This window comes from Bacillus sp. P4_E1 (genome assembly GCF_056401715.1).
Genome location: NZ_JBFUIV010000006.1, coordinates 1 through 57,671, shown reverse-complemented (window position 1 = coordinate 57,671; position 57,671 = coordinate 1). Strand labels below are relative to the sequence as shown.

Genomic DNA, 57,671 nt, shown 5'->3' with positions numbered 1-57,671 from the left:
TTTCTCTTCATCAAGATTGATAAGATCAGCTAACGGTAAGAATAACTCTGCACCTGATACGATTGCAGTCATCGCTTTTTCTGGCGCTTGTAAATCAATCTTAATTGTTAGTTCACTTGGGTTACAGAAACGCTCAATGTAAGAGCTGTTTTTCGTAAGCTGAGCTAGTACTACCTCGTCTTTTGCTTTAATTTGCATTTGAACTTTTTTGCTCATTGGCGTATTTACTTCCGCACGGATGTTACGAACAGAGCGAATGATATCAACTAGAAGGTGCATTTCTGCTGCCGCTTCTTTATCTTGTAAATCTTCGCGAACTGTTGGCCATGCTGCTACTGTAATAGACTCGCCTTCATGCGGTAAATGTTGCCAAATTTTCTCTGTTACGAACGGCATGAATGGATGTAATAGACGCATCGTTTGGTCTAATACGTAAGCTAAAATCGAACGAGTTGTTTTCTTAGCTGCTTCATCTTCACCGTATAGTGGAAGTTTCGCCATCTCAATGTACCAGTCACAGAAATCATCCCAAATGAAGTTGTATAATGAACGACCAGCTTCACCGAACTCATATTTATCCATGTTACGTGTTACACTTTCGATTGTTTCGTTTAAGCGAGTTAAAATCCACTTATCTGCAACTGATTTTTCACCAGTTAAATCGATTTCTTCATACTTCATGTCATCCATGTTCATTAATACGAAACGTGATGCGTTCCAAATTTTATTAATGAAGTTCCAAGTAGATTCTACTTTTTCCATGCTGAAACGTAAATCTTGACCTGGTGCACTTCCTGTTGATAAGAAGTAACGCATCGCATCTGCACCGTACTTCTCGATAACATCCATCGGATCAATACCGTTACCAAGAGATTTACTCATTTTACGTCCTTGCTCATCACGAACTAAACCGTGAATTAATACATCTTTAAATGGACGCTCTCCTGTAAACTCTAAACCTTGGAAAATCATACGAGATACCCAGAAGAAGATGATGTCATAACCAGTTACTAAAGCATCTGTTGAATAGAACTTTTTAAAGTCTGCTGCATCTTCATTCGGCCAGCCAAGTGTTGAGAATGGCCATAATGCTGAACTGAACCATGTATCAAGCACGTCATTATCTTGATTCCAGTTTTCAAGATCTGCTGGTGCTTCTGTACCTACGTATACTTCACCAGTTTCTTTATGATACCAAGCTGGAATGCGGTGTCCCCACCATAATTGACGAGAAATACACCAGTCATGAATGTTTTCCATCCAGCGTAAGTATGTGTTTTCAAAACGCTCTGGTACGAACGTTACTTTTTCTTCTTCTTTTTGTTGAAGTTCTACCGCTTTTTCTGCAAGTGGAGCCATTTTTACGAACCATTGTGTTGATAAATAAGGCTCAACAACTGCACCGCTACGCTCACTATGACCTACTGAGTGCATATGAGGCTCGATTTCTACTAATACGCCAGCTTCTTGTAAGTCTTTCACTAACTCTTTACGGCATTCGAAACGATCCATACCGTTATACTTACCAGCTTTTTCGTTCATCGTTCCATCTTCGTTCATTACTAAAATACGTGGTAAGTCATGACGGTTACCTACTTCAAAGTCATTCGGGTCATGAGCTGGTGTAATTTTCACAACGCCTGTTCCGAAGTCTTTTTCTACGTATTCATCAGCAATAATCGGAATCTCTCGGCCTACGATTGGAAGTGTAACTGTTTTTCCGATTAAATGTTTGTAGCGATCATCTTCTGGATGAACTGCTACCGCTGTATCACCAAGCATTGTTTCTGGACGAGTAGTTGCAAGGCGAATGTGACCAGAACCGTCTGTTAACGGATAGTTCATATGGTAGAATGCACCTTGAACTTCTTTATGAATTACTTCAATATCAGAAAGAGCTGTGCGTGTTGCTGGATCCCAGTTGATGATATACTCACCGCGGTAAATTAAGTCTTTTTCATATAATTGTACGAATACTTTATTAACAGCGTTAGATAAACCTTCGTCTAATGTGAAGCGTTCACGAGAATAGTCTAGTCCTAAACCAACTTTCCCCCATTGTTGACGAATGTGAGAAGCGTATTCTTCTTTCCATTCCCAAGCTTTTTCAAGGAATTTCTCACGACCAAGATCGTAACGTGAAATACCTTCTTCACGAAGTTTTCCTTCTACTTTCGCTTGCGTTGCGATACCAGCATGGTCCATTCCTGGAAGCCATAATACATCGTAACCTTGCATACGCTTTGTACGAGTTAGAATATCTTGAAGCGTCGTATCCCAAGCGTGACCTAAGTGTAACTTACCAGTTACGTTCGGAGGTGGAATTACAATTGTATATGGTTGTTTCTTCTCATCTCCTGTTGCTTCGAAATATTTGCCTTCAAGCCACCACTTGTAAAGGCCTTCTTCAACGGACATATGATCATATTTAGTTGGTAAATTATTTTCCGTGTTTGACATTATTTTCCCTCCTTAAAATAAAAAATGCCCCTCATCCAAAAAAGGACGAGGGACATCGCGGTACCACCTTTATTTACAAACAAATTCAGAATTTGCTTATACTCTTAATTTGATAACGGACAAATCCGTCTTTTCCTAATAAGAATCATTCCGTTCAGAAAAGATGCTCCAGGGCTACCTTCTAACATAACTATCTAGAGAACCTCCCAGCCAATGGTTCCCCTCTCTGAAGACGTTTCATGTTATACTCTTCCCCTTCAATGCATTTATGTGATTGTTAATTATTATATACAATAGTGTAAAAAACGAAACCTTATTCGTCAAGATAAATTTGAAACTACGGCTTTTATCTCTTTATGGAACTAATAAAAAAAGATAAGCAGGGTTCTCCCTACTTATCTTCTTTATCCGTTCCCTTGCTGGGCAGCTTGTAATTGCGAAAGGAAATATTCTGTATTACTAATGAGCCAATGCGATTGCTGCAGAATTTTTACCCCGCGAAGCTCATTTTCTTCATTACGACTCTTTCTTCTTTTCGTATACGACTGAATTTGCCGAATAAAATGCGACGGGTACGTCATATACGCAAACATAAGAAGCTGCTCCTCTTTCGTAAATGGAAAATTTTTTTGATACATTTGATACCATTCAAAGCGGTCGCTCCGCGCAATTGGATATGTGTTCAAAGACCTTGAATAAAAGCTGACGATATCCTGTACCGGTGTAGCAAACTGAGACTTTTCTAAACTAATAAAATAACCGTTTCGTTCATAATCAAATAAAAAGTGATTAAGCGATACATTTCCATGAACGAAAGTAGTACGTGTTTTTTCCTTTTCTTTCATTGCATCATGCCATTCACTTAATTGTTTCGTTGCGAACTCACGTGCTCTCATAACGTGGTGATAATACGTACAATATTGTAATTCAAATGGAGACATATACCACTTCGCTTCAGATTCTATGAGAAACTCTTCTAATATCTCGCCATCATTTTCCCAACGGCCGGATATATTTGTATAATGTTTTTCTAAATCTTCTTCTGTATAAGTCTCCTCTTTCACCGTTTTTTGATGCAACGTCCCGAGCGTTTGAAACATCTTATGGTATTGATCATTATCTTCGCCATTTCCCTCCGCACGTTCTAACCAAGGCATTAAATAATAGCTATACGCCCCATCACTTAAAACATAATTCCCGTCCGTCGTGTGATAAATAGGTACATAATTCGAAAAACCTTTCTCCTTCAAATACTGAATATGGTGTAAAAAATTATTCCGCTCTAATTTTCTATCTTGTATTTTCTTTAACGCATACGGACCTTGATTCGTATAAATTTTCATTACACTTCCGTGCTCTTCCATATGCTGAGTGTCCAATCTATATTGCCTCACAATGGGTTCATAGCGATTTCGTAATTCAATATCCATACGAATAACCCTTTCTTATTCAAAACATAGCTTCTAGGAAAAGAAAAGAGGTGAGTGAAAAAACTCACTCACTTATTTCACTGTTGCTTTTGAAACAGGAATATATATAATTTGCCCTGTAGTTAAATATATATCTTCTGATTGATTTACACGATATAAGCTTTGTACAGTCGTTTCATAACGTTCTGCAACCGATTCAATTGTATCTCCTTCTTGTACGAAGTACATTCTTACCTTCGTAAATTCTTCTTCTGGTTCTTTCGTAAATAATTTCGTTAAATAAAGTGCATTTTCATCTCGCTGTGAATATGCTTCTTCCTCTGGCTCTTCCTGCTTTTTCGCTTTTTCTTTCTTGAAATTTTTCCGCCCGAACAATTCAAATTGTGGCGTCTTTTCTTGCTCCTCTTCACGCTCCACAAGTTCATGTTCTTCTAATTCCTCTTCTTCTATTTCTTGCTCTTTTCTTTCTTCTAACTGAAACGGCTCAAATGCATAATCTTCCCATCCATCTGATTCTTTATAGGCTGGTACCTCTTCGTGCGGTGCAGGTCTACTTTCATCTTCTTCAGCTGAATCAGCTTCCAACTCGGCATACACCGTCTCTTCCTCTTCATCCTCGGTTCTTTCTTCGTCACATAAACCTGTAATAGATATATCCGCTAATAGTTGTAAGCAACCATTTTCCTTTAATTCATAATCAAATTCCTCGATTGATACATATAATTCTTCAATTACTTTCACTCGATTTCTTGGAATTGATATTTCGAGCGGAAAGGAATGGACAAGCTCATTAACCCCGTCTGCCCTTGTTTCTACATAATCAATTGCCTTTGCTGGTGATAGCTCTCTTAACGAATAAGCTGAATCATCTTGCCTTGCAACGTACTCTCCCGTTAAATCTAATTGCCCCCTCACGATAACTTCATGATCGAGCTCCTCTATCTCAACGTCTGGATCTAACGAAATTGACAAAAGTTCTTCGACTTCCTGTCCCTTCTGGAACCAAACAGATTCTTTTAATGAAAATCGTAATGAATGATCTGTTGCCACTTCTTTTCCCCCTCCCAAACTATATGTCATTACAGATTTATGTTCTCTAAGGCTACTTTATGAATAAAAAAAATCGCTCCCCTAATGGAAAGCGATTTTCTCTAAGAAATTATGCTTTTAATTTTGACATTGCAATTTCGGCCGCCGCAATTGTCGCCTCAATATCTGCATCACTATGTGCTGTCGATAAGAATAAACCTTCAAATTGAGAAGGTGGTAAAAATACACCTTGTTCTACCATTTCACGATAGTAAGCTGCAAAGAATTCTAAGTTTGAAGATTTTGCTGCATCATAATTAATAACTTGCTCATCTGTAAAGAAAATACCAATCATAGAACCTGCACGATTAATGTGATGCGGGATATTATGCTTTTCAGCTGCCTTACGTAGTCCAGCCTCTAACATTTCTGCTTTACGCTCAAATTCCACATATGATTCTGGCGTTAACTGCACTAACGTTTCATAACCTGCTGTCATTGCAAGTGGATTACCCGATAATGTTCCAGCTTGGTAAATCGGTCCGCTTGGTGCAACTTGACGCATAATCTCTGCCTTCCCACCGTATGCTCCTACCGGCAAGCCACCACCGATTACTTTACCTAAACAAGTTAAGTCAGGAGTTACACCGTAGTAACCTTGTCCACAATTATAAGCAACACGGAATCCTGTCATTACTTCATCAAAAATAAGTAGTGCACCGTTTTGCTCTGTCACTTCACGAAGTCCTTCTAAAAACCCTGGTTGAGGAGGAACAACACCCATATTCCCTGCCACTGGTTCTACAATTATACAAGCGATGTCATCACCGAATTGTTCGAAAGCATATTTTACACTTTCTAAATCGTTATACGCTACTGTAATCGTATTTTTCGCTACACCTTCTGGTACACCAGGGCTATCTGGTAAACCTAGCGTTGCTACACCCGAACCTGCTTTAATCAATAAAGAATCACCATGACCGTGATAACAACCAATGAATTTTAAAATTTTGTTACGTCCAGTGTAACCACGAGCTAAACGTAGTGCACTCATTGTCGCCTCTGTTCCAGAGTTAACCATACGCACAATCTCAATTGATGGTACACGCTCGATAACAAGCTGCGCTAATTTATTTTCAATTTCTGTTGGTGCACCAAAGCTTGTTCCTTTTTCAGCAACAGCTTTTAAAGCCTCAACAACACGATCATTCGCATGACCATGAATTAAAGGTCCCCACGATAATACGTAATCGATGTATTCATTCCCATCGATATCATATACTTTAGAGCCTTTTCCGCGCTCCATAAACAGCGGATTCATACCAACAGACTTAAAAGCACGAACAGGGCTGTTTACGCCTCCAGGCATTAAATTTTGAGCCTCTTCAAACGCCGCAATCGACTTATCAAATTTTTTCATTATTTAGCGCCTCCTTCTTGTAACCATCTTGCTGCATCTTTTGCATGATACGTAATAATCAAGTCTGCTCCTGCGCGTTTCATGCTAATTAATTTCTCAAGTACAACTTCTTTTTCATTAATCCAACCATTTTGTGCTGCTGCTTTAATCATCGAATATTCACCACTTACGTTATAAGCAACGACTGGTAAGTTAAAGTTGTTTTTCACATCACGAACGATATCTAGATAAGAAAGAGCTGGCTTTACAATTAAGAAGTCGGCCCCTTCCATTACATCTGATTCTGCTTCACGGAATGCTTCCATACGGTTCGCTGGGTCCATTTGATATGTTTTACGGTCACCAAACTGCGGTGCACCATGTGCTGCATCACGGAACGGTCCGTAAAATGCTGATGAATATTTCACAGCGTACGACATAACTGGTACGTGCGCGAAACCATTTTCATCTAATGCATGGCGAATTGCTGTTACGAATCCGTCCATCATGTTAGATGGTGCAATAATGTCTGCCCCTGCTTTCGCTTGACTTACAGCTGTTTTTGCAAGAGCTGCAAGAGACTCATCATTTAAAATAACGCCATCTTCAATAACACCGCAATGACCATGGCTTGTAAATTGACATAAACATGTATCTGCAACTACTACTAGCTCTGGGAACTCATCTTTAATTTGCTTAATTGCACGCTGTACAATTCCCTGCTCACAATATGCCGATGATCCAACTTCGTCCTTTTCAGCAGGTAAACCAAATACAATAACAGAACGAATACCTAAATCAACGACCTCTTGCATTTCAGCTTGCAATAAATCTAAAGACATTTGATATACGCCTGGCATAGAAGGAACTTCATTACGAGTATTTTCTCCTTCTAATACAAAAATAGGGTAAATAAAATCTTCTGTATGTAAAAATGTTTCACGTACAAGCGCACGCATGCCCCCGCTTTGTCTTAAACGACGATGACGATTAAATTGTAAAGAATTCATAGATTTCTATCCCCATTCTTTTATTTTATCCCGCTATTTGCGGGCAGTAAGACCCCCACCTCAAAATTCGGCTGGAGCAAAGAAGTTAGGTGGGAGATCAACTGCCCGTAAACGCCCGATTGGTTCAACTAATAATCAGTGGGGGATGAACAAAACCCCCACTGATTAAAGTTTCACTTTATAGATTCACAAATGCATTGTAGTAATGCTTCTACAGTGTACTCTTTTGGCACAATAACATGTGGAAAATAGAGGTTCGCCTCTTTTTCCGTAATAGGCCCTATACAAGCAATTGTACATTTTTTCGTCCATTCTCTCCAGTTTGTACCCTCAAGTAAACGAACAAAACTATCAACAGTTGAAGGGCTCGTAAATGTAATAATATTTACTTCCCCTAATTTCAATGCTGTTATAAGTTCTTGTTTTTTCTCTACATTCACCTTCGTACCATATACAATTAACTCATCTAGAAAAACACCAAACTCCCTAAGTTTAACCGGGATTACATCTCTTGCTAAATTCCCTTTCGGAAATAAAATACGCTCGTTTCCACTTAGTTTTTTTACAAACTCTTCTGCAAATACTTCTGCAACAAATGCAGTGGGAACAAAATCTACTTGATAGCCTCGCTTTTCTAACTCTAACTTTGTTTTCACGCCTACTGCAGCAATTTTAATCGGTCCGGGGAGCTTCTTTCTCAAACTATCTAGAAAAAAAGCTACACCATTTTTACTCGTGAAAATAACCCAGTCATACGAATGTAGCTGCCCTGCTATATGTTGAATTTGCCTATGAGACGTACCTTCCATACGCAAAAGCGGAATTTCCAATGGAATTCCGCTCCTTTCTTTCACTGCTACACTCATTTGTTTCGCTTGGTGCTGGGCACGTGTAATCAATACTGTTTTGCCAGCGAGAGCGTTCATATTTATTGTTGCTCCTTATTTGCAGCAAGGATGAGCTCTTTTGCTCCTTGTTTAATTAAACGGTCCGCAGCCTCTAATCCAACTTGCTTCGGATCATTACCTATTACTATCTCTTTCAATAAAACAGAACCGTCCATAGAACCGACAAGCGCTGTTAATTCGATTGCATCATTTTCTTTAAGAGTTGCATATCCAGCGATTGGAACTTGGCATCCACCTTCAAGTTTATGAAGAAATACTCGTTCAGCAGCCACTGTTCTTTCTGTTACTGCATCATTAATATGTGCTAACAACTGAAGTAAATCCGTATCATCCTCACGACATTCAATCGCTAATGCACCTTGTCCTACGGCTGGTACACATAACGTTTCATCTAAATGTTCTGTAATAACTTCTCCGTCCCAGCCCATTCTCTGTAATCCAGCTGTCGCTAAAATAATTGCATCGTAATCTTCATCTTTTAACTTACGTAAGCGTGTATCGATATTCCCGCGAATCCATTTTACTTGTAAATCTGGTCTCGCAGCTAGTAGTTGTGCACTACGTCTCAAACTACTCGTTCCTAAGATCGCGCCTTCTGCTAAGTCTTTAAACGATTCTCCGTTTTTAGAAATAAAAGCATCACGAGGGTCAACGCGCTTTGGCGTACAACCAATCGTTAATCCATCTGGAAGTACAGCGGGCATATCTTTCATACTATGTACAGCCATATCAATTTCTTTCGTAAGTAACGCATGTTCAATTTCCTTTACAAATAAACCTTTTCCGCCTACTTTTGAAAGAGTAACATCTAAAATAACATCACCTTTTGTGACGATTTCTTTCACTTCAAATTCATATGGTAAACCAAGCGCTTTTAATTGATCAATAAACCAATTAGTTTGTGTTAATGCTAGTTTACTCTTTCGTGAACCTACAATAATTTTGCGCATAATTCTCTCTCTCCTCATTATAAATACCAAAAGTGGAAATTAGATAAACTGCTTAATAGAAAAATGTTAACTAGCATTACGAGAAATGCCCCGATATTCCACTGCACAATTTTCTTACCTTGCAACACATCTGCTGCTCGTAAATATAAGCCCACGCAATATACAAATAGAACGACAAAAGACCCAATTACTTTCGTATCATACCAATGGAAATTATCCAATTTTGTATATCCCCATATGCATCCTAATATAATTGCTAATAAGAAAAACGGAACAGAAAATAAATTTAATCCGTAAGACATAGATTCAAGCTTCGGCAAATTTCCTAATCTTCTTAATCTCGCATTCCACTTTTTCTTTTTTAATAGTCGGTATTGCAATAAATACATAATAGAAAAAATAAACGATACAGTAAACGTTGCATAAGAAATAATCGCCATACCGACATGCACGTATACAAGTTCTGAAACTAATTGCTCTGCAAGTACTGGCGACATCTTTCCGAGCGGTGTAAAAATAGAAAAAGCGCTTACGCCAAATGCTACAACATTTGTAAAAAAGACTAAAAAGTCAATACGCATAAATCGATTAATGACTAATGACATCGTAATCAATAACCAAACATAAAAATAAATCCCTGATAATAAAGTTAAAATAGGATTCGTTTCTGAATCTGTAGCCCTAAGCAACATAAAGATAGACTGCAGAACCCATACAATCGAAAGTAACCAAAAAGCAAAGCGGTTCGCCTTTCGGTTACTTTGGAAATAATCTATAAAATATAAACTAATGCTACAAGCATATAAAATAATTGCAATATGATAAATAATACTGTTATTTAAAAAACTCATCCGATCATCCTTCCAAGTTATAAAGATGGAACGGATGGTGTCCACGCTCTTTTATGTTCTACTTCTTCCGTATTTCCCGCTTCTTCCACTTCTAAATCAAAAATCTTCGCAAATAAAGCTAATTTTTCGCCAGCTCCCTCTTCAACAGCTAATTCTTTAGCTACTAAAATTGGGTCTTTTAACAATTGGTTAATAATACTTTTCGTATGTTTACTAATTACTTTTTTCTCACGATCACTAAGGTTTGGTATTTTTCGCTCAAGACTTTCCATCGTATCACTTTGAATTGCTAGCGCTTTATCACGAAGAGCTGATATTAACGGTACAACACCTAGCGTACTTAACCACGTTTTAAATAAAACCATTTCTTCTTCAATCATAAATTGAATTTTCTCTGCTTCTTTTAAACGTTCAGCACGGTTTGCTTCAACTACACCTTGCAGATCGTCGATATCATATAAGAAAGAGCCTTCTAATTCATCAATCGCCGGATCAATATCACGTGGTACTGCAATATCAACCATAAATAACGGACGACCAGAGCGCATTCTCTCTACTTTTGTCATCATTTCTTTCGTAATGACATATTCTGATGCACCCGTTGAACTAATTAAAATATCCGCTTCTAATAATGCACATTGCAATTCACTTAAAGGCTTTGCATGTCCCATATATTTCTCAGCCATCACTTCCGCTTTCGTAAGCGTCCTATTCATAACCGTTACTTTACGAGCTCCACTTCCGTATAAGTTTTGCAGTGCAAGTTCACCCATCTTACCCGCACCAAGAATAAGTACATGACAATCTGTTAAATCGCCAAATATTTTCTTTCCGAGCTCAACAGCAGCATAACTAACAGACATCGCACTTTCACCAATCGTTGTTTCTGAGTGCGCACGTTTTGCTAACGTAACCACTTGCTTAAACAACTCATTAAAAATTGTACCTGTCGCTTTTACTTGTTGTGCTTCTAAAAAGCTATCTTTTATTTGACCTAAAATTTGCGTCTCTCCAACAACCATAGAATCCAAACCGCACGTTACGCGGAATAAATGATCTATTGCGCCATCTTGTTCAAAAATAGACAAGTATGGTGCGACTTCTTCTATTTCAAGCTGAAACCAATCAGCTAAAAACTTCTTAATGTAATACCGTCCCGTGTGTAATTGATCGACAACAGCGTAAATCTCAGTGCGATTACAAGTTGATACAATGACATTTTCTAGCACGCTCTTTTGGTTTTGTAATGTATTCATTGCTTGCTCTAGCTCTGCTGCCTGAAATGTGAGTTTCTCACGAAATTCTACAGGGGCTGTTCGATAATTTACACTAACAACAAGAATATGCACGCAGCATGTCCCCCTTCACCCGTTTTATCACTTTATCTACTATCATAATACAACTTTCCTCTTATGAATCTGACAATCGTGTGAACAACTGATTATTTTTTATTTATTCTCCATATGTAATAAAGGAGCTTCAGTAAGATTAATAAAGAACTTTCTACTTTATAATAATTATAAAATAATAACTCTATTTGTACGTTACCAAAAAAAGTCCTCATAATCAAGTGATGGAAACTATTCCATATTAATTATAACATCATCTTTTCTATCTTCTTTCATCATGAAGGAAAATATGTATGATTGTTCCAAAATATAGTACTCACTTTCTCGATGCAATGCATTTGACATTGTATTTCTTTTTCGTTATATTGGTTTTACAAAATTAAATTGTGCACAATTTAAAAATACAAGGAGTTGCCTATGAAAGAAAATCCTTTGCATCTAGATAACCAACTTTGTTTTTCTATTTACGCTTGTTCTAGAGAGGTTACCCGTTTTTACCGCCCCTATTTAGAAGAAATGGGCATTACGTATCCCCAGTACATTACTTTACTCGTACTCTGGGAACAAGACGGACTAACAGTGAAAGAAATTGGAGAACGTCTATTTTTAGATTCTGGTACTTTAACACCTATGTTAAAACGGATGGAATCATTAAAACTTGTACAACGTGTTCGTTCAAAAGAAGACGAGCGAAAAGTTTGTATTGAATTAACAGAACAAGGTAAAGATTTAAAAGAAATAGCTTGTTCATTACCAACAACGATGGCTACAAATTTAGGAATTACAGAGCAAGAATATCATTCTTTATTAATCCAATTAAACACATTAATTGAAACAATGAAAAAAATTAATGACAGAAAAGGGGAATAAACATGGATAAATTATATACTGCTTCAGTAACAGCAACAGGTGGAAGAAACGGTAAGGTAGTTTCAGATGATGGCATATTAAATCTTGATGTAAAAATGCCAAAAGCACTAGGTGGCGCAGGCGGAGAAGCAACAAATCCAGAACAATTATTTGCAGCTGGTTATGCGGCTTGCTTTGATAGTGCATTACAACTTGTAATTCGTACAAAACGTATGAAGGTGGAAAGTACAGAAGTGACTGCACACGTTTCTATCGGTAAAGATACAGATGGTGGTTTCGGACTATCTGCTGTACTTGACGTACATGTTGCTGGTGTTTCTCATGCCGAAGCACAAGAACTTGTAGAAGCCGCTCACGGTGTATGTCCTTACTCTAAAGCAACAAGAGGAAATATTGAAGTTACATTAAACGTACGCTAAAAGTTTAGTAAATAAAAAAAAACGCGCGACATTCGTCACGCGTTTTTTGTTTTTGTCATTTTATGAATTGCTTTCCATGCTTCTTCTTTTCCAAGTCCTGTTTCAGAAGAGAATAGAACGATTTCATCGCCAATTTCAACAGCAAGCGTTTCTTTTACAACTTTTAAATGCTTTTGCCATTTCCCTTTCGGAATTTTATCGGCTTTCGTTGCAATAATAATTGTTGGGATTTCATAATGCTTTAAGAAATCATACATCATAATGTCATCTTTTGTTGGTTGGTGACGTAAATCAACTACTAATACAGCTGCGTCTAATTGCGTACGTGTTGTAAAGTAAGTCTCAATCATTCTGCCCCATGCCGCGCGCTCTGTTTTAGATACTTTCGCATATCCATAACCTGGAACGTCAACAAAATGCATCATTTCATTGATTAAGAAAAAGTTCAGCGTTTGCGTTTTTCCTGGTTTAGAAGAAATACGTACTAACTTTTTACGATTTAAAATTTTATTAATAAAGGAAGACTTCCCGACATTAGAACGACCTGCCAAGGCAATTTCTGGTAAATCACTGTCTGGATATTGTTCCGGTTTAACGGCACTAATTACAATATCTGCTTTTGTTACTTTCATTGTTTCACTCCTACTAATGCGTGCTCCAATACTTCGTCTAAATGAGATGCAAGCACAAACGTAAGGTTTTCTTTTACGCTCTCTGGAATATCATCTAAATCTTTCTCATTTTCCGCCGGTAAAATAATTTTTGTTAATCCCGCGCGGTGAGCACTTAATGTTTTTTCTTTCAAACCACCAATCGGTAATACACGACCACGAAGTGTAATTTCACCTGTCATACCAACTTCTTTACTTACAGGAATACCTGTTAGTGCAGAAATAAGTGCCGTTGCCATCGTAATACCTGCTGATGGTCCATCTTTTGGAACTGCTCCTTCTGGAACATGAATATGAATATCGTTTTTCTCATGGAAATCCGGATCAATATGAAGTTCTTCTGCACGAGAACGAATATAGCTAAACGCGGCTTGTGCGGATTCTTTCATAACATCCCCAAGTTTCCCTGTTAAAATTAATTTCCCTTTTCCTGGCGCTACAGACACTTCAATTGCAAGTGTATCGCCGCCCGCTGCTGTGTAAGCTAAACCTGTTGCCATACCAACTTGGTCTGTTTTTTCAGCTTGACCATAACGGAATATATGCTTACCAAGTAAATCAACAATATTTTTCTCTGTTACAACAATGCGCTTGCGTTCTGCTGTAACGATAATTTTTGCTGCTTTACGGCAAACTTTTGCAATTTGACGCTCTAACGTACGAACACCAGCCTCGCGTGTATAATAACGAATAATTTCAAGAAGCGCTTCATCACGTACTTGCAAATTACCTTTTCGCAAACCGTGCTCTTTTAATTGTTTCGGCAATAAATGCTCACGAGCAATGTGCACCTTTTCAAGTTCTGTATAACCAGCAATTGAAATGATTTCCATACGGTCAAGCAATGGGCCCGGAACACTTGCAAGTGTATTAGCAGTTGCAACGAACATAACTTTCGATAAATCATATGGCTCTTCAATGTAATGATCACTGAAGTTATGGTTTTGTTCTGGATCTAACACTTCAAGTAACGCTGCTGATGGGTCTCCCCTGAAATCGTTAGACATTTTATCAATCTCATCTAATAAGAAGACTGGATTAACTGTTTTCGCCTTTTTCATACCTTGAATAATACGTCCTGGCATCGCTCCTACATACGTACGACGGTGACCACGAATTTCAGATTCATCACGCACACCACCAAGAGAAACACGTACAAAATTACGGTTTAACGATGTTGCAATAGAACGTGCTAACGAAGTTTTCCCAACCCCAGGAGGTCCTACTAGACAAAGAATTGGCCCTTTTAATGAATTCGTTAACTTCTGTACAGCTAAATATTCAAGTACTCGCTCTTTCACTTTTTCAAGACCGTAATGATCTTTATTTAAAATTTCTTCCGAATGAGTGAGGTCAATCATATCCTCTGTTGCTGTTGTCCAAGGGAGAGCTAATAACCAATCAATATAATTATGAATGACACCACTCTCAGCAGAACTTACAGGTAATTTTTCATAACGATCTAATTCTTTCAGTGCAGCCTTCATTGTTTCTTCAGGCATTCCCGACTGTTCAATTTTCTCACGAAGTTCTTCAACTTCCCCGCCCTTGCCTTCTTTATCACCAAGTTCAGTTTGAATCGCCTTCATTTGCTCACGTAAGAAATATTCTTTTTGCGTGCGCTCCATTGAACGTTTCACTTTTTGTCCAATTTTCTTTTCTAGGCTAAGTAACTCTTGTTCATCTTGAATAATTGAAATAAGTGTATGTAGTCGCTCTTTCACAGATACAATCTCTAAAATCTCTTGTTTCTGCTTCGTTTTAATCGGTAAGTGAGAAGCAATTAAATCAGCTAGTCTTCCCGGTTCTTCTACATCAGCTACCGTTGCAAATGTTTCATTTGAAACTTTTTTCGAAACTTTAATATATTGTTCGAAATGCTCCAGTAACGTACGCATAAGAGCCTTCTCTTCTAAATCATCTTCTACTTCTTCCGTTACCGTTTTAATAGAAACTTGCACTATATTTTCTTCTTCGATAAACTCTACTACTTCTGCTCTATGTAAACCTTCTACAAGGACACGAAGCGTACCGTTCGGCAATTTTAACATTTGCTTCACTTTCGCCACTGTACCTACACTATATATGTCATCTTCTTTCGGATCGTCGATATTCATTTCTTTTTGCATTGCTAAAAAGATGATATTTTCATCCATTGCCGCCTGCTCTAGTGCTTGTATCGATTTATCACGTCCTACATCAAGATGCAGAACCATCGTTGGATATACGAGAATGCCTCTTAATGGTAGGAGGGGCACAATTCTTTCATTCGTATTCATACTAGACATAGCACCTCCATAATAAATTAAACTCCTGTTCAACTATTTTATATTACAATACATCTAGATGCAATTGCAGAGATTCTTCGCAATTGTTAATCCCCTGTTTTTTGTGCCTCACGAAAAGAAAAAAGACTCCGCTTAAGCATACAAACTTAAACGAAGTCTGGCAAATTTTTATTATTGTATATTCTCACATTGATTGTGCATCTGTTTCGTCCAAATCATTATGTGCATCAAGCTCACGATGCATATTTTCCTGCATAAATGTTAATTCAAATACTTCTTTTAATTTGCGAACAGGAATGATCTCAATTCCCTTTATTGTATACAAAAATGGTTGCATGTTTTCAGCCGGAATGATGACTTTCTTAGCTCCCGCTTTTTTCGCAGCTTTTATTTTTGCGTACACACCACCAATAGGCTTCACTTCTCCGTGGATACTTATCTCACCTGTCATCGCTACTTCATTATTCACATACGTACGATGCACTGCTGAATATACACCTGTTGCCATAGCAATACCTGCTGAAGGACCATCAATCGGGATACCACCAGGAAAATTAATATGTATATCATACCCTTCTGGCAACACATCTAGAGAACGAAGTACTGTTAACACATTATCAACAGAACCTTTCGCCATACTTTTACGGCGGATTGATTTCGTTTGATTTCCAATACTTTCCTCTTCTACAATTCCAGTGACATTTACTGATCCTTTATCTTTCGCAGGAATAGCTGTTACCTCAATTTCTAATAACGCACCTGTATTCGGCCCATATACAGCAAGCCCGTTCACAAGACCGATTCTCGGAATTGGATAAATACGTTTTTCGTACTTTGGTGTAAGCTGACTAGAATGAACAACCCACTCAATATCTTCATCTTTAATGAAAGGTCGTTCTTCATTTATCGCCATACCAGCAGAAATTTGCACGAGATTAATTGCTTCTCGCCCATTTCTTGCATACATTCCAATCATTTCGATACCGTTCTCACCTACTTGCATCTCCACTTTGTCAGCTGCATTTTTCGCTACTTTTTGAATTTCTTCTGTATCTAACTCACGGAAGAACACTTCTAAACAACGCGACCTAATTGCAGGAGGAATTTCCTCTGGTGAACGTGTCGTTGCACCAACTAAGCGAAAATCTGCAGGTAAACCTTTTTGAAAAATATCATGTATATACGTTGGAATCATCGAATTTTCTTCACTATAATACGCACTTTCCAAAAACACTTTCCGATCTTCTAACACTTTTAGCATTTTATTCATTTGAATTGGATGTAATTCACCAATCTCATCAATGAACAAAATACCACCATGCGCATCTGTTACAGCCCCTTTTTTCGGTTGCGGGATACCCGCTTGTCCCATTGCACCTGCTCCTTGATAAATAGGATCATGCACTGAACCAATTAATGGATCCGCAATACCACGCTCATCAAACCTAGCTGTCGTCGCATCAAGTTCGATAAATGTTGCATTTGTACGAAATGGAGATTTCGGATTTCGTTTCGCTTCTTCTAATACAAGGCGTGCTGCCGCTGTCTTTCCGACACCTGGCGGACCGTATATGATCACATGTTGCGGATTAGGACCACAAAGAGCCGCTTTTAACGACTTAATCCCGTCTTCTTGCCCTACAATGTCTATAAAGGATGTAGGACGTACCTTTTCCGCAAGCGGCTCTGTTAAAGAAACCTCACGCATTTTACGAAGCTGCTCTAATTCTTTTTTCGATTCTCGATCAATTGAAACTTTTTGTGTTCGTTGATTTCGAAGTAAATGCCAAAAATACAATCCGACAATTACGCCAAAAACAAGTTGAACAAGTAAAAATATATTTGTCCAGCTCATAATTCATTTCCTCCCGCTATGTTTTACCTTTTAGTATTTCCTGGGAGGAATAGTGCTAAACATAAAGAAAAACAGCAATTATAAAAATTGCTGTTTCTTCTTCGCATTATGCAGATGTTTTTGTATCAAGTACAGTACCGTCTTGTAACACCAATTTCGGCGGTTCATTATCAGCTACTGTTTCTTTCGTAAGAATACACTTCTCGATATCTTTGCGAGATGGAAGTTCGAACATTACATCAAGCATCAAGCCTTCAATAATAGAACGAAGTCCACGAGCACCTGTTTTACGTTCAATTGCTTTTTTCGCAATCTCAACTAGTGCACCTTCTTCAAACTCTAACTCAACATCGTCAAGCTCCAATAATTTTTGGAATTGCTTAACAAGTGCATTTTTCGGTTTAGTTAAAATATCTACAAGAGCATCTTCATCAAGCGGCTCTAGGTTCGCAATAACTGGAAGACGACCGATAAACTCCGGAATTAAACCGAATCTTAAAAGATCCTCTGGTAAAACGTGAGATAAAACATGCTTCTCATTTACATCAGCATTTTTCTTCTCAGCACCAAATCCAATTACTTTCTCACCAAGGCGACGTTTAATAATAGGCTCGATGCCATCAAACGCTCCACCACAAATGAATAGGATGTTCGTTGTATCAATTTGAATAAACTCTTGATGCGGGTGCTTACGACCACCTTGAGGTGGAACGCTCGCTACAGTACCTTCTAAAATTTTCAGAAGTGCCTGCTGTACACCTTCACCAGATACATCACGTGTAATTGATGGATTTTCGGACTTACGTGCCACTTTATCAATCTCATCAATATAAATAATTCCTTTTTCCGCTTTTTCTACATCGTAATCAGCCGCTTGAATTAGTTTTAGTAAGATGTTTTCTACATCTTCCCCAACGTATCCAGCTTCTGTTAAAGATGTTGCGTCCGCGATTGCAAATGGAACATTTAAAATACGCGCTAATGTTTGTGCCAATAATGTTTTACCACTACCAGTTGGCCCAATAAGTGAAATATTACTCTTTGCTAATTCTACATCATCAATTTTGCTGTTAGAATTAATGCGTTTGTAATGGTTATATACCGCTACCGCTAGTGCTTTTTTCGCGTTATCTTGTCCGATGACATACTCATCTAAGATTTCACGAATTTCTACCGGTTTCGGTACATCTTTGAATTCTACTTCTTCGTCCTTCGCAAGCTCCTCTTGTACAATTTCAGTACAAAGCTCGATACACTCGTCACAAATGTAAACACCTGGACCTGCAACTAACTTTCGAACTTGCGTTTGTGTTTTACCACAGAAAGAACATTTTAATTGACCTTTTTCATCATTAAATTTAAACATATTTTCACACCCCTTACAAAGTGCTAACCTCTTGCCTTCGTATGTACACGATAAATGTATCGTATGTAAATACATATTATGTCACTACGTAGCGAGAAATACAAATAATATGACTAGTTATGTACAAATAAAAAAATTTTAAAACTTTTGAAATATGTATATTCGACTTACAAAGGCACTTTTCCTTCTTCATCGAAAAGTTTTATAAATATATTTCTATATTTATAAAACAAGGCACGATTAAAATCGCGCCTTGTTATTTTATTATGCAGCGTTGTCTACTAAGAAGTCTACAGCTTTACGCACTTTAAGATCTTCAGATAAAGCGTCTACGCTTCCAAGAGCTTGCTTGATAGCGTCTACTGGCATACCGTACATTTCAGCCATTTTTTCAACTTCTGCAGTTACTTCTTCTTCAGTAACTTCGATGTTTTCAGCTTCAATGATAGCTTCAAGAACAAGATTGATTCTTACACGTTTTTGTGCATCCTCTTTCATTTGCTCTTTTAATTTGTCAGCGTCAGTACCTGTGAATTGGTAGTAAAGCTCAAGGTTCATACCTTGTTGGCTTAAACGTTGCTCGAATTCACGAACCATACGATCTAACTCAGTGTCGATCATAGCTTCTGGAATGTCGATTTCAGCGTTAGCAGCAGCTAATTCTACTACTTCGTCACGTACTTTGTGCTCAGCTTCGTGCTTTTTGCCTTCTTCTAAGTTTGTACGAAGTTTTGTTTTTAATTCATCAAGAGTTGCAACTTCTTCGTCAGCATCTTTAGCGAACTCGTCGTTTAACTCAGGAAGTTCTTTTGTTTTGATTTCGTGAATTGTTACTTTGAATGTTGCTGGTTTACCAGCTAATTCAGCAGCATGGTACTCTTCTGGGAATGATACTTCAACTTCTTTAGAATCACCAGATTTAAGACCAATTACTTGCTCTTCGAAACCTGGGATGAAAGTACCAGAACCGATTGCAAGAGAATAGTTTTCGCCTTTTCCGCCTTCAAATGCTTCGCCATCAACGAAACCTTCGAAGTCGATTACAGCTGTATCACCATCTGCAGCAGTTCCGTCTTCTTTAACAACTAGTTCAGCTTGACGCTCTTGTAAAGCTTTTACTTCGTTCTCTACATCCTCGTCAGTTACAGTTGTTTCAACTTTTTCTACTGCTAAACCTTTGTAATCACCTAATTTAACTTCAGGTTTTACAGTAACTTTTGCAGTGAAAATTAAGTTTTGGCCTTTTTCGAATTTCTCGATGTCAATCTCAGGATGAGCAACTGGGAAGATACCAGCTTCATCGATTGCTTCACCGTATGCTTTTGGTAAGATGATATCTAAAGCATCTTGGTATAAAGATTCAATACCAAAGCGTTGTTCGAATAATGGACGAGGCATTTTTCCTTTACGGAAACCTGGTACATTAATTGTTTTTACTACTTTTTTGAATGCAGCGTCGATAGAGTTATTTACTTCTTTAGCATCAACTTCGATTGTTAAAACGCCAACGTTACCTTCTAATTTTTCCCATTTTGTAGACATTTATTCTTTCCCTCCAACTATAATAATGTATGCACATACCTCTATAGATCAAAATTTTTATTATCTCTTTCTTGAAATAACAAATGTACAAATAACCCTCTAGCAAAAAGCTTTCAGATACAATGTTCCAATCTACTAATTGTCTAAAAGACAACTACGGTATATTTTGTTCGAGACTAATATGAAACATATTAAGTAAGAGAATTATACTCCTCTTCTCTTACAAACAGGCAGATTTCTGCCTTTTGCAACCCTTACATTATAACATAGAATGTGCTCGTTTCAATAACTGAACGATTCTTTTTCATAATTATACGGGCAAATACCCTTCTCTTTCAATGCGCAGTAACCATTGATAGGCAATATGAAATTCCTCAAACTCAATATTGTATGCTGTCATAAGTTCTTCTTCATCAATAGCCAATCCGAAACGCTTTCTTCCAATTCTCTCTAAGACAGCAGCCCAAATTTCTACTTTATCCATTAATAGAGGGAACGGAAAAATGCTAATTTGTAATTCTTTCCAGTATGTAACCATCGTACTAAATATATCTGGATAATTTTGCTCTAATCGGTTTGAGAATTTATGTATAATTTTATCGGATTGCTCCTCATTATGACCTGTAAATGCTGGAATCACCTTTATCGTATTTCCAAACTTCTCTACTTCTATCTCTTCTTCTATTTGATTTTCTACCATTTTATACAAAATAGAAGTTTTTAAATAAGGGTGCTGATCTTCGTCTATTAAAAATTTCTTTAAAGTAGGAAGTGCGAGATCCAGGTCTTTTAACGAAAGTTTCTGGATCACTCTTAGCTTTTGACCAAAGTTTTCTCCAAAAAGCCCATCGGTAAATTCTTCTAATTCAAAATTCGAATCCACTAGCGGTGTATCTTCTTCATTCAGCATCCCTTGCGCAAACAAAGCAAGCTGCGCCAATTTTTCCTTTTGCTCAGGAATTATATCTTTCGTTTGCAAAACTTCCTCAACAGTTTCAATGACACCTTCATAATCATTTGTTTGAACTAAAATAGTTACATACGTTTCAAGAATATCACCAAATAATACAGCTCCTGTTTCAAGCAACTGCTCACATTTTTCTTTCGCTTCTTCCATACGTTTTAATTCTAGCAAACAAATAACGGAAGCTAATTCTGTTTGTTCCGTTTCTGCATTATACTGACGTAATATTTCAAAGCAGCGCAATGCATCTTCGAATTCCCGCTCTTTCAACGCTAAAAAACCTTTATCAATATAGCGTTCTGATAGTTGCGGAAACAATACGACCGTATTTTCTTTTTTATCCATACGTCCGCCTCTTTTTCTAGATTTTAATGATCTTCAAAGTAAATATATCAAATGCGTAATGAGAACACAACATTCCAAAATTATTTATTTGAAATATAGGAATATTCTATTTTCATAACGAAAAAACAACAAACTTCTAAATAAAATTCATTTTTCACAAACAAAAACCCTCAGCAACAGACGGCAGAGGGTTCATCATTAATGGAAAGCTTTTATAATTGTGGGGTATATAACAAGGGTAATAATTTGGAGAACAATAATTGCCATAACAATCATGCTAAAATAGAAGATTGGTTTACTTCGCTTCATTAAAAACATAATAATAAGCATCGTACAAGCAAACAAACTTAAAAAGAACAAACTCGTTGTCGAACTAAGTATACCACTCGGGACAAAGAACAATAAAACTACACTACAAGTACCTATAATTCCAAATAACCATTCCATTCATTCACTCATTCCCTTTCCCTCTCATGGCAGTTTTTTCTACGCTACTAAATGTTTTACAACATCAATTACATATGTTAACTTTTCATACGCCACAAACCCAAAAGCTACTGTTAAACCCGTTACGATTAATCCTTTCATCATCTCTTCCTCCTCATTTATCGTTGTTATCTTCATTATATAAGATTAGTAATTTGTTACCATCGAACTTCCTTACACTTACCTTACAGAGTTGTAAGATTTCAAAAATAGATTTAAAATCATGTTAATATATTTTTGTACAATTAAGAATTTAATTTACAAGGGGGATTATATATGTTCAAAAAAATGGCAGCTGACGTTTTAGGATTAAGCGATGTAGGTTCCGTTATCACACCAAAAGATTACGATAAGGTCGATGCTGATGATTACGTAATGCATGAAGATGGGGAGAAAATTTACTTTCTTATTAAATCAAAATCGGATGAATATTGCTTTACAAACAAAGGATTAATTCACCTAGATGGTACAAGTGCCACAAGCAAAAAACGTACATTACGCCGCTTTAGCTATAGTAAATATCAAATTAAAAACGTAGCACTTGAAACTGCAGGAACGATTGATTTAGATGTAGAAATTAAATTTCAAATGGGAGATGAGCATTACTCAATTGATGTTCATAAAAAACATATTGAAGAATTAAAAGATTTATATAAGGCTCTTCTTAAAATCGAAGAAATTTCATACGACAACGACATTACATTGCAGTATGCACATAAAAGTTTAGATATGGCATCTAACGCTTTCAGCCGTATTTCAAATGCACAAGTAAATTTAGCAGAACAGTTTAAAGAGATGAACGAGATCGCCTTTAACTGGCTCGTTGATACGAAAAAGCAATATAACGTGAAAGATTACGGTTTTGTCTTTGAAAAATTTATTAATAACTAATTTAAAACAAACAAAAAACCTTGTTATCAAAAGATAACAAGGTTTTTTTAGCGTCCCAGGAGAGATTCGAACTCCCGACCGTACGCTTAGAAGGCGTATGCTCTATCCGGCTGAGCTACTGGGACATGGAGCGGGTGAAGAGAATCGAACTCTCGACCAGAGCTTGGAAGGCTCTTGTTTTACCACTAAACTACACCCGCATATGTTATTTTATTTTTCTTCGTTAGCGCCGTTGCCCTATCGACAATATTTATTATATTCATAACTACTTATAAAGTCAACACTTTTTTAAAAGAGGATAATTTTTCTTATCCTCTTTTAAAAATTGCTTGTTCCACCAGCTGTCCATCTAATGTTTCAAAACGAACTTCTATATGATTTTCATCCATTTCTAATAAAGCGAATGTCTTTTCCACACGAGAGCGCGGGAGCAAAATACTTCCTGGATTAATAAATAAAATCCCATCAAGTAATTCTGCCCCTAATACATGAGAATGTCCAAAGCACGCTACTTGTGCTCCTACTTCTTCTGCATGATACGCTAACGTTTGTAACGTCATTTTCACATCATGACGATGACCGTGTACAACTAAGAAACGAATTCCATCTACATCAGTTACAATTTCATCTTGAAAGTTAGCATAATCACAATTCCCTTTTACAACTTGGAAACCTTGTAGCTCTTCGTGAGCAGGCGTTAGCTCTGAATCACCACAATGAATCATGACATCTACTTTCCCTTCGTAATTCTCTTTTAACTGCTGTAATTCCTTCACAGAGCTATGACTATCGCTTACGATTAAAGCTTTCATCAATCTCTCTCCCTTATTCTTCTAAAAACCATTCTGGGATTTTTTCTTCTAATTTACGAAGAGCGCGTCCACGGTGACTAATCGCATTTTTCTCATCCGAATTTAGCTCAGCCATCGCTTTTTTATATTCTTCTACATAAAAAATCGGATCGTATCCGAAACCATTTTCCCCGCGGCGCTGTTCTAGAATTTTCCCTTCGCACGTTCCGTTTACAATAACCGGCTCTTTATCCACTTCAGGGAAAGCAACTGCTAGCGCACAGTAAAAACGAGCTGTACGTTTTTCTAAATCGACGTCAGTTAACCCTTGTAACACCTTATCTATATTCGCCTGATCATCTTTCGGCTCTCCAGCAAAACGAGCTGAATACACACCTGGTTTCCCGTTTAAGGCATCTACAATAAGACCAGAGTCATCCGCAATTACGATGGAATTCAACTGTCTACTAAGACTGTCCGCCTTTAAAATTGCATTTTCTTCAAATGTTTCACCAGTTTCTTCGACTTCTTCAATATGAGGAAAATCGTGTAAAGATTTCACTTCTAAGTCAAATCTCTCAAATAACTCAGCAAACTCACGTACTTTCCCAAGATTTTTCGTCGCAACAACAACTTGCTTCATATTTTCCACCTCTACTCTATATGAGATACGATGTCACCTAACGCTTCTTTTTGCTTTTCAACAAGTTGGAAAATCCCTTGTTCAGCAGCATCAAGTAATTCATTTAATTCAGCTCTGCTAAACGTCGCTTCTTCTCCAGTTCCTTGCACTTCAACAAACTGACCTTTTCCAGTCATAATAACGTTCATATCAACGTCTGCTTTAGAATCTTCAGCATAATTTAAATCTAAAACAACACCTTGTTCTTCAACAACACCTACTGACGTTGCCGCTAAATAATCTTTCACCGGAATTTTAGATACTTTTTCTGCTTGCAATAATTTTTCAAAAGCTAATACCATCGCTACATAAGCACCTGTAATAGAAGCTGTTCTCGTTCCGCCATCCGCTTGAATTACATCACAGTCAATCCAAACCGTTCTTTCGCCAAGCGCTTCTAAATCAACAACCGCACGTAATGCTCGTCCAATTAAACGCTGGATTTCCATTGTGCGCCCTGTTACTTTCCCTTTACTTGACTCTCTGATTGTACGTTGCTCTGTCGCACGTGGAATCATTGAGTATTCTGCTGTTACCCAGCCTTTTCCTTCTCCGCGCATAAACGGCGGTACACGCTCTTCAATTGTCGCTGAACAAATTACCTTTGTATCTCCAACTTCAATTAGTACTGATCCCTCTGGATGTTTTAAATAATTTGTATGAATATGTATATGGCGTAGCTCTGCTTTTCCTCTACCATCTACTCGCATAAAAATAACCCCCTCATAAATACTCTCATTAGTATAGCCAAATTTAAATGTACGCTATGTATAACAATAAAAGAAGGGGAACTCAAAAAGCAATTCCCCTTTCTTACATAAGTATATCAAATTATTCGCGATTAAAAACTACCTGTATTCACGTTTTGTGGACGATCAACAGGTTTTATTAACTTTTCACCTTTCTCATCCATAAGATTTGCTTTCCCATTCACTTCAATAGAAACATTTTTCACACCTTGTTTTTCCGTTAAAGATAAGACTAACGATTTCAACACATAATTTGAAATCATGTTTTTGTCTGGGTTCACAAATATATTTTCATTAAAGTTTAATGTAATATTTCCGTTCTCCACTTTTGGATTCGTAATAAGCTTAGCTCCTGGATTAAAATCATTTAGTAGCAATCCTTGAATCGGACCTTTTACAAGCTCATCCACAATTGCCGAGTAATCATTTTCTTTTCCTTCTGCAACGCGCCTTGTTACCGGTACGTAATATTGCTGCTTATTATTATTTTGCGCCATAAAGTAAAGTGTAACCGGTTTTGTATGCGTCACATCTGCTACTTGTTCATCATCAAAGTTAATTCCATTCGCACGACTTACACCTTCACCAAGCGGCGTACCCGCAACAGGCATCTTCGCTAACTTTTCACCATTTATTTGGAACTGCACTTGTTTTATTTCTGTAAATTGAGTCAAAGTCCACGCTACTGATTCAACAATTTGACGTTCTTCTTCTTTTGAATAATTTTTCATTTCTTTAGAGAAATCAATTACTGCTGTCCCGCCTTTTTTCAAATTCAAGGTCATCGTCGTATTCGCTGGAAGGACTGCTCGAAATCCATTTGGCAATAAATTTGTGACTGGTCCATCTTTCACAAGATACTCTAACGTTTGCTGTACAACTTCATTCGCTTTCGGAGTAGGCATTGCAATAGTTTGCGGTACGACATATCCATTTTTATCAACGAGGTATAACTCTCTATTTACTGTTTGCTCTTGTTTATCTTTTTTAGCAGTTTCTTTCTTTTCACCTTCTGTATACGTAACTTTTTTTGGCGGATCAATTTGTTCTGTCGCTTTCTCTTGATTTAACAAGCCACACCCTGATAATAAAATCGCACTCACAGTAGCACCAACAACCCATTTAAAAGTGGATTTAGGCATGCCATTCCCCCCTAAAATCTAAGTTTGTACTATTATGTATACGAGCTGTTTCATGTTTTAGAACAAGCTATGGCTACTTATACAGAAAAAACCCCTGATTTCTCAGGAGTTCTCTTATATGAATCTACTATTATTCTGTTTCTAAATTGATATGCTTCACATTTTCAATCGGCTGACCGAACCACTTTGATGCAATTTCTTTGAACAGACCTATTTTACCAGTCGTTAAGAAGAGGTGGTCACTTTGTTCTTCTCCCTCATTTAACATCTTACTATGGTATAAAATCGTGCTTACCTCACGCGCTGTTTCATCACCCGAACTAATTAATTGTACTTGATCCCCCATTACCTTTTTAATAACAGGACCTAAAATCGGATAATGCGTACATCCTAGAATAAGCGTATCAATGTCAGTACTTTTCAACGGTTGCAATGTTTCTCTTACAACTTCATACGCCATTTCACTTTCGAAATTCCCACTCTCTACAAGCTCAACGAAAGGTGGGCAAGCTAAACTTTCTACCATAACACGGTTATTAATAGACTTTAACGCCTCTTCATAGGCGCCACTTTTTACTGTTCCAATCGTTCCAATAATCCCAACATGATACGTATTTGTCACTTTTAAAGCTGTACGTGATCCTGGATGAATAACTCCAACTACTGGAATTGGTAATTGTTTCTGCATTTCTTCTAATACAACCGCAGTTGCTGTATTACACGCAATAACTAACATTTTGATATTTAAATCTAATAAATGCTCCGTCATTTCCCACGTAAATTGACGCACTTCTTCACGAGAACGCGGACCATAAGGGCAACGTGCTGTATCCCCTAAATATATAATACGCTCTTTCGGCAACTGACGAATTAATTCCTTCGCTACTGTTAAACCGCCCACTCCTGAATCAATAACACCGATCGCTCTATTCAACTTAATCACCCGTTTTCTCATTCATCATCTTTTATGTTTATCAGTATATTTTACACACTTTAAGTTCGCTAACTTAAAGTGCCCCTGTATAAAAATTTTCATTTGTACCTATATAGATCAGGACCTTTTTTATTTTGCTCCTTTTTTTCATAATTTGCAAGACAGAAAAATAACCGACCTTCTATATGAAAGTCGGTTTCTTCTATATAAAATGCTCATTCAAAATAAAACTCCCGCTACTTTTATTAATAGCGGGAGTTTTATTTCTATATTTTATTTATCGCGTTCTTTATAGCCTTACCTATTTATGTATGAAGCATGCTTATCATTCATATGGAGCATGAAACAAACAGAAAAATAGCCGACCTTTTGTATAAAAGTCGGCTGCTTTCTTATAGTTCTAGCTCTCCCATACGAAGAAGCTCAACAACTGCTTGTGAACGTCCTTTAACCCCTAGCTTTTGCATTGCGTTTGAGATGTGATTACGTACTGTTTTTTCACTTATAAACAGTTCACCTGCAATTTCCTTCGTCGTTTTATCTTGAACCAGTAATTCAAATACTTCTCTTTCTCTCTTTGTGAGTAACGGTTTAGATTGATACGCTTTTTCCTTCAACTGGTATAACCCTCCTTGCTTAAGCCAGAGCTGTATATGTGTAAGTTGGGTGTTTATTTAGTCAAGATATTGTATGAACGAAATGTGCAGGTGGTGAATGAAAATGGGCTTTATTTCTTATGTTATTTTAGACTTTTATACAGTGCGTACACTCTTTTTATCCACTTACTTTTCAGTACGCCATATTTGTTCTAGTAATATGCTGACAACTGTACCTACGAACAAACCATTCCCGAATATATATTGCATCACAGACGGCAAGGATTGGAGTGCTCCAGACGGTAAAAACATAACACCACTTCCAAATAATATAGCAACTCCTAAAATCGTTACATTCCTTTCGCTAAGTGGTACTTGTTTTATATTATGAAATCCAATTCCAATAAGCTGCACGAACGAAGCCATTAAAACCGCAGATGCGACCGCGGATGGCAGAGAGGCTAAGTAGCGGATAATACTTGGAAACAGCGACATACCGACTAATAGTACACAAGCAAATAAGAATGAACGCATGTACTTTTGATTTGTTAAACGTATGAAACCTGCCGTTGCTGGTAGTGGAACGACACCTACAGTTGAAAACAAAGAGGAAATCATATGCGAAATCCCTCCGACCCACGTACCATTTCTCAACTGTTTTTGTTCAATAGTTGCTTTATGAATCGTAGCTTGATTGATTGCTATAATAGCTGCCACTGTATTTGAAACTAAGATACATACCATAACGAAACTTGATACAGCCATACCTGTATTCCATTTTGGAATTCCCCACGCAAATATATGTGGAAGTTGCACAAAATGAGTTACTTGAGATGGGATCGTCACTTTTCCTGCAATGAGAAAAATAATCCAGCCACTAATTAACCCTATTAAAACCGCATAACTTTTAACAAAACCTTTTCCGAAGTTGGAGAGTATGACTACGAATAAAAATATGCAAAAAGCAATTAATGCTGTAAATCCATCAATTTGAGAAACAGTAGCTGTAATTCCTAGCATTCCTTTTAAAAATACACCACTTAATTGTAAACATAATAAAAGTAAGAACGTCCCTGTCACGAGCGGCGTAAATAAAAATAAAATACGCCCGATAACTCCCGTTACTCCTAGCCCTATTAAAACAACTCCCGCAACCATCATTCCTAATTCTAAAATTTGCAATGTACTATGTAATTGATCCTGCCCTACAGTTGCATAAGCAAGCACGGTAAATACACCAACCCAAGATCCAGCTGGTCCATCCGCAATCGGAAGCTTATGTCCAAGCCATCCTTGTAAAAAAGAAGATATACCAACTACGAAAAACGTACGCTGCATTAAATAAAATACTTCTTCCGTCGTAAGATGAAATAATCCGCCAACGACAATTGGTAGCGCGATTGAGTTTGCTAATAAAAAAATAAACCATTGCAAAGTTCCCATAATATGATTTTGATTATGTTGATTGTCCAAACTTTTCATCCCTTCTTGCTTCCTTATAAGGAGGTATAGTACTTCCGTGTTTCTATTAAATAAAAAAGAAAGGTTCTATTTTCACAATTAGAACCCTTCTCAAAACATCTAAACGATTCCTCTATACAAGATTATCAGATTTCACTTGATTTAAATCCCCTATAACAACATTCCCTTTATACATAACTACACGCTTCTCTGTTTGACGAGCCACTGCTTCCGCGGCGCATGTTGCATTCGTTAAAACAAAACTTGCCTCATCCCCTACATTCGGCCACACTCGTTTCCCTTCATTATTTAACGTTTCTTTCCCTCCAGTAATAAAACGAAGAGCTTTCCCTAAAGACCTTTCATCACTCCAACCAAATCGTTCTGCCAATCGATTTGCCTTTTGAAGCATATCACCTGTGCCAAACGGAGACCAATGATCTGTAATACTATCATTTCCTAATGAAACTTTAACTCCTTTTCGATCTAATAATGGAATTGGGATTACTTGTTTACCGATTGGAACGGTTGAAGTGATATCAATCTTTAATGCTGCTAGTCTTTCTGCCACTTCTTCAGCTTCTTTATCAGTAACACCACCAAGTCCAAGCGCATGACTAATTGTTACACGACCTTGCCATCCTGCTTCTTCCGTTAGACTTGCTAATCTCTTCATTGTAAACGTTCCAAGATTATTCGCATCGTGCAAATGAATATCAACATCCGCATTAAATTCTACCGCAATGTCCATAATCGTATGTAATGATTTTTCAATATCATTATCTACTGTAGCTGGGTCCACTCCGCCAACTAATTGTGCGCCCATACGCATCGCATCTTTCACAAGTTGCATAGAATTACTTCGCAATAATCCATGTTGCGGAAATGCAACTATTCTACCAGACAACCGATCTTTATATGTTCCTAAAGCCGCTAACGTTGCCTCTAAATTACGAAGTCCAATAACCGGATCCACATTACAATGCGTTCTAATATTTGTTGCGCCATTTCGAAGCAATAACTCTAGCATATTTTCCGCCCTGTCTTGAGCAGTTGCTAATTGCTTTGGTAAAATCGTTTTTTCTTCATTAAAACGTGTAAAAATATTTTCTGCTGGCATACAAGCTTTCCAAGGCCCACTATAATATGTTTTATCAATATGAATATGCATCTCTTCAAAAGCTGGTAAAACTAATAAACGATTAGCATCAAAAGTTAACGTTCCTTCCTCTTGGGCGATTCCCGATATAATTCTTTTAATTCGCCCATCTTCAATAAGAAGACTGCATATCTCAGTTTCCGTTTGTGAAATTTTCGCTTCTTCATATGTATAACCTGTTTCAAGCTTTACATTAGTCAACCAATATAATGTCATTACCATTTCCCCCACCTTATATTAGAAAATACGTCACACCCTCATTTTCATTTTAATACCAACTGAAAATTAAGACAATTAATCCACTGTATTGTCCTTTCACAAAAAAATGTAATATAACCTAATGGTCTTCTCATAAATTTCCATATAGAATAAAAGTACACTGTATCACTCATACATAACAGCGGTGATATAAAAAGGAGAGGATCATAATATGTCGAAGAGGTTATATAAATCCGAAACTGATAAAATGTTATTTGGTATATGCGGTGGTTTAGGAGAATATTTTGATATTAGCTCTACTCTCATTCGTATTATTTGGGTCATTGCTATTCTATGTTTTGGAACGGGATTTTTAGTTTATTTTATTTGTTTATTACTTATGCCACGCGCGTACTAACTGGTATCATTCCATATACTTAAGAAGAGCATATAAAAAATCACCTATAGAATTCTTTTCTATAGGTGATTTTTTCATGAAGAATATTTCATCGTTAAATGTAATACCGCTACTTCATCCTCTTCATTTTTATAACTATGTTTCTTATTAGCTTCAAACTGAATGGAGTCAAACTCATTTAGCACATATACGTCATTCTCAACTTGAATAGAAACTTTCCCTTTCATTACTGTTACAAGCTCAATTGCGCCTTCATGATGAGCTTCCGGTTCATATATACTATTCGCTCTTAAACAAGCACGGTGCATTTCCATCCCTGTTTCTTTCGTGTAACGGAACATCGTTTCTAAATGCCATGCTTGTCCTACATCTACTGCAAATCCTTCTCCGCAGCGCGCAACAGCTACAGGTTCTCCAACAACCATTAATCTCGATAAAGGAATCGATAACCCTTTCGTTATTTTCCAAATGACAGCTAACGTTGGATTCGTTTCGCCTCTCTCAATTTTCCCTAATGTTAATTTACTAACCCCTGTTTTTTGGGCTAATTCTTCTAAACTTAATTTTTGTTCATTTCGAATTTGTCTTAATAGCTGACCTACTTGCTGAATTACTTCTTTCGTTTGCATATCTTCATTTTCTTTCATATATAAAAACCACCTTAAAATATAAAATAGTTTACTTTTATTATCTTTAAGTATATTATACTATACATAAATACTCAATTCCGAAAGGAGTGCCATACTTCATGCGCGCAATATTACTAGGTCTTTTATCATCGGCCTTTTTTTCTGCAACCTTTATTATTAACAGAGCAATGAATGTATCTGGAACAAGCTGGGCTTGGACTGCTTCCTTCCGTTTTCTATTTGCTCTCCCTATTTTATTCCTTATCGTTTTATTTCGCAAAAACTTAGGAGCTTTATGGGCAGAATTAAAAAAACATCCATTTGTATGGATCGGGTGGGGCTCGGTCGCTGGCATCGGCTTCTATTCTTTATTAAGTTTCGCAGCTGTTTTTTCTCCAGCTTGGCTCGTTGCTGGAACTTGGCAAGTTACGATATTAGCAGGTTTACTTTTATCGCCATTATTCTTCATTAAAATAGAAACAAAATCAGGTACAAAACTTGTACGTGGAAAAATTCCACTACGCAGTTTATACGTCGCTTTATTTATTTTACTTGGTGTACTTTGTATGCAAGCTACTGAAGCCGGTCATATTACAATGACTCAATTCATTTCTGGTTTTTTACCTGTCGTTTTAGCAGCTTTCTTATATCCCTTCGGTAACCGAAAAATGATGGAACTTGTTGGCGGGCGTCTTGATACATTCCAACGTGTATTAGGAATGGCAATCGGAAGTCTCCCTATTACAATCCTACTTGGTATATATGGATTTTCCACTACCGGTATTCCATCATCAAGTCAAATGATGCAAGGATTTTTGTTAGCATTATGTTCCGGAGTTATTGCGACGATGACATTTTTCTTTGCTACTGACTTAGCAAAAGACAATCTTGCTTTACTTGGAGCTGTTGAAGCAACACAAGCTGGAACGATGGTCTTCACTGTGCTTGGTGAGATTATTTTCTTAAATGGTTCATTCCCTAGCGGACTGTCACTGATTGGGATGATTATTATCATGCTAGGAATGATCGTAAATAGTGTTTTAAACCGTTCTGTTCCAGTCATTAAACAAAAAAATCAGCATAAAAATAGATATGGTTCTTCTTCATAGAACCATATCTATTTTTATTATCTCCCTATTTCGCCTTATCAGAATAGTATTTCATTAGCTGTTTATACTAAAACCTATGTTATAATACCTTTCATGTGCATTAATAGGAGGTAAATTATGTTAAAAAAAGCAATTGCTGAATTTATTGGTACATTTGTACTTGTATTATTCGGAACTGGAGTAGCTGTCATTGGTGGCGGAATTGAAGGAATTGGAACATTAGGTATCGCTATGGCTTTCGGATTATCTATCGTGGCTATGGCATATAGCATTGGAACAATTTCTGGATGTCATATTAACCCAGCAGTATCAATCGCTATGTTCATCAACAAAAGAATGAACGCTATGGAACTTAGCTATTATTTATTAGCTCAAATTTTAGGTGGTTTATTAGGAACTGCAACGTTAGTAACAATTTTACGATCTGCTAAATTACCTTTAGATAATTTAGGACAAAATAGTTTTGGAACTCTTGGTTTATCTGGAGCATTTTTAGTTGAATTCATTTTAACTTTCGTATTTGTTTTAGTTATCGTTGCTGTAACAGGTAAAAAGGGAAGTTCTTCTTTAGCTGGACTAGTAATTGGTTTCACATTAGTATTAATTCACTTATTAGGTATTCCGTTAACTGGAACATCTGTTAACCCTGCTCGTAGTATCGCACCAGCTTTATTTGCTGGCGGAGAAGCACTTTCTCAATTATGGGTATTCATCGTTGCACCAATTCTTGGTGGTATCGTAGCAGCTATTGTAGGTAAATTCATTTTAAATACTGAAAAATAAAATTTTCAATATTTCTGAATAAAAAAAGGCGAGCCCTCATCATGAGGAAGCTCGCTTTTTTTTATTCTTTAATTTTCGACTTTAAATTTGTAACTAATTGCTGCACCGTTACATTTGCAAGTACGTTTTCCATCGCTTCTTGCGATTGTATTAAAATAATCTCTAATACCGATTGAATATTAGCTCCTACTGGACATTCAATGTTGGGATTTTCATGGAAAGAAAATAGATGTCCTTCTTCTACAACTTCCACAGCTTTATATACATCAAGTAATGTAATTTCATCTAAATCACGAGCAAGTGTCGTACCACCTTTACCAGCTTGTACATCAACAAGTCCTGCTCTCTTCAACATTCCTGTAATGCGACGAATCACAACTGGATTTGTATTCACACTACCAGCAATCCATTCAGAGGTACAGCGAGAGTTTCGATCTATTGCAAGTAACGTTAACATATGAACACCTACTGTAAAACGACTACTAATTCCCATCTGCACACCCTCCTTTTTATTCATTCTATTAAAAGACGACTCTTATCATTATATACTATTTTTAATTTATACATAAAGTGAAACTTTAATCAGTGGGGGTTTTGTTCATCCCCCACTGATTATTAGTTGAACCAATCGGGCGTTTACGGGCAGTTGATCTCCCATCTAACTTCTTTGCTCCAGCTGAATTTTGAGATGGGAGTTTTACTGCCCGTTAATGCGGGGTAAAGAAAAAGCATGATTCCATTAGAAAATCATGCTTTCCCTCTATTATTGACGCTTTATAAATTTCGCCAAATCTTTAAACTTCACTTTATCAGAGTAATTCATTACACCGTTTACGTAAATGCGGCTTGTAACAGCACTTAATATACCGATTGTCGCTAAAAGACCCGCCAATGTTATCGTAATTTCTAACATACCAGCTTCACCAGCTACAAAGCGTGAGAATGTAACCATCGGGGTGAAGAACGGAACATAAGAGCTTATAACAACAATAGTACTATTTGGGTCACCTAACGATTTAAGACTTATAAAGAATGCTGCAATTATTAAAATTGACACCGGTAGCATTACACCTTGCAAATCCTCAGTCTTAGAAACAACCGCACCAGCAGCTGCATACATCATCGCATACAGGAAATACCCTGTAACAAAATAAATTAGGAACATACCGATAACTTTTGCATCTAACTTTGTAACATCAATTACGCCAAATAATGAACCATTTTCTAAATCTACCCAACCTAGTAAATAAGGAACTAAATAACCACATGCCAATATGACAAGTTGTAATAACGCCGTTGAAACAACCGCTAAAATTTTTGCATACATCATCGTAAGAGGTTTTACTTTCGGAATCATAACTTCCATAACGCGAGAAGCTTTTTCAGAAGCAATATTCATCGCAATTGTGCTTCCGAACGCAACAATAAACATATATAAAGCGAATATAAAGAAATATGCAACTCCGGCAGAGGCAGAACGATCTTTTATTGCTTCTTGTTTTACAGAAATTTCCGTTTGTAATTGTTGTGCAATTTCCGGTGAAACATTATGTTTAGCAACCGTTACCGCCATATATTGTCCCTTTAAATAACTAGCTATAATAGTAGAAGTTGTTTCACTGGCGAACCCATTAAACATATACGTGACTTCTGGAACTCCATTCTTTTCAGTTACACGAAACAAACCGTCTAACTCGCCTTCTTCTACTTGTTTATGTAGTTTATTAAAATCTTCTTTTGAACCAATTGTTAGTTTAGCTGATGGTAATAATTTATTTAACTCTTCTTTTTGTATTTTATATGTGGAACTCTCTGTCACAACTGCAATTTTATCTTTATCCTTATTTTTATCATTACTTGAAGTGAAATGATTAAATGCAAAAATACCAAACACAACTAAAAATAAAATCGCACTCGTAATTAATGATTTTTTAGATAAAAACGCTTCCTTAAAATAAAATGAAAATACATGAGAAAATTTACGCATCTTTATTTCGCCCTCTCTACAAAGATTTCGTTTAACGTCGGCTCTAACATTTTAAATTGTCGTAAGCTAATACCTTGCTCTTGCAACTGTTGCAAAATCTTTAGAGCTTCTGCATCACCTTGTACTTTTACATAAAGAAGGCCTTGTTGTTTTTCATACGGAACGTGTATAGCTTCTAATCCCTTTTCATTCTCTACTGTATCTTCAATAGTTAAATTACGGAAACCGTATTCTTTCTTAATATCACTTAACTGCCCTTCTACGACCGCTTCGCCTTTTTTCAAAATACATACATGTTGGCAAAAAGCCTCTACTTGCTCCATACGATGACTTGATAAAATAATTGTCTTCCCACTCTGTACTTGTTCTCCAATAATATTAGCTAACATTCCCGCATTAACTGGATCAAGTCCGCTAAATGGTTCATCTAAAATAAGAAGTTCTGGATCATGAAGAAGAGCAGCAATCAATTGAATTTTTTGTTGATTCCCTTTCGAAAGCTCCCCTGCCGTTTTAAATTTATATTCTGGGATTGCTAATCGCTCTAACCAGTGATCAATTGCAAGATCCACTTCTTTTTTCGTCATTCCTTCTAATCTGCCAAAATATCGCAACTGATCTATTACTCTACTTTTTGTATATAATCCTCTTTCTTCTGGTAAATATCCAATTGTTACCCCGCTATCACCAAATGATTTTCCATCCCACGTAATAGAACCTTCATTTGGCGTTAATAAACCTAGTAACATTTTAATTGTCGTTGTTTTCCCTGCACCATTTCGGCCAAGTAACCCTAACACTTCACCTTTCGGTAACGAGATTTGCAAACCATTAACTGCTTTAGATTCTCCGAATATTTTTGTTAAGTTTTGAATTTGTAAACTCAATGTATAAAGCCTCCCCTTTAGTATCATTCGTACCCTCTGTTAAAGCCTATGATTGTTCAGAATGAAATATAGTACTATATTTCATTCTCTTATATGTATCACTACACCTAACCCATGATTTGTTTCATTTAGTTAAAATTGTAAATAAAAATCCCGTTTTTGTCAATTATAATTGTCATTACGACAATAAAACTTGTCAAAATAATTATTATTATTTAACCCATCTTTCTAATATAGGACAAACTACTACATATACAAAAGACAATATGCAAATGTTCATAAAAAAAAATATAAAAAGCATTATATTTTAATATATAATATTAAATGATTTACTAACATCAAGGAGGATACATATGAAGATGAAGAGGGGTATTACCACTTTATTATCTGTAGCCGTTCTTTCCACATCGCTTGTAGCATGTTCAGGAACAGCTGAGAAAACAGTGGCGAAAGAAGAAAAAGTAAAATTAACAGACCAGCAATTGATGGCTGATTTATGGTATCAAACAGCTGGTGAAACGAAAGCACTATACTACCAAGGATACAATATTGGTCAATTGAAGCTTGATGCAGCTCTTGCAAAAGGCACAAACAAAAAACCTGCTATCGTACTTGATTTAGATGAAACTGTTTTAGATAACAGTCCCCATCAAGCAATGAGCGTAAAAACAGGAAAAGGCTATCCTTATAAATGGGACGATTGGATTAATAAAGCTGAAGCTGAAGCTCTTCCAGGCGCGATTGATTTCTTAAAATATACAGAGTCTAAAGGTGTAGATATTTACTACATCTCAAATCGCAAAACGAATCAACTAGATGCAACTATTAAAAACCTTGAGCGCGTTGGTGCTCCACAAGCAACAAAAGAGCATATCTTATTACAAGATCCGAAAGAAAAAGGGAAAGAAAAACGTCGTGAACTTGTTTCTCAAACACATGACATCGTCCTATTCTTCGGTGACAACTTATCTGATTTCACTGGTTTTGATGGGAAATCTGTAAAAGATCGCAATGAAACAGTGGCAGAATCAAAAGCACAATTTGGTGAGAAATTCATCATTTTCCCTAATCCAATGTACGGTGATTGGGAAGGTGCTCTATATGACTATAATTTCAAAAAATCAGATGCAGAAAAAGACAAAATCCGTCGTGACAATTTAAAATCATTTGATGCAAAATAACAAAGAGGATGGCCTTCGCCATCCTCTTTTATTGCATATTTCTTGTTAAAGGTAAAATAAATACTTCTACACGTCTATTTTTCGCTTTTCCTTCTGGCGTATCATTTGGTGCAATTGAACGGTATTCTCCATAACCAACTGCACTAAATTTTTCTGGTTGCAATTCTTTATTTTGAAGTAACACCTGCATAAAATTAACTGCACGCTGCGTACTTAATTCCCAATTCGATGCAAACTGTGCGTTTGAAATAGGAACATTGTCTGTATGGCCCGATACGGTAATTTCACGAGGTGATGCTGAAACAAGTAGGTTAGACATCTCTTTTGCAATCCCTAACGATTCCAATTTCACATCTGCTTTCCCTGAGTCAAATAGTACATTTTCTAATATTGTTACCATTAAACCTTTTTCGGTTAAATCGGTTTTAAAAGAAGAAGATAATTGCTTTTCCTCAATATACTTATCAATACCTTTTTGTACTGCTTTTAATTCATTCATTTCTTGCTTTTTCACTTCAGCTTCAGCATCTTTTTTGATCTTCTCAGATTCCAAACTACTTGCCGATAACTCTTTTTCTTCCTTTGGTTTTTGATCACTTAAAAACTCTTTATTTCCTGTTCCACCTGCTAGTTCACTTCGAAAAGCTACTGCCATCTGTTTAAATTTCGCAGCATCTATACTACTCATTGCGAATAATACGATGAACAATGCAAATAACAACGTTAACATATCAGAATATGGAATTAACCAAGTTTCATCGATATGCTCTTCATGTTTTTTCTTTTTGCCTCTTCTATTTTTCTTACTCCGCATTTTTTTCTGCTCCTTTTTCTAGCTTTTTACGCTCAGTTGCAGAAAGTGCACCTAAAATGCGGTTCTTCATAATAAACGGATATGTACCTTCTTGTAACATTAATAAACAATCAATAATTAAACGTTTCTTCTCTAATTCAGCAGCAGACTTTTGCTTTAATTTATTTGCAAACGGATGCCATAATACGTAACCTGAAAAAATACCGAAAATCGTTGCAATAAACGCACCTGAAATAGCATGCCCTAGCTTTTCAATATCAGTTAAATTTCCAAGTGCAGCTACAAGACCAATAACAGCACCTAAAACCCCTAGTGTAGGTGCATATGTACCAGCTTGCGAAAAAATAGCAGCCCCTTTTGCATGTCTCTCTTCAATCGCTTCTAATTCGGCTTCTAAAATTTGTTCTAAGTCCTCTGCAGATACACCATCAATAACAAATTTCATACCACGCAAAAGAAATTCATCTTCAATTTCATCTAATTGTTGCTCTAAAGACAAAATACCGTATTTTCTACTCTCAGATGTCCAATGAACAAATAATTCTAGCAATTGTTCATAACTTAAATCTTTTTTATTTGAACCAAAAAGAACTTTAAATAATTTTGGAACTTTTTTTAGTTGATTCATCGGAAATGCAATACACACTGCAGCAAATGTACCGACGAAAATAATTAGTGCTGCGGCAGGATTTAGTAAAGCTGTTATGTCAGCGCCCTTGACGACCATCCCTACGACTACCGCTAATACTCCTAAAATGATTCCAATAATTGTTGCAAAATCCATTCCCATTCACTCCTAGTCTATACAAGAGGTCTTTTATTCTCGATAATCGCTACATCTTCTTATATACATATATTACATAAAAAATGCACTTCATGAAAGATAAGAAATGAATTATATGAAAAAATACTACATTTTCACACATTTTCTGACATTTTCTTTGCGTTTCTATTACGTTACGACTCTTATATTTCTTTTTCAACAAACTAGACTTATAATAAAAACGATACATATTTTATTAAGAAAGGACAGTGATTACAGGGCATCATGAAAAAAATAATAATTATTTCTGCCGCTACTATTGTAATCGGTATCACATCTTTCGTTTACTTTGGTTCTAAATCACCACTACAAAACGAAGCGAAAGCTGTCGAAAATCAAAAACATAATAACCACCAAAAAGAAGAGATTCCTGCTTTTCAAAAAGCTGATCATAATGCAAAGAAACTAGATGATAATTTTTCCGTTGTAACAAATCCAGATTCTGCTCTTGTATTAGTCAATAAACATCGTAAATTACCAGATGGGTACATTCCAGAAGATTTGACGAAACCGAACGTACCATTTACTAGTCCAAAAGATAAAGAGAAAACATTACTTCGCAAAGATGCTGCAGACGCTCTTGAAAAAATGTTCCAAGCAGCGAAAGAAGAAGGTTTAGAACTTACAGCAGTTTCAGGTTACCGTTCTTACAAACGCCAACAGTCATTACATAATACATATATTAAACGCCAAGGAAAAGCTGAGGCTGATTCGGTAAGTGCAATTCCTGGAACAAGTGAGCATCAAACCGGTCTAGCAATGGATATTAGCTCAAAATCTGCTAAATTCCAATTAGAACCAATCTTCGGAGAGACAGCAGAAGGAAAATGGGTTGCAGAACATGCCCATGAGTTCGGATTTGTCATTCGTTATTTAGAGGATAAAACAAAAACAACAGAGTATGCATATGAACCGTGGCACTTACGCTACGTCGGTAATCCATACGCCACATACATATATAAGCACCACCTAACATTAGAAGAGGCGATGGAGGACAAAAAATAAGAGAGCGAATCGCTCTCTTATTTTTCTTTTATTCTATTATAATAGCAATTCCTTCCATTCCTCAGGCCACGGTTCGCCTCTTCCAGTTTTTTTCGATGCTTGGACCATCATACCGCGTCCAACTAAACAAACTTCTCCTTCTGCATTTTTGACCATATAGTGTAAATCTAAAGAGGAATTCCCAACCGCTCCCGCCTTTACATATACTTTCAACTGCTCATCAAAATAAATTTGTTTAATAAAATTGCATTGTAGATCTGCGACGACTATCATCGTTTCTGATGATTCATGTGTCCATTCTTGCATAAATCCGAGTTCTTTAAACAATGCGATACGCGCTTCTTCAAAATATGTAAAAGCAACGACATTATTTACATGTCCAAACATATCTACTTCACCAAAACGAACTTTGACAGGATTATAAAATGAAAAACCACTTTCCCATTGCTCAAAGTCTTCAATATAAGAAATTCTCTTCATCGTTCCCTCTCCTTTTCGCCCTTAAAATAAAGTGAAACTTTAATCAGTGGGGGCTTTGTTCATCCCCCACTGATTATTAGTTGAACCAATCGGGCGTTTACGGGCAGTTGATCTCCCACCTAGCTTCTTTGCTCCACCTGAATTTTGAGGTGGGAGTTTTACTGCCCGTTAATGCGGGATAAACTGAATAAACAGAAATATAAAGTTATAAATATTGCCTCTTCAACATGAAGAGGCAATATTTATTAATAGTTATTGTCGCTACCAAAGAAATCTTTGAACGATTGAATTGTTGTATCACGGTTTAATGCTGCAATTGAAGTTGTTAATGGAATACCTTTCGGACATGATTGCACACAGTTTTGAGAGTTACCACAGTTTGCAAGTCCTCCATCACCCATAATTGCACGTAAGCGATCTGCTTTATGCATTTCACCAGTTGGATGCGAGTTAAATAAACGTGCTTGTGAAAGCGGTGCTGGACCAATAAAGTCAGACTTACTGTTTACGTTCGGACATGACTCTAAGCAAACACCACATGTCATACATTTCGAAAGTTCATATGCCCATTGACGCTTTTTCTCTGGCATTCTTGGACCTGGTCCTAGGTCGTACGTACCGTCGATTGGAATCCAAGCTTTAACACGTTTTAACGCGTTAAACATACGGCTACGGTCAACTTGTAAATCACGTACAATCGGGAATGTCTTCATCGGCTTTAAGCGAATTGGTTGCTCTAACTGGTCAATAAGGGCTGTACATGATTGACGTGGTTTTCCGTTAATCACCATCGAACATGCTCCACATACTTCCTCTAAGCAGTTCATATCCCATGCAATCGGAGTTGTTTGGTTCCCTTTTGAGTCGACAGGATTACGGCGAATTTCCATAAGCGCCGAAATAATATTCATATTAGGACGATATGGAATTTCAAACTCTTGGTCAAACTCTTGTGCATCTGGGCCATCTTGTCTCGTAATGATGAGGCGGATTGTTTTCTCAGACATGTTGTTTATCCCCCTTCTCTTCACCCTTAGCAGCTACATCATGTTTTGAGGAATAGTCACGTTTACGTGGTTTAATTAATGAAACATCCACTTCTTCGTAATTGAATGCTGGTGCCTTTCCTTCTCCCTCAAATTTCGCCATCGTAGTTTTTAAGAAGTTTGCATCATCACGATTTGGGAATTCTGGTTTGTAATGCGCTCCGCGGCTTTCATTACGGTTATATGCGCCAATTGTAATAACACGTGCTAACTCGAACATATTTGCAAGTTGGCGTGTAAATGAAGCACCCTGGTTACTCCATCTTGCTGTATCGTTAATGTTAATGCGTTTGTAACGCGCCATTAACTCTTCAATTTTCGCATCAGTTTCTAGTAACTTTTTATTTTCACGAACTACTGTAACGTTATCTGTCATCCATTCTCCAAGCTCTTTATGAAGAACATATGCATTTTCGTTACCATCAAGCATTAAAATATTGTTAAATTTCTCTGTTTCAATTAATTCATTTTGCTCATATACAGTAGATGCAACAGCATCAGATGATTTAGAAAGACCTTTCATATACTCAATTGCGTTCGGTCCTGCTACCATACCACCGTAAATTGCTGATAATAATGAGTTCGCACCAAGGCGGTTACCACCGTGCATAGAATAATCACACTCACCTGCTGCAAATAAACCTGGAATACTTGTCATTTGCTTATAATCAACCCATAATCCGCCCATTGAATAGTGAACTGCTGGGAAGATTTTCATTGGTAGTTTACGAGGATCATCACCTGTAAATTTCTCATAGATTTCAATAATTCCACCAAGTTTAATATCTAGTTCTTTCGGATCTTTATGAGAAAGATCTAAGTACACCATGTTTTCACCGTTAATACCTAGTTTTTGCTCTACGCAAACATCAAAGATTTCACGCGTTGCAATATCACGAGGTACAAGGTTTCCGTAAGCTGGATATTTTTCTTCTAAGAAGTACCATGGCTTACCATCTTTATACGTCCAAACACGTCCACCTTCACCACGTGCAGATTCACTCATAAGACGTAACTTATCGTCTCCAGGAATTGCCGTTGGATGAATTTGAATGAACTCACCGTTCGCATAATATGCACCTTGTTGATATACAGCAGACGCTGCTGTACCTGTATTAATAATAGAGTTTGTTGATTTTCCAAAGATGATACCAGGGCCCCCTGTTGCCATAATCACGGCATCAGCTTGGAAACTTTTTATCTCCATAGTTTGTAAGTCTTGCGCGACGATTCCTCGGCACACACCTTCATCATCTACAACAGCTCGTAAGAAATCCCAACCTTCATATTTCGTTACAAGTCCTGCTACTTCATGACGACGTACTTGCTCATCTAATGCATATAGTAATTGTTGACCAGTTGTTGCGCCAGCAAATGCTGTACGGTGATGTTGTGTTCCACCGAAACGACGGAAATCCAGAAGTCCTTCTTCCGTACGGTTGAACATAACACCCATGCGGTCCATTAAATGAATAATACCAGGTGCTGCATCACACATCGCTTTAACTGGTGGTTGGTTCGCTAAGAAGTCCCCACCATAAATTGTATCGTCAAAGTGGATCCATGGAGAATCCCCTTCACCTTTTGTATTTACGGCACCGTTAATTCCACCTTGGGCACATACAGAATGTGAACGTTTTACTGGTACTAAAGAAAATAGTTCAACATTTACTCCTGCTTCTGCCGCTTTAATCGTTGCCATTAAGCCGGCCAAGCCACCGCCGACTACTATAAGTTTCCCTTTCATGCTCTCCCACTCCTTACTGGTTTGCTAGCTGTGGATCGATGAACGCTAATAATGCACTCACACCTACATAAGATAGACCTAAGAAAATAGCTAATGTTACATAAGTAGAGATTCTTTGTGAACGTGGAGATACTGTAATTCCCCAGCTTATACAGAATGTCCATAGTCCATTTGCAAAGTGGAAAATTGTTGAAACAACACCAACTAAATAGAAACCAAACATAAATGGGTTGTTTAAAATATCTGCCATCATATCATAGTTTACCTCTTTACCTAACAATGCTTGAATACGAGTTTCCCAGACGTGCCAAGAAATGAAGATCAGCGTAACGATACCTGAAATTCGTTGGAAGACGAACATCCAGTTACGGAAATAGCCGTAAGATACCGCATTGTTCTTAGCTGTAAATGCAATATATAAGCCATATATAGCATGGTACAGTATAGGTAAAAAGATGATGAAAATTTCTAGCGCATACCGGAATGGAAGGAGCTCCATAAAGCCTGCAGCTTTGTTAAAAGCCTCTGCTCCTCTTGTTGCAAAGTTGTTTACAATTAAATGTTGCGTCAAAAAGACACCAACCGGAATGACCCCCATTAATGAGTGCCACTTACGAAACGTATACTCGCGGCCTTTCATGTCCCCATTACCCCCTTGAATGTTTGACTGCTGTTTTCAGATTAATTTACAACAATAATGTTTTTTCACTATTGGCATAAGAAAAACTGAAAAAATTATTCAAAATATTTCAGCATAATTTAATACCAAGTTCATTTTACCCCTATTTTTGTCGAAGCGTCAAGAAAACGTATACATAATTTGCATATAATTTGCCAATTCTTTTTTTTTCTTATATATTCAGATTTCCCCAAAGAAAAATCTATTTTTATAAATGAAAAATGTTATATAATAATCCCTATAGAAAGAGGGGAATATTGTGAGCAAAAATACAATCGATATAACATCTTTAGAAGATGTTTCATTGAACGCCTTCGCTTATGAATTGCTACGTGAAGAATTACTACCTGATTTAATTGGTAACGATTTAGATGGTATTTTATACTGGGCCGGTAGAAACCTTGCGAGAAAATATCCGCTAGAAACAATTGAAGAAGTCATTCAGTTTTTTGAAAAAGCTGGTTGGGGCACTTTAAGCATCATTGAACATAAACGTCGTGAAATGCAGTTTCAACTTAAAGGTACACTTATTACTGAGCGTCAAAAACAAAAAAGACATTCATCTTATCAATTAGAAGCTGGATTTATCGCCGAGCAAATTCAAAGACAAAGAAACGTCGTTGCAGAGTCCTATGAGGAACAGAAAAAGCGTTCAGACTCTATTACATTTCTTGTTAAATGGGATATAAAAGATCTCATTGAAGTGTAGCATCTACCTACAGTCAACTAGACATATAAGTTTAGTTGACTTTTTTGTATATTCATTCAGATGAGTTTATTTTAAATCTTCAGAAATTATACCAAAAAACAGAAGACGTTGTAAACTACAACGTCTTCTTATCTGTTAAATAAGTATATATCATCTCTGCAACATTTTTCGGCATACCTGCTTCGACAAATTCAGCTATGGAAGCTTCTTTCATCTTTTTTAACGAGCCAAAATGTTTTAACAATACCTTTTTTCGTTTATCGCCGATTCCTGGAATATCATCCAATGCTGATTGAATGACCGATTTCCCGTGCAACTGGCGATGGAATGTAATTGCAAATCTATGCACTTCATCTTGAATGCGTTGCAATAAATAAAATTCTTGGCTATTCCTCTCAAGCATCACAGGTTCAGGTGGATCTCCAATAATTAAATGGGAGGTTTTATGTTTGTCATCTTTTACAAGCCCTGCCATCGGAATATATAAACCGAGTTCGTTCTCCAGAACATCACTTGTAGCGGCCAGATGGCCTTTTCCACCATCAATAATGATTAAATCTGGTAAAGGTAAATTCTCTTTAAGCGCCCTCGTATAACGGCGTCTTACAACTTCCCTCATAGATTCGTAATCATCAGGACCTTGAACCGTTTTAATTTTATATTTCCGATATTCTTTCTTTGCTGGTTTCCCATCGATAAAAGCAATCATTGCGGAAACGGGATTTGTCCCTTGAATATTCGAGTTATCAAACGCTTCAATACGATATGGGGTTTCAATGCCCAGCTGCTTCCCTAAATTATCAATGGCTTTAACCGTCCGCTCTTCATCACGTTCAATTAAGTGAAATTTCTCTTCTAGTGCAATTTTTGCGTTTTTATTTGCTAATTCTACAAGGTCTTTTTTCTTCCCACGCTTCGGCTGTGTCGCTTCAACTTCTAAAAAGCGCTCTACTAATTCTGAATCTATACTTCCTGGAACAACAATTTCCTTCGGCTTGAAATGACTACTGTTTTCATAAAATTGACCGATAAAAGTTAAAAATCCCTCTTCTGGTTCATCATAAATCGGGAACATAGAAACATCACGTTCAATTAGCTTTCCTTTTCGAACGAAGAAAACTTGAACACACATCCACCCTTTATCAACTGCATATCCAAACACATCACGATCCACTAAATCACTCATAATCATCTTTTGCTTTTCCATAATTGCATCAATATGAGCAATTTGATCTCGCAACTCTTTCGCCCGTTCAAATTCTAGCTTTTCTGAAGCCTCATACATCTTCGTTTCTAATTCTGAACGAATTTCTTTATGCCCACCGTTTAAGAATTTAATAATTTCATCAACAATTTCTTTGTTTTGCTCATCCGTTACTTCTTTCACACAAGGTGCTAAACATTGACCCATATGATAATACAAGCAAACTTTATCTGGCATATTTGAACATTTACGAAGTGGATACATACGATCTAATAATTTCTTTGTTTCATGTGCCGATTGTGCATTTGGATAAGGCCCAAAGTACTTTCCTTTATCCTTTTTTACATTTCGCGTAATGAGTAAGCGCGGCTGTTTTTCAGCTGTAATTTTAATGAAAGGATATGTTTTATCATCTTTTAATTGAATATTATATTTTGGATCATATTTTTTTATTAAATTTAACTCTAAAATAAGAGCCTCCAAATTTGAGGAAGTCACAATATATTCAAAATCAACAATTTCTCCAACAAGCCGAAGTGTTTTCCCATCATGCGAACCAGTAAAGTACGAGCGCACACGATTTTTGAGTACCTTTGCTTTTCCGACATATATAACCGTTCCCTGCTTATCCTTCATTAAATAACAACCAGGTTGATCGGGCAAAATTGCTAACTTCTCTTTTAAATGCTCGTGCACTCGTCTCCCTCCATTTCTACATGCTTATCATTTTTATTTTCACATAAAAACATACTATGCCAAAACACCCAACATACGTTCTTTTATTGTAACGGAAAGGTTGTAAAAAAGAAAATAAAAAAAGCTACCAAATGGTAGCTTCTTTATTTTAGAAGTGTTTAGAAACTAATTCTACTAACGCTTCTTTCGGTTTATATCCTAACGCTTGATCAACCACTTTACCGTCTTTTAATACGAAAAGAGCTGGAATGCTCATTACTTCGAATTGACGAGCAGTTTCTTGGTTTTCATCAACGTCCACTTTTACTACTTTTACTTTCTCGCCTAACTCTGAATCGATTTCCTCTAATACAGGAGCGATCATTTTACAAGGTCCGCACCAAGGCGCCCAGAAATCTAATAGTACAACACCTTCGCTAGTTTCAGCTGCGAAGCTTTGGTCATTTGCATTTATAATTGCCATTTTATTTCCTCCTTCAAGTATATTCTACCAAGAGTATATCATTAACTTTTATACGTGGCGAATATTATGTATCGTTATGTATTGTAACAAAAAAATGTTCCTTTATACTATATAAAAATATGGATGAAATACTAAAAAGATGAGAGACAGGGGATCTCTCACCTTTTTCTATATATAGGGGTACTTCACTTGGAACTCAAGGGTACTCAAATCATGAATGTACTTTTAACTTTTTAAACTCTTCTGTTAAAAGAGGTAATACTTCAAACAGATCACCGACAATACCATAGTCAGCTACTTTGAAGATACTAGCTTCTGGATCTTTATTAATCGCAACAATTATTTTTGAATTAGACATACCAGCTAAATGCTGAATCGCACCAGAAATCCCGCATGCAATGTATAGGTCTGGTGTAACAACTTTACCTGTTTGACCAATTTGTAATGAATAATCACAGTACTCTGCATCACAAGCACCACGAGATGCTCCAACAGCGCCGCCTAGTACGTCAGCTAATTCTTTTAACGGTTTAAATCCTTCTTCACTCTTCACACCACGTCCGCCAGCTATAATAACTTTCGCTTCAGAAAGATCAACACCTTCTGCAGTTTTACGGACAACATCTTGAATGATTGTACGTAAATCTTTCACATCAACTGTAATAGAAGACACGTCAGCTGTGCGAGACTCGTCTTTTTCAAGAGTTGCAATGTTATTTGGACGCACTGTCGCAAATAATATACCATCTGTTACAATCTTCTTCTCAAATGCTTTACCAGAGTAAATCGGACGAGTGAAGATAACATTTCCACCTTCAACTTCTAAAGCCGTTACGTCAGAAATTAAACCAGCTTCTAATTTCGCTGCTAATTTTGGTGATAAATCTTTACCAAGTGCCGTATGTCCAAATACAATGCCTTCTGGCTTTTCTTCAGCATATACAGCTAAAAACGCTTGTGCATATCCATCAGATGTATATGATTTTAATTTATTATTTTCAACTGTCACAACGCGATCTGCACCGTAATGAATCAATTCATTTGCAAAAGAGGCAACGCTGTCTCCAACTAGAAGACCTACCACTTCACCGCCTTCTGCAATTGTTTTTGCTGCTGCTACCGCTTCAAACGAAACGTTACGTAGCGATCCATCACGAACTTCACCCATTACTAATACTTTACGAGCCATAGATTTTCCCTCCTGCATATATAATTTCGTATTTTATTAGATTACTTTCGCTTCTGTATGGAGCAACGATACAAGTTCTTTTACTTGATCTTGCAGCTCGCCTTGTAACACTTTTCCTGCATCTTTCTTAGGAGGCAAATAGATTTCAATTGTTTTTGTTTTTGCTTCCACATCATCTTCTTCTAGATCTAAATCATCTAATTCTACTTCTTCTAGTGGCTTTTTCTTCGCTTTCATAATACCTGGAAGCGATGGATAACGCGGTTCGTTTAAACCTTGTTGTGCCGTTACTAAAACTGGTAATGACGTTTCAATAACTTCTGTATCACCTTCAACGTCACGCTCAATCTTCACGTTTGTACCGTCAATCTCAAGTTTTGTAATTGTCGTTACGTACGGAATATTTAACGCTTCAGCTACGCGTGGACCAACTTGTCCAGATGCACCGTCAATCGCAACGTTTCCGCCTAAAATTAAATCTGCATCTTTATCTTTTAAATATTCAGCAAGCACTTTTGCTGTTGTAAATTGGTCACCATTCTCAACATCATCTTCAATGTTAATTAGTACCGCTTTATCGCAGCCCATCGCTAATGCTGTGCGAAGTTCTTTTTCACTATCCTCGCCACCAACTGTTATAACAGTAACTTCTCCACCTTGTGCATCTCTTACTTGAATCGCTTCTTCAATCGCATATTCATCGTAAGGGTTGATGATGAATTCCGCTTCGCCATCGTAAATTGCACCGTTTTTAATTACGATTTTTTCTTCTGTATCAAATGTTCGTTTCATGAGTACGTAGATGTTCATTCCATTTACCCCCTTATTTTTCAGAAAGATTCTATCAATTTTAAAATTCTGTTAATTTTTATTAAAAAAATAATTGGACTACCTACCACTAAATGAAGGCTTACGTTTTTCTAAAAACGCTGCTACGCCTTCTCTTCCATCTTCACTCGTAAATACTTCACCAAAAATCTGTGATTCACGCTGTACACCTTCATAATAATGAGACGATTTTGTCGTTTGTAATAACTCTAGCACAGCACGAGTTGTTGCTGGGCTTTTTCCAGCAATCTGTTTTGCAATTTTAAGCGTATCTTCTAAAATGGATTCTTCAGAAAACACTCCGTTAACAAGTCCCCATTGTAATGCTTCTGCACCAGTAATTGGTGTACTTGTTAACATCATTTCACAAGCTTTCGCTTTACCAACATAACGTGGTAAGCGCTGTGTACCTGCAAAACCAGGAATTAATCCAAGTGTTAATTCAGGTAAACCAAGCTTTGTACTTTCAGTTACAAAGCGCATGTGGCAAGACATAGCAAACTCAAGGCCGCCGCCAAGTGCCGCTCCATGAATTGCCGCAATAACTGGTTTTGAGCATTTTTCAACACGCTCAAACGTAACTTGTCCAAGCTGTGCTAACTCTGTTGCTTGCTTAGCTTCAGTAACAGATGTAAATTCTTTAATATCTGCCCCTGCTGAGAAGAAGCGTCCTTCACCATGTAAAACAACAACACGAATGTTATCATCCTTTTCCACTTGATCGATTAATTCAGTAACGTCATGCATAACTTGTGAAGACATCGCATTAGCTGGCGCATGATTTAACGTCGCCACCGCGATATGATCTTCAACTTTTACAGATAGGAATTTCAACATGATCCCTCCCATTATTGACGATAACCACAAGCTGCAATAAGTAGCCCATGTACCGTTTTTGAAAGTGCGACCAGATCATACTTATGATCGCTCATTACCCAATTGGTCACAACTTCATCTACTGTTCCAAAGATCATTTGTCTTGCCACGCGAACGTTTAAATCCGCCTGAAATTCACCTTGCTTTATACCTGTCTCTAAAATCTCATCCATAACTTGTAAGTAGCCTTTTAATACTTCATTTATTTTAAGGCGCAAGTCTTGATTGGACTGCCTTAGCTCTAATTGCGTAACGATAGCAAGAGGATCATTTTGTGACAACAGCAAGAAGTGCGTTTCTACCAACATGAATAACTTCGCTACAGCGCTTTCAATTCCTGCTATTTTTTGACGAATTGTTTCAACAAATTCTCCCATCTTCTCTTGGAATAAGGATATTAATATATCTTCTTTATTTTTAAAATATAAATAAATCGTGCCATCAGCTACCCCAGCTTGCTTTGCAATTTTAGAAACTTGCGCTTGATGGTATCCATTCTCCGCAATCACAATGACTGCAGCATCAATAATCTGATTGTATTTCGGTCTATTTTTCTTCACTTTACTGTCCCCTTCAAGAAGATGACTGAATGAATAGTCATTCATATTCTTATAATACTGACTATTTAGAAAAGTGTCAATCCTATTTTTTCAAAAAGAAAGGGCCTTAGCCCGTTTGCTCATCCTCATTCTTTCTCTTCTCTTCATCTATTAGGACACGGCGTAAAATTTTTCCGACTGTCGTCTTCGGCAACTCACTTCTAAACTCATATACCTTCGGAACTTTGTAAGCTGCTAAATATTTACGTGCAAACTGATCTAATTCCTCTTCAGAACATTCAGCGCCTTCTTTCAAAACAACAAATGCTTTTACAGTTTCCCCTCTGTACGGATCAGGAACACCGATCGTCACTACTTCTTGCACCTTTTCGTGTTCATATAACACTTCTTCTACTTCCCGAGGATATACGTTAAAACCGCTAGCAACAATCATATCTTTCTTACGATCTTTCACATAGAAAAAGCCATCCTCATCCATGTATCCTACATCACCTGTATGAAGCCAGCCATCTTGCAATACAGCCGCCGTTTCTTCTGGCTTATTCCAATACCCTTTCATAATTTGTGGGCCTTTGACAACTATTTCACCAATTTCACCTGAAGGTAATGCCTCTCCTGTTTCAAGTGACATGATAATTGCCTCCGTATCTGGCCACGGTACCCCAATACTTCCTGGTACACGTTTTTCCCACAAGAAATTCCCATGCGTAACAGGTGATGACTCCGTTAATCCATAACCTTCTACTAGTTTACCACCTGTAACGCTCTCAAACTCCTCCTGTACTTCTACAGGAAGCGGTGCAGAGCCACTAATACAAGCCTGAATAGAAGAAATATCATATTCTTTTAAAAGAGGGCTATTTAAAAGAGCAATATAAATGGTCGGCGCTCCTGGAAATAGTGTAACTTTATGTTTTTTAATTGCTTCAAAAACCATTTTCATATCAAACTTCGGAATAAGCACCATTTTATACCCTTGCATAATACTTAAATTCATTACAGCTGTCATTCCGTACACATGAAAAAATGGAAGGACACCAAGGATTACTTCTTCTCCTTCTTTACAATTATATAACCAATGCGCTCCCATTAAAGTGTTCGAAACGAGGTTTTTATGCGTTAACATAACCCCTTTTGGAAATCCTGTCGTTCCCCCCGTATACTGCAAAAGAGCTAGATCATTTTCAGGATCACAGGGAACCTCAACATCAGCATTACTTTCCCTTTCTACTGATTTCCATAGATGAATCGTTTCGCTTTCCGACACATTCACAACAAGATTCGCCTGCTTTTTTTGTACAAATGGATAAAGTAAATTTTTAGGGAATGGTAAGAAATCTGCAATACGAGTTACGATAATGTGCTCCAGCTTTGTGGCATTTTGAACATTAGTAACTCTCGGAAACACTAAATCAAGACAAAGAATGACTTTTGCCCCCGAGTCATGAAGTTGATACTCAAGCTCTCTTTCTGTATAAAGAGGATTCGTTTGTACAACAATCCCCCCCGCAAGCAAAGTACCATAATAACCGATTACGGATTGCGGACAATTCGGCAACATAATCGCAACTCTATCTCCCTTTTCAATACCAAGCCTTTGAAGATAATTCGCAAACTTCTTTACCTTGTCATGGAAATCTGAAAATGTAACATCTTTACCTAAAAAATGAAGCGCTTTCTTTTCTGGATAACGAGAAGCTATTTTCTCTAAATATCCATGAAGTGGCTGAATATCATAAGAAATAGTACTAGGAATTTCCTCTGGATAACTTTTCAACCAAGGTTTTTCCACCTTCATTCCCCCTTCAAATACATAAAAAATAAATGAATGTTCATTCATGATGGTTGTTTTCATTATATTATAGTCATAACAACGTTACAATCATAATATTCTGACTCTTTTATAACTATGCTTTACTTCCTTAACTTCTTATTATATGTAGAAACTCTCCTAATTTTAAAAGAATAAGAGAGTTCACGTTACTTAGCTTAATCTTATAATCGTTAAAACTGCACCAGGTGTAGTCGTTGATAATGTGGCAACAGCTAACAATCCAAACAACTGCAAACTAATTGCACTCCCCGCTGCAAGAGTCGTAATAATTGTCGCACTAAATGAAGTCGTTGCTAATGCGGGAGAATTGATAGTCCCAGCAAGCGGTGCACCATTAATTGTAATTCGCGAACTAACTAATAATGAAGCCGTTATATTAATTGTATATGAAATATAATAATTCCCCGCATTTGCGGCCGTAAATACTGTGTTCCCCCCCGACACTGTAATTCCCGGACCGATATTCTGATTATTTGGAAGTGGGACATTTGTTCCACCAAGAAGCACTGATATTGCCGCTCCTGATGTATTATTCGCAAATGCATACGTCGCAGTTATACTTGTACCTGTTACTCCCGTCGCTCCTGTTTCACCTGTTGCTCCCGTTGCTCCTGTTGGACCTGTTGGACCTGTTGCTCCTGTTGCTCCTGTTGGGCCTGTTGGACCTGTCGCTCCTGTCGCTCCTGTTGCTCCTGTTGGGCCTGTTGGACCTGTTGGACCTGTTGAACCTGTCGCTCCCGTTGCTCCTGTTGCTCCCGTTACTCCCGTTGCTCCCGTTGCTCCTGTTGCTCCTGTTGCTCCTGTTGCTCCTGTTGGACCTGTTGAACCTGTCGCTCCCGTTGCTCCTGTTGCTCCCGTTACTCCCGTTGCTCCTGTTGCTCCTGTTGCTCCTGTTGCTCCTGTTGCTCCTGTTGCTCCTGTTGAACCTGTCGCTCCCGTTGGACCCGTTGCTCCTGTTGCTCCCGTTATTCCCGTTGCTCCTGTTGCTCCCGTTGAACCTGTCGCTCCCGTTGCTCCCGTTATTCCCGTTGCTCCCGTTATTCCCGTTGCTCCCGTTACTCCCGTTGCTCCCGTTGAACCTGTCGCTCCTGTATCACCTGTCGCTCCTGTTGGACCTGTTGGACCGAGCTTAGGAACTGTCCCATCGCAACTAAAACAGCACGAATCAACATGTAAACCATTTTGATTATTACATCCACAATATCCATTTGCATTATTACTCCATAAAGACATGTTGACCCTCCTTCGTGTTCGATCTTTTAAGTAAGCCCACTAATTAAAAATATCTTTCTAATAAAAATCAGTTTTTATTTTCCTTATCAACTACCCGCTCTGGAACAAACCTTTTATAAACAAATTTTTTTCCTTACATTCTAATAAATATTACATGCAATACGCTCTCCTTTCGCTTGTACTTTCGCCTTCCTCATTAAAGGAATTTCAGCTCCTTCAACCTTGATACACGTATGCATTTCAATACGATATATTAAAATCCGTATAAATCATTATTTTTAGTCAAAATTTTAAAAAAATATTGACACTTAAAACGCCCTCATAGTATGATTTTGGTGTTGTAATTGATAACGATTTTCAATATCGTACATATTGCAAATAAAACATTTTATTTGGGGGCAGAAGATGAAGAAAATTTTCAGTATTTTCATAGTAGTTCTTCTATTCGCTGTTGGATGCGGGCAGCAAAAAGAGGAGAAAAAAGAAACAAAAGCGGACAATAAAAATCAAGCTATAACAATTAAACACGCTGAAGGGGAAACGAAGTTAGATAAACCAGCGAAAAAAGTTGTTGTACTTGAGTGGGTATATTCAGAAGACTTATTAGCGCTTGGTGTTCAGCCAGTAGGGATGGCAGACATTAAGAATTATAATAAATGGGTAAATACAGCAACAAAACCAGGTAAAGATGTTGTCGATGTAGGAACACGTCAACAACCAAACTTAGAAGAAATTAGCCGTCTAAAACCAGATTTAATTATCACAGCTTCATTCCGTAGTAAAGCTATTAAAAACGAATTAGAGCAAATCGCTCCTACAGTTATGTTCGATCCATCAACAAGCAATAACGATCACTTTGCTGAAATGACAGAGACATTTAAACAAATTGCAAAAGCAGTTGGAAAAGAAGAAGAAGGTAAAAAAGTATTAGCTGATATGGATAAAACATTTGCAGATGCAAAAGCGAAAATTGACAAAGCAGACTTAAAAGATAAAAACATCGCAATGGTACAAGCATTTACAGCTAAAAACGTACCAACATTCCGTATATTGACTGACAATTCTACAGCTTTACAAGTTACAAAAAAATTAGGTTTAACAAACACTTTTGAAGCTGGGAAATCAGAGGCAGATGGTTTCAAACAAACAACTGTAGAATCATTACAAAGTGTACAAAATTCAAACTTCATTTACATTGTAGCGGATGATGATAACATTTTTGACACGCAACTAAAAGGTAACCCTGCTTGGGAAGGGTTAAATTTCAAAAAAGAAGACAAAATGTATAAATTAAAAGGCGACACTTGGATTTTCGGTGGTCCTGAGTCTGCAAAATCTTTAGCAACACAAGTAGCAGATGTAATGACAGCGAAGAAGTGATTACACGATGAATAGCTTACAACATACACTTCGAGCAAGTCTTGTATTCGGAGGAGGAGCAGCTCTCTTGCTCCTCCTTTTCTTTATTCATATCGGACAAGGGCAAGCAAACATTTCCTATAGTATGATTATTGATGCTCTTATCTCACCGAACCAATCACTAGAGCATCAAACTTTAATCATGCTTCGATTACCTAGAGCTGTAATTGCCATTTTAGCTGGAGGTGCTCTTGCTGCATCTGGAGTCATTTTACAAACGTTAACGAAAAATCCACTTGCTGAATCCAGTACAATGGGTATTCATTCTGGTGCATATTTCTTTCTAGTAGCGGCTACAATTTTCTTACCGAAAGGTCTGCAAGTTAACTCCCTTCTTTTCACATTTATCGGCGGTGCTATTACTGCTTTATTTGTATACCGTATTTCTGGTGGGAAAAAGGGAACCCCACTTAGAATGGCACTAGCTGGTATGGTCGTTACATTAATGCTTTCTGCCTTTACCGGAACGATGCAGCTTTTCTATGAAAATGAAACAGCTGGTTTATTTTTATGGGGAGCTGGATCTCTTATTCAAAATAACTGGGATGGCGTTCAATTTGCCTTTCCATTTATCATTATTTCTTTCCTAGTTTTACTATTTATGTCTCGTAAACTCAACATCCTCTTACTTGGTGATGATGTTGCTGTTTCTCTTGGTGAAAAAACAGCAGTAACACGTCTTATCGCCTTCATTGCTGCGATCTTTTTAACAGCAGTAATTGTAACTGTTGTTGGACCGATTGGGTTTGTCGGCTTAGTTGCACCACACTTAATGCGCCTTATTGGTTATCGGCAACACTTTACCCTCCTTCTCTCCTCTTTCTTATGGGGAGCAATATTATTACTAGGAGCAGACGTTGTTGGTAGATTAATAGATCCAACTGGTGCAGAATTACCTGTCGGGGCAGTTACAGCAATGATTGGATCACCTTGGCTTATTTATTTAGTGTATCGAATGATGAAATCGAAACAATATATGAATGATAACGGCGCAAATGCAGCTGGAGCTAGTTCTCGCTATTACTCTTATAAAAAGGTAATCATTATCTCTATCACACTTTGCATTGTGACGATTGCTCTTGGTGTTACAATCGGTAGTAACGCTTATATCGAAAGTATTACAAATGTTATATCAGGACAATTAACACAATTTGATAAAAATATGATGATGAACCTTCGTTTACCAAGAATGCTCGTTGCTGCTATTGCTGGAGCATGCCTTGCGATAAGCGGACTTGTTTTCCAAGGTATATTACGAAACCCACTTGCCGATCCTTCTATTATTGGTATTTCATCGGGAGCAGGTGTTGGCGCTTTAACTATTATGTATGTCTTTCCCGCACTTCCTGGTTTCTTCCTACCAATTGGTGCATTTATTGGTGGACTACTTGCAGTTGGAATTGTCCTCTTCTTCTCATGGAAATCAGGATTTAGTCCAACAGCTCTTGCTTTAATAGGAATTGGCATTTCAGCRCTCGGCTCAGCGATTATTCAAATCTTTATCGTTAGAGCAAATTTGAATGTTGCTGCGGCCTTAACATGGTTGTCAGGCAGTACGTATGCAAGAGGATGGAATCACTTAGAAAATATCATTCTATATCCATCTCTTATTCTTATACCAATTATCTTTTTCTTAATGAAACAACTTGACGTTCTTGTACTTGGAGATGATTTAGCAACCGGACTCGGGCAGCCTGTAAATAAAACGCGTCTTGCTCTAATTGTGTTAGCGACACTACTTGCATCTGTAAATATCGCAGCTGTCGGTACGATTGCCTTTCTAGGTCTTGTTGCACCACACTTAGCACGAATCGTCGTTGGTATGAATCATCAAAGATTATTCATTTGCTCCGCACTATTTGGAGCAATCCTTCTTTCCATTGCTGATTTACTCGGACGAACAATTGCATACCCGAAAGAAATCCCTTCTGGTCTTGTCGTTGCTGTACTTGGAGCACCTTATTTCTTATGGTTGATGAGGAAGAGCGGGAAGAAGGTTGGTTAAAAAAAGAGGCTTCTTAATATGCAGTGACCCCTGTCAAGTAGACAGTATTTAAAAAGCGCAACTAAGCAACCTGAGTTCTATATTTATATGGACTCAGGTTATTTAATTTCTTTTGAAATCTTTGATGATTATAAAAGTGCATATATTTACGCACGGCAAGTTTGACCTCATTCGCTTTACGGAAGGAGTATAAATGAAAACACTCTGCCTTAAAGTGACTGAAGAAGTTTTCCATACAAGCATTATCCCAACAGTTGCCTCTTCGAGTCGAG

54 protein-coding genes, 2 tRNA genes and 1 other annotated feature (1 of these 57 running past the window's edge) are annotated in these 57,671 nt (G+C 37.2%); of the genes, 11 read left to right on the top strand and 45 right to left on the bottom strand.

Annotated elements, in window-relative coordinates:
- The 9 genes from AC1DS7_RS10355 to hemA all read right to left on the bottom strand — a co-directional run.
- On the bottom strand, window positions 1-2,460 hold the 5' portion of the coding sequence (locus AC1DS7_RS10355) for a valine--tRNA ligase (RefSeq protein ID WP_002129263.1). The gene continues 186 nt to the left of window position 1, outside the view; the window shows 2,460 of its 2,646 coding nt (coding positions 1-2,460); it begins with the start codon at window positions 2,458-2,460; its stop codon lies off the left edge, out of view.
- 38 nt (window positions 2,461-2,498) lie between these two features.
- Window positions 2,499-2,730, bottom strand: a binding site (T-box leader).
- 134 nt (window positions 2,731-2,864) lie between these two features.
- Window positions 2,865-3,890: a spore coat protein YsxE gene (gene ysxE / locus AC1DS7_RS10350; RefSeq protein ID WP_002190786.1), complete on the bottom strand. Its 1,026-nt coding sequence runs from the start codon at window positions 3,888-3,890 to the stop codon at window positions 2,865-2,867.
- Between the two features lie 72 nt (window positions 3,891-3,962).
- Window positions 3,963-4,970, bottom strand: coding sequence for a stage VI sporulation protein D (spoVID, locus tag AC1DS7_RS10345; RefSeq protein ID WP_170969887.1), 1,008 nt, complete (start codon window positions 4,968-4,970; stop codon window positions 3,963-3,965).
- A gap of 79 nt (window positions 4,971-5,049) precedes the next feature.
- Window positions 5,050-6,339: a glutamate-1-semialdehyde 2,1-aminomutase gene (hemL, locus tag AC1DS7_RS10340; RefSeq protein WP_002034163.1), complete on the bottom strand. Its 1,290-nt coding sequence runs from the start codon at window positions 6,337-6,339 to the stop codon at window positions 5,050-5,052.
- Window positions 6,339-7,328, bottom strand: a complete 990-nt coding sequence (gene hemB / locus AC1DS7_RS10335; RefSeq protein WP_476998960.1) for a porphobilinogen synthase — start codon at window positions 7,326-7,328, stop codon at window positions 6,339-6,341. Before hemB ends, hemL begins: the two co-directional genes overlap by 1 nt.
- A 173-nt stretch (window positions 7,329-7,501) precedes the next feature.
- Window positions 7,502-8,254 carry a uroporphyrinogen-III synthase gene (hemD, locus tag AC1DS7_RS10330; RefSeq protein WP_159147123.1) on the bottom strand — a complete coding sequence of 251 codons (753 nt, stop codon included), beginning with the start codon at window positions 8,252-8,254 and terminating at the stop codon, window positions 7,502-7,504.
- A 2-nt stretch (window positions 8,255-8,256) separates the two neighbouring features.
- Window positions 8,257-9,186, bottom strand: a complete 930-nt coding sequence (hemC, locus tag AC1DS7_RS10325) for a hydroxymethylbilane synthase (RefSeq protein ID WP_002143273.1) — start codon at window positions 9,184-9,186, stop codon at window positions 8,257-8,259.
- A 17-nt stretch (window positions 9,187-9,203) separates the two neighbouring features.
- Window positions 9,204-10,037 carry a cytochrome c biogenesis protein gene (locus tag AC1DS7_RS10320; protein WP_002015354.1) on the bottom strand — a complete coding sequence of 278 codons (834 nt, stop codon included), beginning with the start codon at window positions 10,035-10,037 and terminating at the stop codon, window positions 9,204-9,206.
- Between the two features lie 17 nt (window positions 10,038-10,054).
- Entirely contained in the window at window positions 10,055-11,386 is a 1,332-nt protein-coding gene (gene hemA, locus AC1DS7_RS10315; protein ID WP_002143275.1) for a glutamyl-tRNA reductase, read from the bottom strand.
- A gap of 417 nt (window positions 11,387-11,803) precedes the next feature.
- On the opposite strand from hemA, the gene AC1DS7_RS10310 reads away from it, so the two are divergent.
- Window positions 11,804-12,256 (top strand): MarR family winged helix-turn-helix transcriptional regulator, encoded by a 453-nt coding sequence (locus AC1DS7_RS10310; RefSeq protein ID WP_002015350.1) that lies wholly within the window; start codon window positions 11,804-11,806, stop codon window positions 12,254-12,256.
- Window positions 12,257-12,258: 2 nt separating this feature from the next.
- Entirely contained in the window at window positions 12,259-12,675 is a 417-nt protein-coding gene (locus AC1DS7_RS10305) for an organic hydroperoxide resistance protein (protein WP_002015349.1), read from the top strand.
- A 35-nt stretch (window positions 12,676-12,710) separates the two neighbouring features.
- Here the strand turns inward: AC1DS7_RS10305 and yihA are convergent, their stop codons facing one another.
- From yihA to AC1DS7_RS10270, 7 genes are all read right to left on the bottom strand, one after another.
- Entirely contained in the window at window positions 12,711-13,307 is a 597-nt protein-coding gene (yihA, locus tag AC1DS7_RS10300; RefSeq protein WP_002088829.1) for a ribosome biogenesis GTP-binding protein YihA/YsxC, read from the bottom strand.
- Window positions 13,304-15,634 (bottom strand): endopeptidase La, encoded by a 2,331-nt coding sequence (gene lon / locus AC1DS7_RS10295; protein WP_002034201.1) that lies wholly within the window; start codon window positions 15,632-15,634, stop codon window positions 13,304-13,306. The genes yihA and lon overlap by 4 nt, the downstream gene beginning before the upstream one ends.
- A 184-nt stretch (window positions 15,635-15,818) precedes the next feature.
- A complete protein-coding gene (gene lonB / locus AC1DS7_RS10290) occupies window positions 15,819-17,489 on the bottom strand; it encodes an ATP-dependent protease LonB (RefSeq protein WP_002034202.1) in 1,671 nt (556 codons plus the stop codon).
- Between the two features lie 106 nt (window positions 17,490-17,595).
- On the bottom strand, window positions 17,596-18,855 hold the full coding sequence (gene clpX / locus AC1DS7_RS10285) for an ATP-dependent protease ATP-binding subunit ClpX (protein WP_000472285.1): 1,260 nt from the start codon (window positions 18,853-18,855) through the stop codon (window positions 17,596-17,598).
- A 264-nt stretch (window positions 18,856-19,119) separates the two neighbouring features.
- A complete protein-coding gene (gene tig, locus AC1DS7_RS10280; protein ID WP_002015345.1) occupies window positions 19,120-20,397 on the bottom strand; it encodes a trigger factor in 1,278 nt (425 codons plus the stop codon).
- A gap of 310 nt (window positions 20,398-20,707) precedes the next feature.
- The gene (locus AC1DS7_RS10275) at window positions 20,708-21,706 is read right to left on the bottom strand and encodes a hypothetical protein (protein WP_002034206.1); all 999 of its coding nucleotides are present in this window, start codon (window positions 21,704-21,706) and stop codon (window positions 20,708-20,710) included.
- A 198-nt stretch (window positions 21,707-21,904) separates the two neighbouring features.
- The gene (locus AC1DS7_RS10270) at window positions 21,905-22,153 is read right to left on the bottom strand and encodes a hypothetical protein (RefSeq protein ID WP_001983650.1); all 249 of its coding nucleotides are present in this window, start codon (window positions 22,151-22,153) and stop codon (window positions 21,905-21,907) included.
- A gap of 315 nt (window positions 22,154-22,468) precedes the next feature.
- On the opposite strand from AC1DS7_RS10270, the gene AC1DS7_RS10265 reads away from it, so the two are divergent.
- Window positions 22,469-23,083: a PH domain-containing protein gene (locus AC1DS7_RS10265; protein WP_000473869.1), complete on the top strand. Its 615-nt coding sequence runs from the start codon at window positions 22,469-22,471 to the stop codon at window positions 23,081-23,083.
- Between the two features lie 51 nt (window positions 23,084-23,134).
- Here AC1DS7_RS10265 and AC1DS7_RS10260 read toward each other — a convergent pair.
- The 10 genes from AC1DS7_RS10260 to AC1DS7_RS10215 form a co-directional block, all read right to left on the bottom strand.
- Window positions 23,135-23,208 (bottom strand) — tRNA-Arg (locus AC1DS7_RS10260).
- 1 nt (window position 23,209) lies between these two features.
- Window positions 23,210-23,283: transfer RNA gene (locus tag AC1DS7_RS10255), tRNA-Gly, on the bottom strand.
- Between the two features lie 108 nt (window positions 23,284-23,391).
- Window positions 23,392-23,895, bottom strand: a complete 504-nt coding sequence (locus AC1DS7_RS10250) for a metallophosphoesterase (RefSeq protein ID WP_012261768.1) — start codon at window positions 23,893-23,895, stop codon at window positions 23,392-23,394.
- 13 nt (window positions 23,896-23,908) lie between these two features.
- Entirely contained in the window at window positions 23,909-24,517 is a 609-nt protein-coding gene (locus AC1DS7_RS10245; protein ID WP_002088834.1) for an XTP/dITP diphosphatase, read from the bottom strand.
- Between the two features lie 11 nt (window positions 24,518-24,528).
- Window positions 24,529-25,266, bottom strand: coding sequence for a ribonuclease PH (rph, locus tag AC1DS7_RS10240; RefSeq protein WP_002015340.1), 738 nt, complete (start codon window positions 25,264-25,266; stop codon window positions 24,529-24,531).
- Window positions 25,267-25,397: 131 nt separating this feature from the next.
- Window positions 25,398-26,447, bottom strand: coding sequence for a GerMN domain-containing protein (locus tag AC1DS7_RS10235; RefSeq protein WP_476998959.1), 1,050 nt, complete (start codon window positions 26,445-26,447; stop codon window positions 25,398-25,400).
- A 130-nt stretch (window positions 26,448-26,577) separates the two neighbouring features.
- The gene (gene racE / locus AC1DS7_RS10230; protein WP_002015338.1) at window positions 26,578-27,390 is read right to left on the bottom strand and encodes a glutamate racemase; all 813 of its coding nucleotides are present in this window, start codon (window positions 27,388-27,390) and stop codon (window positions 26,578-26,580) included.
- 383 nt (window positions 27,391-27,773) lie between these two features.
- Entirely contained in the window at window positions 27,774-27,998 is a 225-nt protein-coding gene (gerE, locus tag AC1DS7_RS10225) for a spore germination transcription factor GerE (protein WP_000659484.1), read from the bottom strand.
- 165 nt (window positions 27,999-28,163) lie between these two features.
- The gene (locus tag AC1DS7_RS10220) at window positions 28,164-29,459 is read right to left on the bottom strand and encodes a purine/pyrimidine permease (protein ID WP_012261770.1); all 1,296 of its coding nucleotides are present in this window, start codon (window positions 29,457-29,459) and stop codon (window positions 28,164-28,166) included.
- Between the two features lie 112 nt (window positions 29,460-29,571).
- Window positions 29,572-30,813 carry an amidohydrolase family protein gene (locus AC1DS7_RS10215; protein WP_002165026.1) on the bottom strand — a complete coding sequence of 414 codons (1,242 nt, stop codon included), beginning with the start codon at window positions 30,811-30,813 and terminating at the stop codon, window positions 29,572-29,574.
- Between the two features lie 214 nt (window positions 30,814-31,027).
- On the opposite strand from AC1DS7_RS10215, the gene AC1DS7_RS10210 reads away from it, so the two are divergent.
- Complete coding sequence (locus AC1DS7_RS10210) at window positions 31,028-31,213, top strand: PspC domain-containing protein (protein WP_002088845.1); 186 nt, start codon at window positions 31,028-31,030, stop codon at window positions 31,211-31,213.
- Between the two features lie 74 nt (window positions 31,214-31,287).
- On the opposite strand, the gene AC1DS7_RS10205 is transcribed toward AC1DS7_RS10210, so the two are convergent.
- Window positions 31,288-31,860 (bottom strand): helix-turn-helix domain-containing protein, encoded by a 573-nt coding sequence (locus AC1DS7_RS10205; RefSeq protein ID WP_002034214.1) that lies wholly within the window; start codon window positions 31,858-31,860, stop codon window positions 31,288-31,290.
- A gap of 101 nt (window positions 31,861-31,961) precedes the next feature.
- Here AC1DS7_RS10205 and AC1DS7_RS10200 point away from each other — a divergent pair, with 101 nt between their 5' ends.
- Both AC1DS7_RS10200 and AC1DS7_RS10195 read left to right on the top strand, forming a co-directional pair.
- On the top strand, window positions 31,962-32,951 hold the full coding sequence (locus tag AC1DS7_RS10200; RefSeq protein WP_002143282.1) for a DMT family transporter: 990 nt from the start codon (window positions 31,962-31,964) through the stop codon (window positions 32,949-32,951).
- A 117-nt stretch (window positions 32,952-33,068) separates the two neighbouring features.
- Entirely contained in the window at window positions 33,069-33,734 is a 666-nt protein-coding gene (locus tag AC1DS7_RS10195; protein WP_002129292.1) for an MIP/aquaporin family protein, read from the top strand.
- Between the two features lie 61 nt (window positions 33,735-33,795).
- Here the strand turns inward: AC1DS7_RS10195 and AC1DS7_RS10190 are convergent, their stop codons facing one another.
- The 3 genes from AC1DS7_RS10190 to AC1DS7_RS10180 all read right to left on the bottom strand — a co-directional run bounded on the left by AC1DS7_RS10190 (window position 33,796) and on the right by AC1DS7_RS10180 (window position 36,608).
- Complete coding sequence (locus tag AC1DS7_RS10190; RefSeq protein ID WP_002088848.1) at window positions 33,796-34,227, bottom strand: Rrf2 family transcriptional regulator; 432 nt, start codon at window positions 34,225-34,227, stop codon at window positions 33,796-33,798.
- 270 nt (window positions 34,228-34,497) lie between these two features.
- Complete coding sequence (locus AC1DS7_RS10185; RefSeq protein ID WP_002143287.1) at window positions 34,498-35,721, bottom strand: ABC transporter permease; 1,224 nt, start codon at window positions 35,719-35,721, stop codon at window positions 34,498-34,500.
- Between the two features lie 2 nt (window positions 35,722-35,723).
- A complete protein-coding gene (locus tag AC1DS7_RS10180) occupies window positions 35,724-36,608 on the bottom strand; it encodes an ABC transporter ATP-binding protein (RefSeq protein ID WP_002088851.1) in 885 nt (294 codons plus the stop codon).
- 353 nt (window positions 36,609-36,961) lie between these two features.
- On the opposite strand from AC1DS7_RS10180, the gene AC1DS7_RS10175 reads away from it, so the two are divergent.
- A complete protein-coding gene (locus AC1DS7_RS10175; protein ID WP_002143288.1) occupies window positions 36,962-37,789 on the top strand; it encodes a 5'-nucleotidase, lipoprotein e(P4) family in 828 nt (275 codons plus the stop codon).
- Window positions 37,790-37,817: 28 nt separating this feature from the next.
- On the opposite strand, the gene motB is transcribed toward AC1DS7_RS10175, so the two are convergent.
- Both motB and motA read right to left on the bottom strand, forming a co-directional pair.
- Window positions 37,818-38,603: a flagellar motor protein MotB gene (motB, locus tag AC1DS7_RS10170; protein WP_002088853.1), complete on the bottom strand. Its 786-nt coding sequence runs from the start codon at window positions 38,601-38,603 to the stop codon at window positions 37,818-37,820.
- Entirely contained in the window at window positions 38,593-39,387 is a 795-nt protein-coding gene (gene motA, locus AC1DS7_RS10165) for a flagellar motor stator protein MotA (protein WP_002088856.1), read from the bottom strand. The genes motB and motA overlap by 11 nt, the downstream gene beginning before the upstream one ends.
- Window positions 39,388-39,651: 264 nt before the next feature.
- Here motA and AC1DS7_RS10160 point away from each other — a divergent pair, with 264 nt between their 5' ends.
- Window positions 39,652-40,431, top strand: a complete 780-nt coding sequence (locus AC1DS7_RS10160) for a M15 family metallopeptidase (RefSeq protein WP_002088858.1) — start codon at window positions 39,652-39,654, stop codon at window positions 40,429-40,431.
- Between the two features lie 36 nt (window positions 40,432-40,467).
- Here AC1DS7_RS10160 and AC1DS7_RS10155 read toward each other — a convergent pair whose 3' ends face one another.
- From AC1DS7_RS10155 to sdhC, 4 genes are all read right to left on the bottom strand, one after another.
- Window positions 40,468-40,911: an acyl-CoA thioesterase gene (locus AC1DS7_RS10155; protein WP_002088859.1), complete on the bottom strand. Its 444-nt coding sequence runs from the start codon at window positions 40,909-40,911 to the stop codon at window positions 40,468-40,470.
- A 245-nt stretch (window positions 40,912-41,156) separates the two neighbouring features.
- Window positions 41,157-41,918 (bottom strand): succinate dehydrogenase iron-sulfur subunit, encoded by a 762-nt coding sequence (sdhB, locus tag AC1DS7_RS10150; protein ID WP_002088861.1) that lies wholly within the window; start codon window positions 41,916-41,918, stop codon window positions 41,157-41,159.
- Window positions 41,911-43,704: a succinate dehydrogenase flavoprotein subunit gene (gene sdhA, locus AC1DS7_RS10145; RefSeq protein ID WP_476998958.1), complete on the bottom strand. Its 1,794-nt coding sequence runs from the start codon at window positions 43,702-43,704 to the stop codon at window positions 41,911-41,913. Before sdhA ends, sdhB begins: the two co-directional genes overlap by 8 nt.
- A 13-nt stretch (window positions 43,705-43,717) precedes the next feature.
- The gene (gene sdhC, locus AC1DS7_RS10140) at window positions 43,718-44,344 is read right to left on the bottom strand and encodes a succinate dehydrogenase cytochrome B558 (protein WP_002015407.1); all 627 of its coding nucleotides are present in this window, start codon (window positions 44,342-44,344) and stop codon (window positions 43,718-43,720) included.
- Window positions 44,345-44,642: 298 nt separating this feature from the next.
- Here sdhC and AC1DS7_RS10135 point away from each other — a divergent pair, with 298 nt between their 5' ends.
- Complete coding sequence (locus AC1DS7_RS10135) at window positions 44,643-45,092, top strand: YslB family protein (RefSeq protein ID WP_002015405.1); 450 nt, start codon at window positions 44,643-44,645, stop codon at window positions 45,090-45,092.
- Window positions 45,093-45,207: 115 nt separating this feature from the next.
- On the opposite strand, the gene uvrC is transcribed toward AC1DS7_RS10135, so the two are convergent.
- The 8 genes from uvrC to AC1DS7_RS10095 all read right to left on the bottom strand — a co-directional run bounded on the left by uvrC (window position 45,208) and on the right by AC1DS7_RS10095 (window position 53,975).
- Window positions 45,208-46,992 (bottom strand): excinuclease ABC subunit C, encoded by a 1,785-nt coding sequence (uvrC, locus tag AC1DS7_RS10130; RefSeq protein WP_002129304.1) that lies wholly within the window; start codon window positions 46,990-46,992, stop codon window positions 45,208-45,210.
- A gap of 148 nt (window positions 46,993-47,140) precedes the next feature.
- Complete coding sequence (trxA, locus tag AC1DS7_RS10125) at window positions 47,141-47,455, bottom strand: thioredoxin (RefSeq protein WP_000974757.1); 315 nt, start codon at window positions 47,453-47,455, stop codon at window positions 47,141-47,143.
- 211 nt (window positions 47,456-47,666) lie between these two features.
- Window positions 47,667-48,644, bottom strand: coding sequence for an electron transfer flavoprotein subunit alpha (gene etfA, locus AC1DS7_RS10120; protein ID WP_002143292.1), 978 nt, complete (start codon window positions 48,642-48,644; stop codon window positions 47,667-47,669).
- Window positions 48,645-48,680: 36 nt separating this feature from the next.
- Window positions 48,681-49,454 (bottom strand): electron transfer flavoprotein subunit beta, encoded by a 774-nt coding sequence (gene etfB / locus AC1DS7_RS10115; RefSeq protein WP_002184882.1) that lies wholly within the window; start codon window positions 49,452-49,454, stop codon window positions 48,681-48,683.
- 78 nt (window positions 49,455-49,532) lie between these two features.
- Window positions 49,533-50,309 carry an enoyl-CoA hydratase gene (locus AC1DS7_RS10110; protein ID WP_002088868.1) on the bottom strand — a complete coding sequence of 259 codons (777 nt, stop codon included), beginning with the start codon at window positions 50,307-50,309 and terminating at the stop codon, window positions 49,533-49,535.
- Between the two features lie 11 nt (window positions 50,310-50,320).
- Window positions 50,321-50,908 (bottom strand): TetR/AcrR family transcriptional regulator, encoded by a 588-nt coding sequence (locus AC1DS7_RS10105; RefSeq protein WP_012261773.1) that lies wholly within the window; start codon window positions 50,906-50,908, stop codon window positions 50,321-50,323.
- Between the two features lie 106 nt (window positions 50,909-51,014).
- Complete coding sequence (locus AC1DS7_RS10100; RefSeq protein ID WP_256486634.1) at window positions 51,015-52,700, bottom strand: long-chain-fatty-acid--CoA ligase; 1,686 nt, start codon at window positions 52,698-52,700, stop codon at window positions 51,015-51,017.
- A 192-nt stretch (window positions 52,701-52,892) separates the two neighbouring features.
- Entirely contained in the window at window positions 52,893-53,975 is a 1,083-nt protein-coding gene (locus AC1DS7_RS10095) for a BclA C-terminal domain-containing protein (protein ID WP_476998957.1), read from the bottom strand.
- Window positions 53,976-54,380: 405 nt separating this feature from the next.
- On the opposite strand from AC1DS7_RS10095, the gene AC1DS7_RS10090 reads away from it, so the two are divergent.
- Together AC1DS7_RS10090 and fhuB are read left to right on the top strand one after the other, a co-directional pair.
- Window positions 54,381-55,355, top strand: a complete 975-nt coding sequence (locus AC1DS7_RS10090; protein WP_002143295.1) for an ABC transporter substrate-binding protein — start codon at window positions 54,381-54,383, stop codon at window positions 55,353-55,355.
- A gap of 7 nt (window positions 55,356-55,362) precedes the next feature.
- On the top strand, window positions 55,363-57,399 hold the full coding sequence (gene fhuB / locus AC1DS7_RS10085) for a Fe(3+)-hydroxamate ABC transporter permease FhuB (RefSeq protein WP_002143296.1): 2,037 nt from the start codon (window positions 55,363-55,365) through the stop codon (window positions 57,397-57,399).
- A gap of 61 nt (window positions 57,400-57,460) precedes the next feature.
- Here the strand turns inward: fhuB and AC1DS7_RS10080 are convergent.
- The coding region (locus tag AC1DS7_RS10080) for an IS3 family transposase (RefSeq protein WP_476998956.1) at window positions 57,461-57,671 on the bottom strand (211 nt) is incomplete at its 5' end.

What these genes read in the sequence shown, in the direction of transcription:
- ysxE (WP_002190786.1), bottom strand. Translation starts at nt 3,890, where the DNA reads ATGGATATTGAATTACGAAATCGCTATGAACCCATTGTGAGGCAATAT.
- spoVID (WP_170969887.1), bottom strand. Translation starts at nt 4,970, where the DNA reads ATGACATATAGTTTGGGAGGGGGAAAAGAAGTGGCAACAGATCATTCA.
- hemL (WP_002034163.1), bottom strand. Translation starts at nt 6,339, where the DNA reads ATGAAAAAATTTGATAAGTCGATTGCGGCGTTTGAAGAGGCTCAAAAT.
- hemB (WP_476998960.1), bottom strand. Translation starts at nt 7,328, where the DNA reads ATGAATTCTTTACAATTTAATCGTCATCGTCGTTTAAGACAAAGCGGG.
- hemD (WP_159147123.1), bottom strand. Translation starts at nt 8,254, where the DNA reads ATGAACGCTCTCGCTGGCAAAACAGTATTGATTACACGTGCCCAGCAC.
- hemC (WP_002143273.1), bottom strand. Translation starts at nt 9,186, where the DNA reads ATGCGCAAAATTATTGTAGGTTCACGAAAGAGTAAACTAGCATTAACA.
- AC1DS7_RS10320 (WP_002015354.1), bottom strand. Translation starts at nt 10,037, where the DNA reads ATGAGTTTTTTAAATAACAGTATTATTTATCATATTGCAATTATTTTA.
- AC1DS7_RS10310 (WP_002015350.1), top strand. Translation starts at nt 11,804, where the DNA reads ATGAAAGAAAATCCTTTGCATCTAGATAACCAACTTTGTTTTTCTATT.
- AC1DS7_RS10305 (WP_002015349.1), top strand. Translation starts at nt 12,259, where the DNA reads ATGGATAAATTATATACTGCTTCAGTAACAGCAACAGGTGGAAGAAAC.
- yihA (WP_002088829.1), bottom strand. Translation starts at nt 13,307, where the DNA reads ATGAAAGTAACAAAAGCAGATATTGTAATTAGTGCCGTTAAACCGGAA.
- lon (WP_002034201.1), bottom strand. Translation starts at nt 15,634, where the DNA reads ATGTCTAGTATGAATACGAATGAAAGAATTGTGCCCCTCCTACCATTA.
- lonB (WP_002034202.1), bottom strand. Translation starts at nt 17,489, where the DNA reads ATGAGCTGGACAAATATATTTTTACTTGTTCAACTTGTTTTTGGCGTA.
- clpX (WP_000472285.1), bottom strand. Translation starts at nt 18,855, where the DNA reads ATGTTTAAATTTAATGATGAAAAAGGTCAATTAAAATGTTCTTTCTGT.
- tig (WP_002015345.1), bottom strand. Translation starts at nt 20,397, where the DNA reads ATGTCTACAAAATGGGAAAAATTAGAAGGTAACGTTGGCGTTTTAACA.
- AC1DS7_RS10275 (WP_002034206.1), bottom strand. Translation starts at nt 21,706, where the DNA reads ATGGATAAAAAAGAAAATACGGTCGTATTGTTTCCGCAACTATCAGAA.
- AC1DS7_RS10270 (WP_001983650.1), bottom strand. Translation starts at nt 22,153, where the DNA reads ATGGAATGGTTATTTGGAATTATAGGTACTTGTAGTGTAGTTTTATTG.
- AC1DS7_RS10265 (WP_000473869.1), top strand. Translation starts at nt 22,469, where the DNA reads ATGTTCAAAAAAATGGCAGCTGACGTTTTAGGATTAAGCGATGTAGGT.
- AC1DS7_RS10250 (WP_012261768.1), bottom strand. Translation starts at nt 23,895, where the DNA reads ATGAAAGCTTTAATCGTAAGCGATAGTCATAGCTCTGTGAAGGAATTA.
- AC1DS7_RS10245 (WP_002088834.1), bottom strand. Translation starts at nt 24,517, where the DNA reads ATGAAGCAAGTTGTTGTTGCGACGAAAAATCTTGGGAAAGTACGTGAG.
- rph (WP_002015340.1), bottom strand. Translation starts at nt 25,266, where the DNA reads ATGCGAGTAGATGGTAGAGGAAAAGCAGAGCTACGCCATATACATATT.
- AC1DS7_RS10235 (WP_476998959.1), bottom strand. Translation starts at nt 26,447, where the DNA reads ATGCCTAAATCCACTTTTAAATGGGTTGTTGGTGCTACTGTGAGTGCG.
- AC1DS7_RS10220 (WP_012261770.1), bottom strand. Translation starts at nt 29,459, where the DNA reads ATGAAAAGTTTGGACAATCAACATAATCAAAATCATATTATGGGAACT.
- AC1DS7_RS10215 (WP_002165026.1), bottom strand. Translation starts at nt 30,813, where the DNA reads ATGACATTATATTGGTTGACTAATGTAAAGCTTGAAACAGGTTATACA.
- AC1DS7_RS10210 (WP_002088845.1), top strand. Translation starts at nt 31,028, where the DNA reads ATGTCGAAGAGGTTATATAAATCCGAAACTGATAAAATGTTATTTGGT.
- AC1DS7_RS10205 (WP_002034214.1), bottom strand. Translation starts at nt 31,860, where the DNA reads ATGAAAGAAAATGAAGATATGCAAACGAAAGAAGTAATTCAGCAAGTA.
- AC1DS7_RS10200 (WP_002143282.1), top strand. Translation starts at nt 31,962, where the DNA reads ATGCGCGCAATATTACTAGGTCTTTTATCATCGGCCTTTTTTTCTGCA.
- AC1DS7_RS10195 (WP_002129292.1), top strand. Translation starts at nt 33,069, where the DNA reads ATGTTAAAAAAAGCAATTGCTGAATTTATTGGTACATTTGTACTTGTA.
- AC1DS7_RS10190 (WP_002088848.1), bottom strand. Translation starts at nt 34,227, where the DNA reads ATGGGAATTAGTAGTCGTTTTACAGTAGGTGTTCATATGTTAACGTTA.
- AC1DS7_RS10185 (WP_002143287.1), bottom strand. Translation starts at nt 35,721, where the DNA reads ATGCGTAAATTTTCTCATGTATTTTCATTTTATTTTAAGGAAGCGTTT.
- AC1DS7_RS10175 (WP_002143288.1), top strand. Translation starts at nt 36,962, where the DNA reads ATGAAGATGAAGAGGGGTATTACCACTTTATTATCTGTAGCCGTTCTT.
- motB (WP_002088853.1), bottom strand. Translation starts at nt 38,603, where the DNA reads ATGCGGAGTAAGAAAAATAGAAGAGGCAAAAAGAAAAAACATGAAGAG.
- motA (WP_002088856.1), bottom strand. Translation starts at nt 39,387, where the DNA reads ATGGATTTTGCAACAATTATTGGAATCATTTTAGGAGTATTAGCGGTA.
- AC1DS7_RS10160 (WP_002088858.1), top strand. Translation starts at nt 39,652, where the DNA reads ATGAAAAAAATAATAATTATTTCTGCCGCTACTATTGTAATCGGTATC.
- AC1DS7_RS10155 (WP_002088859.1), bottom strand. Translation starts at nt 40,911, where the DNA reads ATGAAGAGAATTTCTTATATTGAAGACTTTGAGCAATGGGAAAGTGGT.
- sdhB (WP_002088861.1), bottom strand. Translation starts at nt 41,918, where the DNA reads ATGTCTGAGAAAACAATCCGCCTCATCATTACGAGACAAGATGGCCCA.
- sdhA (WP_476998958.1), bottom strand. Translation starts at nt 43,704, where the DNA reads ATGAAAGGGAAACTTATAGTAGTCGGCGGTGGCTTGGCCGGCTTAATG.
- sdhC (WP_002015407.1), bottom strand. Translation starts at nt 44,344, where the DNA reads ATGAAAGGCCGCGAGTATACGTTTCGTAAGTGGCACTCATTAATGGGG.
- trxA (WP_000974757.1), bottom strand. Translation starts at nt 47,455, where the DNA reads ATGGCAATTATAAATGCAAATGACCAAAGCTTCGCAGCTGAAACTAGC.
- etfA (WP_002143292.1), bottom strand. Translation starts at nt 48,644, where the DNA reads ATGGCTCGTAAAGTATTAGTAATGGGTGAAGTTCGTGATGGATCGCTA.
- etfB (WP_002184882.1), bottom strand. Translation starts at nt 49,454, where the DNA reads ATGAACATCTACGTACTCATGAAACGAACATTTGATACAGAAGAAAAA.
- AC1DS7_RS10110 (WP_002088868.1), bottom strand. Translation starts at nt 50,309, where the DNA reads ATGTTGAAATTCCTATCTGTAAAAGTTGAAGATCATATCGCGGTGGCG.
- AC1DS7_RS10095 (WP_476998957.1), bottom strand. Translation starts at nt 53,975, where the DNA reads ATGTCTTTATGGAGTAATAATGCAAATGGATATTGTGGATGTAATAAT.
- AC1DS7_RS10090 (WP_002143295.1), top strand. Translation starts at nt 54,381, where the DNA reads ATGAAGAAAATTTTCAGTATTTTCATAGTAGTTCTTCTATTCGCTGTT.